The 55528-nt window shown below is 72.2% G+C and carries 54 protein-coding genes and 2 pseudogenes (1 of these 56 cut by a window edge); 22 read left to right on the top strand and 34 right to left on the bottom strand.

From position 1 onward, the window contains the following. On the top strand, positions 1 to 171 hold the end of the coding sequence (locus tag AB0C96_RS14530) for a sugar ABC transporter permease (protein ID WP_362917217.1). It extends 924 nt beyond the left edge of the window; 171 of the gene's 1095 nt are visible here — the last part of the coding sequence; its start codon lies off the left edge, out of view; the stop codon is at positions 169 to 171. Here AB0C96_RS14530 and AB0C96_RS14525 read toward each other — a convergent pair. Beyond that, entirely contained in the window at positions 161 to 1288 is a 1128-nt protein-coding gene (locus AB0C96_RS14525) for an acyl-CoA dehydrogenase family protein (RefSeq protein WP_362917405.1), read from the bottom strand. The two genes, AB0C96_RS14530 and AB0C96_RS14525, sit on opposite strands and share 11 nt — an antisense overlap. A 267-nt stretch (positions 1289 to 1555) precedes the next feature. Here AB0C96_RS14525 and AB0C96_RS14520 point away from each other — a divergent pair, with 267 nt between their 5' ends. Both AB0C96_RS14520 and AB0C96_RS14515 read left to right on the top strand, forming a co-directional pair. Further along, positions 1556 to 3355, top strand: coding sequence for a CoA transferase (locus tag AB0C96_RS14520; RefSeq protein WP_362917215.1), 1800 nt, complete (start codon positions 1556 to 1558; stop codon positions 3353 to 3355). Next, positions 3352 to 5079 (top strand): class I adenylate-forming enzyme family protein, encoded by a 1728-nt coding sequence (locus AB0C96_RS14515; RefSeq protein ID WP_362917213.1) that lies wholly within the window; start codon positions 3352 to 3354, stop codon positions 5077 to 5079. Before AB0C96_RS14520 ends, AB0C96_RS14515 begins: the two co-directional genes overlap by 4 nt. A gap of 80 nt (positions 5080 to 5159) precedes the next feature. Here the strand turns inward: AB0C96_RS14515 and AB0C96_RS14510 are convergent, their stop codons facing one another. The 6 genes from AB0C96_RS14510 to AB0C96_RS14485 all read right to left on the bottom strand — a co-directional run bounded on the left by AB0C96_RS14510 (position 5160) and on the right by AB0C96_RS14485 (position 10228). Beyond that, complete coding sequence (locus AB0C96_RS14510) at positions 5160 to 5975, bottom strand: ABC transporter substrate-binding protein (protein WP_362917211.1); 816 nt, start codon at positions 5973 to 5975, stop codon at positions 5160 to 5162. Then, positions 5924 to 6796: a metal ABC transporter permease gene (locus tag AB0C96_RS14505; RefSeq protein ID WP_362917209.1), complete on the bottom strand. Its 873-nt coding sequence runs from the start codon at positions 6794 to 6796 to the stop codon at positions 5924 to 5926. Before AB0C96_RS14505 ends, AB0C96_RS14510 begins: the two co-directional genes overlap by 52 nt. Then, positions 6793 to 7407: an ABC transporter ATP-binding protein gene (locus AB0C96_RS14500; protein WP_362917403.1), complete on the bottom strand. Its 615-nt coding sequence runs from the start codon at positions 7405 to 7407 to the stop codon at positions 6793 to 6795. Before AB0C96_RS14500 ends, AB0C96_RS14505 begins: the two co-directional genes overlap by 4 nt. A 332-nt stretch (positions 7408 to 7739) precedes the next feature. Continuing rightward, complete coding sequence (locus AB0C96_RS14495; RefSeq protein ID WP_362917207.1) at positions 7740 to 8522, bottom strand: DUF899 family protein; 783 nt, start codon at positions 8520 to 8522, stop codon at positions 7740 to 7742. Positions 8523 to 8639: 117 nt separating this feature from the next. Then, positions 8640 to 9284: a hypothetical protein gene (locus AB0C96_RS14490; protein ID WP_362917205.1), complete on the bottom strand. Its 645-nt coding sequence runs from the start codon at positions 9282 to 9284 to the stop codon at positions 8640 to 8642. Between the two features lie 23 nt (positions 9285 to 9307). Then, positions 9308 to 10228: an NAD(P)/FAD-dependent oxidoreductase gene (locus AB0C96_RS14485; RefSeq protein WP_362917203.1), complete on the bottom strand. Its 921-nt coding sequence runs from the start codon at positions 10226 to 10228 to the stop codon at positions 9308 to 9310. Positions 10229 to 10323: 95 nt separating this feature from the next. On the opposite strand from AB0C96_RS14485, the gene AB0C96_RS14480 reads away from it, so the two are divergent. Further along, complete coding sequence (locus tag AB0C96_RS14480) at positions 10324 to 10995, top strand: class I SAM-dependent methyltransferase (protein ID WP_362917201.1); 672 nt, start codon at positions 10324 to 10326, stop codon at positions 10993 to 10995. A gap of 35 nt (positions 10996 to 11030) precedes the next feature. Continuing rightward, on the top strand, positions 11031 to 11609 hold the full coding sequence (locus AB0C96_RS14475; protein WP_362917199.1) for a TetR/AcrR family transcriptional regulator: 579 nt from the start codon (positions 11031 to 11033) through the stop codon (positions 11607 to 11609). Between the two features lie 7 nt (positions 11610 to 11616). Here AB0C96_RS14475 and AB0C96_RS14470 read toward each other — a convergent pair whose 3' ends face one another. Both AB0C96_RS14470 and AB0C96_RS14465 read right to left on the bottom strand, forming a co-directional pair. Continuing rightward, on the bottom strand, positions 11617 to 12321 hold the full coding sequence (locus AB0C96_RS14470) for a response regulator transcription factor (RefSeq protein ID WP_362917197.1): 705 nt from the start codon (positions 12319 to 12321) through the stop codon (positions 11617 to 11619). 32 nt (positions 12322 to 12353) lie between these two features. Beyond that, entirely contained in the window at positions 12354 to 13550 is a 1197-nt protein-coding gene (locus AB0C96_RS14465) for an ATP-binding protein (RefSeq protein ID WP_362917195.1), read from the bottom strand. Between the two features lie 211 nt (positions 13551 to 13761). On the opposite strand from AB0C96_RS14465, the gene AB0C96_RS14460 reads away from it, so the two are divergent. Continuing rightward, positions 13762 to 14550 carry an ABC transporter ATP-binding protein gene (locus AB0C96_RS14460; RefSeq protein WP_362917193.1) on the top strand — a complete coding sequence of 263 codons (789 nt, stop codon included), beginning with the start codon at positions 13762 to 13764 and terminating at the stop codon, positions 14548 to 14550. A gap of 35 nt (positions 14551 to 14585) precedes the next feature. Continuing rightward, positions 14586 to 17114, top strand: a complete 2529-nt coding sequence (locus AB0C96_RS14455) for an ABC transporter permease (RefSeq protein WP_362917191.1) — start codon at positions 14586 to 14588, stop codon at positions 17112 to 17114. Positions 17115 to 17231: 117 nt separating this feature from the next. Here the strand turns inward: AB0C96_RS14455 and AB0C96_RS14450 are convergent, their stop codons facing one another. Genes AB0C96_RS14450 through AB0C96_RS14435 form a run of 4 tightly spaced genes read right to left on the bottom strand, consistent with a single transcriptional unit; the run spans position 17232 to position 20906 of the window. Further along, positions 17232 to 18113, bottom strand: a complete 882-nt coding sequence (locus AB0C96_RS14450) for a transporter substrate-binding domain-containing protein (RefSeq protein WP_362917189.1) — start codon at positions 18111 to 18113, stop codon at positions 17232 to 17234. Positions 18114 to 18142: 29 nt separating this feature from the next. Further along, positions 18143 to 18901 carry an amino acid ABC transporter ATP-binding protein gene (locus AB0C96_RS14445; protein WP_362917187.1) on the bottom strand — a complete coding sequence of 253 codons (759 nt, stop codon included), beginning with the start codon at positions 18899 to 18901 and terminating at the stop codon, positions 18143 to 18145. Continuing rightward, positions 18898 to 19701 carry an amino acid ABC transporter permease gene (locus AB0C96_RS14440; protein ID WP_362917184.1) on the bottom strand — a complete coding sequence of 268 codons (804 nt, stop codon included), beginning with the start codon at positions 19699 to 19701 and terminating at the stop codon, positions 18898 to 18900. The genes AB0C96_RS14445 and AB0C96_RS14440 overlap by 4 nt, the downstream gene beginning before the upstream one ends. Then, entirely contained in the window at positions 19701 to 20906 is a 1206-nt protein-coding gene (locus tag AB0C96_RS14435) for an amidohydrolase (RefSeq protein ID WP_362917182.1), read from the bottom strand. Before AB0C96_RS14435 ends, AB0C96_RS14440 begins: the two co-directional genes overlap by 1 nt. A gap of 124 nt (positions 20907 to 21030) precedes the next feature. Here AB0C96_RS14435 and AB0C96_RS14430 point away from each other — a divergent pair, with 124 nt between their 5' ends. Further along, on the top strand, positions 21031 to 22161 hold the full coding sequence (locus tag AB0C96_RS14430; RefSeq protein WP_362917180.1) for a DUF5937 family protein: 1131 nt from the start codon (positions 21031 to 21033) through the stop codon (positions 22159 to 22161). A gap of 68 nt (positions 22162 to 22229) precedes the next feature. On the opposite strand, the gene AB0C96_RS14425 is transcribed toward AB0C96_RS14430, so the two are convergent. Further along, positions 22230 to 23141, bottom strand: coding sequence for an LLM class flavin-dependent oxidoreductase (locus tag AB0C96_RS14425; protein WP_362917178.1), 912 nt, complete (start codon positions 23139 to 23141; stop codon positions 22230 to 22232). A gap of 64 nt (positions 23142 to 23205) precedes the next feature. Here AB0C96_RS14425 and AB0C96_RS14420 point away from each other — a divergent pair, with 64 nt between their 5' ends. Both AB0C96_RS14420 and AB0C96_RS14415 read left to right on the top strand, forming a co-directional pair. Then, on the top strand, positions 23206 to 23667 hold the full coding sequence (locus AB0C96_RS14420) for a MarR family winged helix-turn-helix transcriptional regulator (RefSeq protein ID WP_362917176.1): 462 nt from the start codon (positions 23206 to 23208) through the stop codon (positions 23665 to 23667). A gap of 275 nt (positions 23668 to 23942) precedes the next feature. Continuing rightward, positions 23943 to 25562 carry a M4 family metallopeptidase gene (locus AB0C96_RS14415; RefSeq protein WP_362917174.1) on the top strand — a complete coding sequence of 540 codons (1620 nt, stop codon included), beginning with the start codon at positions 23943 to 23945 and terminating at the stop codon, positions 25560 to 25562. A gap of 78 nt (positions 25563 to 25640) precedes the next feature. Here AB0C96_RS14415 and AB0C96_RS14410 read toward each other — a convergent pair whose 3' ends face one another. Next, positions 25641 to 26864 carry a carbohydrate-binding protein gene (locus AB0C96_RS14410; RefSeq protein WP_362917172.1) on the bottom strand — a complete coding sequence of 408 codons (1224 nt, stop codon included), beginning with the start codon at positions 26862 to 26864 and terminating at the stop codon, positions 25641 to 25643. A 225-nt stretch (positions 26865 to 27089) separates the two neighbouring features. Here AB0C96_RS14410 and AB0C96_RS14405 point away from each other — a divergent pair, with 225 nt between their 5' ends. Further along, on the top strand, positions 27090 to 27467 hold the full coding sequence (locus AB0C96_RS14405) for a DUF2267 domain-containing protein (protein WP_362917170.1): 378 nt from the start codon (positions 27090 to 27092) through the stop codon (positions 27465 to 27467). Between the two features lie 72 nt (positions 27468 to 27539). Here the strand turns inward: AB0C96_RS14405 and AB0C96_RS14400 are convergent, their stop codons facing one another. After that, a complete protein-coding gene (locus tag AB0C96_RS14400; RefSeq protein ID WP_362917168.1) occupies positions 27540 to 28535 on the bottom strand; it encodes a helix-turn-helix transcriptional regulator in 996 nt (331 codons plus the stop codon). A 97-nt stretch (positions 28536 to 28632) separates the two neighbouring features. Here AB0C96_RS14400 and AB0C96_RS14395 point away from each other — a divergent pair, with 97 nt between their 5' ends. Next, positions 28633 to 29427: an NAD(P)H-dependent oxidoreductase gene (locus AB0C96_RS14395; protein ID WP_362917166.1), complete on the top strand. Its 795-nt coding sequence runs from the start codon at positions 28633 to 28635 to the stop codon at positions 29425 to 29427. A 73-nt stretch (positions 29428 to 29500) separates the two neighbouring features. Here the strand turns inward: AB0C96_RS14395 and AB0C96_RS14390 are convergent, their stop codons facing one another. Further along, positions 29501 to 30418 (bottom strand): CAP domain-containing protein, encoded by a 918-nt coding sequence (locus AB0C96_RS14390; protein ID WP_362917164.1) that lies wholly within the window; start codon positions 30416 to 30418, stop codon positions 29501 to 29503. Between the two features lie 334 nt (positions 30419 to 30752). Here AB0C96_RS14390 and AB0C96_RS14385 point away from each other — a divergent pair, with 334 nt between their 5' ends. Next, positions 30753 to 32327 (top strand): sigma-70 family RNA polymerase sigma factor, encoded by a 1575-nt coding sequence (locus AB0C96_RS14385; protein ID WP_362917162.1) that lies wholly within the window; start codon positions 30753 to 30755, stop codon positions 32325 to 32327. Between the two features lie 59 nt (positions 32328 to 32386). Here the strand turns inward: AB0C96_RS14385 and AB0C96_RS14380 are convergent, their stop codons facing one another. Both AB0C96_RS14380 and AB0C96_RS14375 read right to left on the bottom strand, forming a co-directional pair. Next, positions 32387 to 33037 (bottom strand): TetR family transcriptional regulator, encoded by a 651-nt coding sequence (locus AB0C96_RS14380; RefSeq protein WP_362917160.1) that lies wholly within the window; start codon positions 33035 to 33037, stop codon positions 32387 to 32389. 175 nt (positions 33038 to 33212) lie between these two features. Continuing rightward, positions 33213 to 33368, bottom strand: a complete 156-nt coding sequence (locus tag AB0C96_RS14375; RefSeq protein ID WP_362917158.1) for a hypothetical protein — start codon at positions 33366 to 33368, stop codon at positions 33213 to 33215. Between the two features lie 270 nt (positions 33369 to 33638). Between AB0C96_RS14375 and AB0C96_RS14370 the strand changes: the two genes are divergently transcribed. Both AB0C96_RS14370 and AB0C96_RS14365 read left to right on the top strand, forming a co-directional pair. Further along, positions 33639 to 34853, top strand: coding sequence for a GDSL-type esterase/lipase family protein (locus AB0C96_RS14370; RefSeq protein ID WP_362917156.1), 1215 nt, complete (start codon positions 33639 to 33641; stop codon positions 34851 to 34853). Positions 34854 to 34980: 127 nt separating this feature from the next. Then, positions 34981 to 35589, top strand: coding sequence for a TetR/AcrR family transcriptional regulator (locus AB0C96_RS14365; RefSeq protein WP_362917154.1), 609 nt, complete (start codon positions 34981 to 34983; stop codon positions 35587 to 35589). 15 nt (positions 35590 to 35604) lie between these two features. Here AB0C96_RS14365 and AB0C96_RS14360 read toward each other — a convergent pair whose 3' ends face one another. The 7 genes from AB0C96_RS14360 to AB0C96_RS14330 all read right to left on the bottom strand — a co-directional run bounded on the left by AB0C96_RS14360 (position 35605) and on the right by AB0C96_RS14330 (position 42699). Further along, positions 35605 to 35757, bottom strand: coding sequence for a hypothetical protein (locus AB0C96_RS14360; RefSeq protein ID WP_362917152.1), 153 nt, complete (start codon positions 35755 to 35757; stop codon positions 35605 to 35607). Between the two features lie 255 nt (positions 35758 to 36012). Further along, complete coding sequence (locus tag AB0C96_RS14355; protein WP_362917150.1) at positions 36013 to 37998, bottom strand: tetratricopeptide repeat protein; 1986 nt, start codon at positions 37996 to 37998, stop codon at positions 36013 to 36015. 131 nt (positions 37999 to 38129) lie between these two features. Then, the gene (locus tag AB0C96_RS14350; protein WP_362917148.1) at positions 38130 to 38720 is read right to left on the bottom strand and encodes an ATP/GTP-binding protein; all 591 of its coding nucleotides are present in this window, start codon (positions 38718 to 38720) and stop codon (positions 38130 to 38132) included. Continuing rightward, the gene (locus tag AB0C96_RS14345; protein ID WP_362917146.1) at positions 38707 to 39072 is read right to left on the bottom strand and encodes a DUF742 domain-containing protein; all 366 of its coding nucleotides are present in this window, start codon (positions 39070 to 39072) and stop codon (positions 38707 to 38709) included. Before AB0C96_RS14345 ends, AB0C96_RS14350 begins: the two co-directional genes overlap by 14 nt. Next, on the bottom strand, positions 39069 to 39470 hold the full coding sequence (locus AB0C96_RS14340; RefSeq protein WP_362917144.1) for a roadblock/LC7 domain-containing protein: 402 nt from the start codon (positions 39468 to 39470) through the stop codon (positions 39069 to 39071). Before AB0C96_RS14340 ends, AB0C96_RS14345 begins: the two co-directional genes overlap by 4 nt. Next, positions 39467 to 41791: a sensor histidine kinase gene (locus AB0C96_RS14335; protein ID WP_362917142.1), complete on the bottom strand. Its 2325-nt coding sequence runs from the start codon at positions 41789 to 41791 to the stop codon at positions 39467 to 39469. The genes AB0C96_RS14340 and AB0C96_RS14335 overlap by 4 nt, the downstream gene beginning before the upstream one ends. A gap of 272 nt (positions 41792 to 42063) precedes the next feature. Beyond that, positions 42064 to 42699: a TetR family transcriptional regulator gene (locus AB0C96_RS14330; RefSeq protein ID WP_362917140.1), complete on the bottom strand. Its 636-nt coding sequence runs from the start codon at positions 42697 to 42699 to the stop codon at positions 42064 to 42066. A gap of 32 nt (positions 42700 to 42731) precedes the next feature. Between AB0C96_RS14330 and AB0C96_RS14325 the strand changes: the two genes are divergently transcribed. The 4 genes and pseudogenes from AB0C96_RS14325 to AB0C96_RS14310 all read left to right on the top strand — a co-directional run. Beyond that, positions 42732 to 43244: a VOC family protein gene (locus AB0C96_RS14325; RefSeq protein WP_362917138.1), complete on the top strand. Its 513-nt coding sequence runs from the start codon at positions 42732 to 42734 to the stop codon at positions 43242 to 43244. A gap of 109 nt (positions 43245 to 43353) precedes the next feature. Beyond that, positions 43354 to 44004: pseudogene (locus AB0C96_RS14320) on the top strand (alpha/beta hydrolase); the annotation flags it as partial. A gap of 57 nt (positions 44005 to 44061) precedes the next feature. After that, on the top strand, positions 44062 to 44967 hold the full coding sequence (locus AB0C96_RS14315; RefSeq protein ID WP_362917401.1) for a virginiamycin B lyase: 906 nt from the start codon (positions 44062 to 44064) through the stop codon (positions 44965 to 44967). Positions 44968 to 45216: 249 nt separating this feature from the next. Continuing rightward, a pseudogene (locus AB0C96_RS14310) lies at positions 45217 to 45594 on the top strand (tautomerase family protein); the annotation flags it as partial. A gap of 244 nt (positions 45595 to 45838) precedes the next feature. Here the strand turns inward: AB0C96_RS14310 and AB0C96_RS14305 are convergent. Both AB0C96_RS14305 and AB0C96_RS14300 read right to left on the bottom strand, forming a co-directional pair. After that, the gene (locus AB0C96_RS14305; protein WP_362917136.1) at positions 45839 to 46990 is read right to left on the bottom strand and encodes a macrolide family glycosyltransferase; all 1152 of its coding nucleotides are present in this window, start codon (positions 46988 to 46990) and stop codon (positions 45839 to 45841) included. A gap of 75 nt (positions 46991 to 47065) precedes the next feature. Further along, the gene (locus AB0C96_RS14300) at positions 47066 to 48283 is read right to left on the bottom strand and encodes a hypothetical protein (protein ID WP_362917134.1); all 1218 of its coding nucleotides are present in this window, start codon (positions 48281 to 48283) and stop codon (positions 47066 to 47068) included. Between the two features lie 431 nt (positions 48284 to 48714). On the opposite strand from AB0C96_RS14300, the gene putP reads away from it, so the two are divergent. Continuing rightward, positions 48715 to 50259, top strand: a complete 1545-nt coding sequence (gene putP / locus AB0C96_RS14295) for a sodium/proline symporter PutP (RefSeq protein WP_362917132.1) — start codon at positions 48715 to 48717, stop codon at positions 50257 to 50259. A 168-nt stretch (positions 50260 to 50427) separates the two neighbouring features. Here putP and AB0C96_RS14290 read toward each other — a convergent pair whose 3' ends face one another. Beyond that, positions 50428 to 50871, bottom strand: coding sequence for a hypothetical protein (locus AB0C96_RS14290; protein WP_362917130.1), 444 nt, complete (start codon positions 50869 to 50871; stop codon positions 50428 to 50430). A 511-nt stretch (positions 50872 to 51382) separates the two neighbouring features. Between AB0C96_RS14290 and AB0C96_RS14285 the strand changes: the two genes are divergently transcribed. Beyond that, entirely contained in the window at positions 51383 to 52471 is a 1089-nt protein-coding gene (locus AB0C96_RS14285; protein ID WP_362917128.1) for a BTAD domain-containing putative transcriptional regulator, read from the top strand. A 210-nt stretch (positions 52472 to 52681) separates the two neighbouring features. On the opposite strand, the gene AB0C96_RS14280 is transcribed toward AB0C96_RS14285, so the two are convergent. From AB0C96_RS14280 to AB0C96_RS14260, 5 genes are all read right to left on the bottom strand, one after another. Beyond that, positions 52682 to 53305 carry a response regulator transcription factor gene (locus tag AB0C96_RS14280; protein WP_362917126.1) on the bottom strand — a complete coding sequence of 208 codons (624 nt, stop codon included), beginning with the start codon at positions 53303 to 53305 and terminating at the stop codon, positions 52682 to 52684. A 149-nt stretch (positions 53306 to 53454) separates the two neighbouring features. Continuing rightward, on the bottom strand, positions 53455 to 53886 hold the full coding sequence (locus tag AB0C96_RS14275) for a TIGR03668 family PPOX class F420-dependent oxidoreductase (RefSeq protein WP_362917124.1): 432 nt from the start codon (positions 53884 to 53886) through the stop codon (positions 53455 to 53457). Beyond that, positions 53874 to 54026, bottom strand: coding sequence for a hypothetical protein (locus tag AB0C96_RS14270; RefSeq protein WP_362917123.1), 153 nt, complete (start codon positions 54024 to 54026; stop codon positions 53874 to 53876). The genes AB0C96_RS14275 and AB0C96_RS14270 overlap by 13 nt, the downstream gene beginning before the upstream one ends. A gap of 146 nt (positions 54027 to 54172) precedes the next feature. After that, positions 54173 to 54793: an L-threonylcarbamoyladenylate synthase gene (locus AB0C96_RS14265; protein ID WP_362917121.1), complete on the bottom strand. Its 621-nt coding sequence runs from the start codon at positions 54791 to 54793 to the stop codon at positions 54173 to 54175. 9 nt (positions 54794 to 54802) lie between these two features. Next, positions 54803 to 55015 carry a hypothetical protein gene (locus AB0C96_RS14260; RefSeq protein WP_362917119.1) on the bottom strand — a complete coding sequence of 71 codons (213 nt, stop codon included), beginning with the start codon at positions 55013 to 55015 and terminating at the stop codon, positions 54803 to 54805. Between the two features lie 184 nt (positions 55016 to 55199). On the opposite strand from AB0C96_RS14260, the gene AB0C96_RS14255 reads away from it, so the two are divergent. Continuing rightward, on the top strand, positions 55200 to 55528 hold a 329-nt coding region (locus AB0C96_RS14255), incomplete at its 3' end, for a HipA family kinase (protein WP_362917117.1).

Here is a 55528-nt window from a genome sequence, read left to right as displayed (position 1 = left end):
GTCCTGCGCCGCCTGACGGAAGCACACCTGTCCCCGACGGGAGTATTGCAGGACGGCTGCTACGACGCCGAGCGCGGCCTCGCCACCCGCCACGAGCTGGTCTGGGGAGACTTCTTCCTGGCGTGGGGGTTGGCGCTCCTCACCGGGCTGACGCAGCCGTTCACGATGTGACGTCGTACGCACGCAGGACCCGACGCGCCACCGCGGCGATGTGCAGCTCATCCGGGCCGTCGAGCAACCGCGCCGCGCGCCCCGTCCGGAAGAGCGCCGGCAGCGCGGTGTCCGGCCCGAGTCCGGCCGCGCCGTGCACCTGGATCGCGGCGTCGGCGACGTGTTGCAGCATCCGGGCCGCCGCGACCTTGGCGAGCCCGGTCTCCACCCTGGCGTCCTCGCCCGCGTCCAGACGGGCCACCGCCTCGTACACCAGCGGCCTGGTTGTACGTATGGCGAGCAAGGCGTCGAAGACCAGCTGCTGGACGAGCTGCCGGTCGGCCAGCGGGCCTGCGCTCTGGGCCCGCGAGCGTGCCCGTACGCACATCAAGTCGAAGGCGCGCTCGGCCTGTCCGAGCCAGCGCAGACAGCGCAGGATGCGGCCCAGACGCAGCCGTTCACCGGCGATGCGCAGCGCCGTGCCGCGCTCGCCGACCAGGTGATCCGCGGGCACGGTGACGCCGTCCAGCTCGATCTCCCACTGACCGCCCACCCCCAGAACCGGCAGTTCGCGCACCACCCGGAATCCCGGCGCGGACGTGGGGACCAGGAGCAGTGACAGGTCCGACGGGTCGTCTCCGGTCCGCGCCATGACAGTCACCAGGTCGGCTTCGCCCGCGCCCGTGATGAACCACTTGCGGCCGTGCACGGTCCACGTCCCCTCGGCTCCGGGCTCGGCGCGCGTCGACGTCAGGGTGGGGTCGGTGCCTGGTGTGTCGGGCTCGGTCATCGCGTAGCAGATGCGCAGCTCGCCCGCGGCGATGCGTCGCAGACAGCGCTCCTGGACGGGCGCGGTGGCGTGGCGGGCGAGCATCGACACGTCCAGCAGGGGCGCGGAGCCGAGGGCGGCGGGACCGTGGTCGCTGGCCCCTTCGGCCTCGGCCAGATGCGCGTACCGGGAGAGCGGCAGCCCCTGACCGCCCAGCTCAACGGGCAGCGGAAGCGCCCACAGCCCTGCGTCCTTCGCCTCCTTCTGGAGCCGACACAGCTCGGCGCGTGCGGCCGGTCCGCCCGCGTCGAGTACCGGCTCGGCAGGCATCACCCGCTCCCCTACCAACACCGCGACGCGCTCGCGCAACTCTGCGACGTCGGGCGGACAGCCCGGCAGTCCGAACCCGCCGCGGCCGAAGGCCGGCGCTGCACTCGGGATGCCCTGCACGCGCTCCAAGGGGGCCACCGCTTTCCTCCACATCCACCGGGAACTCGGTGAACCGACAGTCCGACTTGCTGGTGTGGAGTTGGTCGGCCCCGGTCGTCGTCCGGTTCCCGTACGTCCAGGTCCGTAGAAGACACCCAGGTCCGTACACGACACGCGGCGCGCGACCGGCCGCCGGAGAGGAATGCCGTGGGTCACACCACTGTCATCGGTACGCACCGGCCTCTGGAGGAGGTGACGGTAGAGGTCGCCGGCCCTGCCGCACTTACCGCGCCGACCCTTGCCCACCTGCGCTCGCTCGGCGCGAGGGCGACGGAGAGCTCGGTAACGTCGACGGGTCCCGCCCGTTTCGCCGCGGCGGGAAACGGGCCGGGCGAGGTCACCGCACACGCCGCCTGGGCGGATGTCCTGCCGGAGGCGGACGGCGCCGACGAGGCGACCGTCCAGGCGGCCGGCGGAGTGATGCATGTGCACGGCAGGCGCGACGGCGGGCCCCGGGGCCTCGCCGTCGATTACGCCGCCACCTGTGCGTCGGTCCTCACCGTGCAGGGGCTGCTCGCCGCGCTTCTCGGCCGGGCACGTGGTGGGGGTGAGGCCACAGAGATCACCACCGGGGCCGACCGGGCGGCGCTGCTGACGATCTCCCAGTACATCGCGGCCGCGAACGCGCCCGAGGCGGAGGCGGTGCCCTTGGCTCCCGGGGGCCCGCCGTTCACGGCCGCCTGCGGCACCCGCTTCGAGCTGGAGGCGCTGGAACCCGCCCCCTGGGCCCGCTTCTGGCGCGCACTCGGCGCCCCTGAGGAGGCGATACGCAGCGGCTGGCCGGCCTTCCAGTTCCGTTACGCCACCGCCTGCGCACCCATCCCCCAGGCCCTGCACCGAACGGCGAACGATGCCGCCTGGCCCCGAATACGTGAGGCCGCCGCCGCATCGGGGGCCGAGGTGTGCGCCCTGCGCGCACTGGCCGAACGGGCGGCGGAGGCGATCCCCGCCGCGCCATGGACCCTCACGCCGTACCCCGGGGAGGCCGGGCCCCCGTCCACAGCCCGCCCCCTCCCCGCCGACGCTCTCCCCCTCGCCGGCCTGACTGTTCTGGAAGCCGGCCGCCGCATCCAGGCCCCGCTCGCCGCCCACCTCCTCGGCCTGCTCGGCGCGGACGTCGTACGGATCGAACCACCTGGCGGGGATCCCTTGCGCGCAATGCCGCCCTGCACCTCTGGCGTCTCCGCCCGCTGGCTCGCCCTCAACCGGGGCAAGCAGGCCGTGGAGATCGACATCAAGTCCCCTGCCGGGCAGGCCGAGTTGCGTGAGCTGGCCGCCGACGCGGACGTCTTCCTGCACAACTGGGCACCGGGCAAGGCGGAACAGTGGGGGCTGGGCGCCGACCGTCTCGCCGCCGTCAACCCGCGCCTGGTGTACGCCTGCACCAGCGGCTGGGCGGGCCGCCTGCCCGACGCCCCGATGGGCACCGACTTCATGGTCCAGGCCCGTACCGGCGTCGGCGAAGCGGCCCGGCCGGCCGACGAGCCGCCCGCCCCCTCCCTGATGACCCTGATCGACGTACTCGGCGGACTGGTCGGCGCCGAGGCCGCACTGGCCGGCTTGTTGTCTCGGGAGCGCACCGGGCTCGGCGTACGGGTGGAGTCCTCGCTGCTCGGTGCTGCGGAGACGCTCACCGCGCCCGCGCTGCGACGGTCCGCTGCGGGCCGGGACCCGCGCCGCCCGGCCGGATTCCGCCGCCCACTGCCGACGGCCGACGGATGGGTGGCCCCGGCGGACGACTCCGCTTGTCGGGCAGGTGCCGACCCGGCACGGCTACGCGAGATGACGACGGACCAGGCGGTCGCCGCCCTGCGCGCACAGGGCCGGTCCGCCACCGCCGTCACCACCGACCTCGCCGCGCTGCCGCAGGACCCGCGCTGGCACGGCGCCTTCACCCGCGATGTGCACGGTTCCCTCGTCGTTCCCTCGCCCTGGAGGTTCGCATGACCGTCCAGTCCCCATCCCGGCTCTCCTCCCGGTTCCACGATCTGGTCCCCACGGCGCTGCGGCGTGCCTGGGCCGCCGAAGGCCACTGCCCCGACCTGGACCTGTACGCGCTGTTCCGCACACGACGCATGGCCGACCCGCATGCCATAGCCGTGATCGACGCACGCGGCCAGGTCAGCTACGCCGAGCTGGACCAGCAGGCACGCTGTCTGGCCGCCGGGCTCACCGAAGCGGGCGTCTGTCCCGGGGACATCGTGGGCGTCCAACTCCCCAACAGCGGAGAGGCGGTGGCAGCGGACCTCGCCGTGGCCGCACTCGGCGCGGTCGTCCTGCCCTTCCCGGTCGGACGGGGCGGGCGGGAAGCCCTGTCGCTGCTCGGCCGCTCCGGCGCCCGCGCGGTCATCGCCGCCATCGAGCACCGCGGCGTCGAGCACGCACGAGAGCTGGCCGAACTGTCCACCGCGTCCGGCGAACTCCCCGCCCTGCGCGCAGTGATCGCCGCCGGTCCCGGCCCGGTCCCCGACGGCTGCCTGTCACTGGCCGACCTCCTGCGCACCGACCCGTCCGCGTTCACGCCCGCGCGCCCCCACCCCGACACGGCGGCCCGGATCCTGGTCTCGTCCGGTTCCGAGGCCGAGCCCAAGATGGTGGCGTACTCGCACAACGCGCTCGCCGGCGGACGCGGCAACGCGTTCGCACCGTTGCTCGGTGACGGTACGCGGCCCCGCTGCCTGTTCCTGATCCCGCTCGCCTCGGCCTTCGGCAGCAACGGAACCGCCGTCACCCTCGCCCGGCACGGCGGATGCCTCGTGCTGCTGGACCGTTTCACGCCCGACGCGGCGCTGGAGGCGATCCGTGCCCACCGGCCCACCCACGTGCTGGGTGTGCCCACCATGGTGCGGATGATGCTCGACCGGCTTCCGGACGGAGCCGACGAGCCCACCGGGCCCACCGGGCCGACCGGGCCGACCGGGCCCACCGCCTTGGTGCTCGGCGGCTCGGCGCTCGACGCGGCCACCCGCGACGAGGCCCGCCGAGCCTTCGCATGCGCGGTGGTCAACCTCTACGGTTCCGCCGACGGCGTCAACTGCCACGGCGGCCTGACCAGCCTCAACGCCCCCGACAACGGCCCGGACAGCGGACCTGGCATCGCGGTGGGCCGACCCGATCCTCGCGTCTGTGAGATCCGCATCGCCCCGCTGCCCGGAGGCACCTCCGGCGACGCGGGCGAGATCATCGCGCGCGGCCCGATGACCCCGCTCTGCTACGTCGGCGCACCCGAGCTGAACATGCGTTACCGCACGGCCGACGGCTGGGTCCGTACCGGCGATCTCGGCATGCTGGACGCCGACGGCACCCTGCACGTCGTCGGCCGTCTGAAGGACATCGTCATCCGCGGCGGCGCGAACATCAGCCCCGCCGAGGTCGAAGGCGAGCTCTCCTCCCACCCGGACGTACGCGACGTACTGTGCGTCGGCATCCCCGATCCGCTCATGGGCGAACGGCTCGCGGCCTGCGTCGTACCAAGAACCGGACGGAGACCGGCACTTGAGAGCCTCTGTGCCCACCTGGACATCCGTGGCCTGGAACGCCGCAAACACCCGGAACGCTTGCTGCTGGTGACCGACGAACTGCCTCTCACCCCGGCGGGCAAGCCCGACCGCGCCGCCCTACGGAAGAGGGCGGCCGCCGAATTCCCCACCGAGCACGCACAGGCAGGCTGACGCCGCAAGGGGAGGGGCCGCACACAGCAGCCCCTCCCCTTGCCCTTACATCTACCCCCTGCCTACGCGAGCCGCCCCGGTCAGGAACCGGAAAACGCCTTCTCCATCTGCCCGGCGGCCTTGCGGTAGACCCCGAGCAGGTCGAGGTCCGCGCCGGGATAGTTGGCGATGTTCAGCTGCTTGGCGCCCGAGGCGGGCAGCACGATCCCGGTCGACATGTTCTCGTTGTCCAGCACGAACTTCGGCTTCTTCGCCGACAGTGCGGACAGCTGAGCCGGCGTGACCGCCTCCGGGCCGTACGTACCGACCACCTTCGCCCCCGCCAACTGCGCCGCCCACGTCGTGAACATCTGCGCCGCCACCGCCGGGGCCTTCCCACCGGGCCACGTGGCCTTCACCTGCTTGGCCAGAGAATCCCACTCCCCCGTGAACTCGGCGTTCCACCTGGCGGCGGCCTGCTCCGTCCCGAACGCCTTCCCCAGCTTCGTCACCTCGGCCCTGGTCTTCGCAGGGGTGTTGTCCAGGTTGACCTCGACCGCCTTCGCCTGGGAACCGGCCGCGTCCTTGATCCGTCCCGCGAACGGCTCGAACGAGGCGTACAGGACGTAGTCGGCTTCGGCGACCTTGGTCAGATCGGAGGGCTTCACGTCGTAGTCGGGCGCATGCTTGATCGAGGCGGGGACGATGGACGTGACGTTCTTGGCCCCGGCTGCCTTCGCCAGCGCCGCCTCCCAACTGGAGGTGGCGACCACAACAGGACCCGACGACTTGCCGGCCTTTTCTCCCTCTCCCTTTCCGGAGCTGGTGCCGTCACCACAGCCGGTCAGCAGGACAAGTCCCGCGCTCAGTGCAGTGACGGCGGCGACGGGACGGAGGGGGAAGCGGACGTACGCCATGACGATGTTCTCCGTTCGGGGATGAGGTGTGCGGCAAGGGCGACCGCCCCCGCAGCGAGGACGAGCACCGGACCGGGCGGCAGGTCCCAGGTCAGCGAGATCAGAAAGCCGACAACGTTCACGACGACGCCGATACCGATCGCCCAGAACGTGATCGACACCAGCGAACGCCCGAGGCGACGGGCGGCAAGCGCCGGAAGCAGGGTCAACGCGTCCACCAGTAACGCGCCCGTCAGACGAATGGCACCGGCCACCGCGACCGCCACCAGAACCAGCAGCACCACCGTCAGCCGCTGCACCGCCACACCGGAGCACCAGGCCAGCTCCCGGTCGTGCAAGAGCAGCGCCAGCTCGCGACGCCGCCAGACGAACAACCCCGGCACGGCCACCGCCAGCACGCCCAGCACCACCAGGTCGCTCGGGCGCACCGCCAGAATCGACCCCCACAGCAGCGCGAACGCCCCATTGGCATTCACCCCGGACAGCGCCAGCAGCAACAGCGCGGCAGCGATGGCCAGGCTCATCAACAGCCCCATGGCCCCCGACAGGCCGTCGGGCGTACGGGCCAGCGGAGCCACCCCGGCCCCCGCCAGCGCACACGCCCCCAGCGCACACACCACCGGGTCCAGGCCCACCAACTGCCCCACCGCGATGCCCAGCAGCGCCACATGCATCATCGCGAACCGCACCGGCATGATGTCCAGCCCGACGATCACCACACCGACGACCGGCAACCCAAAGGCGGCCAGCAGCAGCCCAACCCCCGCCCGCTGCACCGGCACCAACTGCAACAGGTCACCGACCTGCCCCCAGGCGCTCACGCCACCTCCCGCAGCCGGCCCGCCGCCATCTCCAGCGTCCGATCGCACCGCGCCGCCATCGCCCGGTCATGCGTCACGACGATCAGCGTCACCGGCAGCGAAGTGAGCACCTCGGCGGCCTCCTCCTGCCCCGCGAAGTCCAGCGCCGCGGTCGGCTCGTCCGCGAGCAGCACACCCGCCCCGGCCGCCACACACCCCACGGCCCGTGCCAGGTGCATCCGCTGCAACTGACCACCCGAGAGAGCGTCCACCGGCCGGTCCCCGAGATCCCCCACGCCCAGCCGTTCCGCCGCCTCCACCGCCGCCTCCGGAGCACCGCTACTGGCCAGCAACTCCTTAGCGAGCAGCGGGAAACGCCCGGCCGCCGGCCGCTGCGGAATCCACCCACACGCCCGCCGCCGCCAAGCCCACTCGGCGGCACTACGTGTACCGCGCCCACCGACCAGAATCTCCCCCTCGAACCGCTGGTGCAGCCCGAGCATCGCCCGCAGCAGCGTCGTCTTCCCCGACCCGTTCGTCCCGGTCAGCGCGACCCGCTCACCAGCGGCCACATCCAGATCGACCCCGCTCACGGCCTCCAGCCGGCCATGACGGCACACCACACCCCGCATCCGCACATCGAGCCCTGCCGCACAGCCCGCCTGCGGCGCCTCCAGGGACACCGATCCATCCTCGCTCCGCTCCACGCCCCACTAGTCGGCCCGGCCCCGCGCCGAGTTCCCGTGAAATGAGGCGTCCGGGCGGCAAGCACCCGATGCTGGGGAAACCCTCGACGCTTCGGGCACGCCTGCGGCGTGATGTTGCGCCGTGGCCTGCGGAGAGTGCCGGTGCGTTCCCAAAAGATGGAGAGGGTGTTCCGCGCATTTCGGCAACAACCGCTCTGGCCTGAGGCTTCGACGCTTTCCGCAGCCCACTTTTTGCCGACGCCGTCGACGAGGACGCGTCAGTGGTGGTGGCCGTGCCGGCCGAGGGTCTCCACGGGGGTCGCGCCGGGGCGGGTCCACTGCGGCACGGGGCGGCTGGTCGGGCCCCAGGTGGCGTTTCCGTCCGCGTCCGAGCGCCAGTACCAGCACGGGCGGCGGCCCTCGGGCCGGCCCTCGGGGTTGTCCTCCCACGCCTCGCCGCGGCCGTACGGCGTCATGTCGAGCAGGCCGAGGGACCCGTTGACCGGCTCGTTGCCACGGCCCGTCGTGGAGTAGGTGAGGAACGCGCGGTCGCCGTCGCGCAGGAAGCAGGTGAGGTAACCCATGTCGCCGCCGACCGGCGCGTCCACGTCGCGCACCGAGTACCAGGGCTGGGTGTAGCCCATGAACTCGGCGTAGGAGGCCACCTCGTCCCAACGTCCCGTGGTCAGGATGGCGAACGAGACGCCGCGGGCGTTGGGGTAGACGGCGTCCTTCAGGTGCCAGGCCGTGGTGGTGCAGCCCTCGCACTGCCCTTGGTGCGGCGCGCCGTCGTACCACATGTGCTTGTAGACCACGAGCTCGTCGCGGCCCTGGAACAGGTCCAGGAACGGGACCGGGCCGTCGGGTCCGACGACCTCGACCGTCCCGTCGAGCTCCACCATCGGCAGCCGGCGGCGGGCCGCGGCGAGGGCGTCGCCCTCGCGGGTGTGGGCCTTCTCGCGGAGCAGGAGCTCGTCACGGGCGGTCTGCCAGGTGGCCAGGTCAACGACGGGCGGGCGGCCGGGCGGCGTGGTGGTCGGGTCGTTCGGCATGGTCGTCATGGTGTCCTCCGTGGTGTCTCGTGCCGGGCAGCGTCGTGCGATGTCCTGCGACAGTCACCAGAACAGACTCGCGCCCCGGCCGGAACTCATCGCGCCGTCGGATCTACCGGACAGGGGTTACGTGATGGGTCGGTATTGGAAGAGGTAGGCGTCGGCGGGGCGGGTGTAGGCGATGCCGCGGCCACGTCGGTGCAGTTCCTCGCGCATGGGGTGGGGTGGCCGTCGGGGCTGGAGGTAGCGGTCGAGGCGGTGGGCGACCAGGCGGTGGCGCCCTCGGTCGTTGTGGAGGGCGGCGGTGAGGCGGTAGCCAGGGGCGAGTGCGGCCAGGCCGGCGTCGGCGTGACTGTTGTTGGCCAGGAGCCACCCCCCGGGGCGCAAGCAGCGGGTGGCGTGTTCGGAGACGGGGCCCGCATAGAGGGAGATGACCAGGTCCCAGCCGTCGGCCGGCAGGGCGGCGAGGGTGTGGGCGTAGTCGCCGGGGAGGAAGGTGATCCGTGGGTCTTGGGGAAATCGCCTGCGGTGCACGGCCAGTTGACGGGCGTGGTCCGGGTCGGCGAAGGCCCGGCGGGCGCGCGGGTCGGCGTCGAGGTAGGTGACGTCGGGCCAGACGAAGGAGGGAGCGAGGTCCAGGTAGCTGCCGGGGTAGAGGACGCGCTGGGCGCCGGTGTGGGCGGCGACGGCCTCGTACATCGCGGTGCGGTCGCCGATGTGGTCGATGTAGTCGGTGAAGGCCGCGGTGATGGGGAGGGTGGGGCGGGGCATGGGTGGCTCCGGATCTCGGTCGGTCAGTGCAGGCCGGCGAAGTGGATGGCGCCGGCGGCTGCGGCGCCGGCCGCCGCGGCCTCGACGGCGCCCTGTTCCCACTGGGTGGTCAGGTCTCCGGCGGCGTAGAGCCCGGGGACGCTGGTCCGGCGGGTGTCGTCGACGGTGACGAAGCCGTCGTCGTCCCGTACGAGCCCGAGTCTCCTGGCCAGGCGGCGGACGAGCGGGACCTGTTCCTGGGGCGGGGACCACAGCAGGGTCTGCCGTGCGATGCGGGTGCCGTCGGCGAGTTCCACGGTGTGCAGGTCGCCGTTGTGGTGGTGCAGCCGGGCGATGTCCCCCTGGACCAGGTCGCTGCCCGCCTCCTGGAGGGTGCGGCGCACCTGGTCGGCACGGTCCATGTCGAGCGGCGCGATGGCGATCACGTCGCCGGACCAGGCGCGGAACGCGGTGCCCGCCATGGCGGCGTAGTCGGGGTCATCGGCGATCACGGCCCAGCGGCGGTCGGCGTTCTCCCAGCCGATGCAGAACGGGCAGTGGATGACGGTTCGGCCCCAGCACTCCTCGAAGCCCTCGACGCCCTCGGGGTGCAGGTCGCGGACTCCGGTGGCCAGCAGCACGGTGCGCGCCCAGGCGGCGGTCCCGTCCGCCAGGTGCACCCGGAAGCCGCCCTCGGGGAGCGGAACGACGTCGTCGGCGGTGGTGCGGCGCAGCTCGGCGAGGCCGTAGTGGTCCAGCTCCCGCCACACCCGGTCCCGCACCTCGGCGGAGGTCGCGCCGTCCAGGCCGATCATGCCGTGGACGCCGCGGGACGCCTGGTTCCGGGGCGGGTGCGGGGATTCCACGACCAGGGACCGGTGGCGGTAGCGGGTGAGGGCCTGGGCCGCGGTGAGTCCGGCGGGGCCGCCGCCGATGATCACGGTGTCGTACTCGGGGGTGCTCATCACAGCCTCCTGGGGCGCTTTACGGAATGAATGACCGTCGGTCATACTACTGACCAACGGTCATTCGCGCAGTTCTCTTCCCACGGAGGCCCCCTGTGAACAGCGGCACACTCACCAGCAGCCCCTCCCACGACGGCCACACCGACTGGGACGCCGTCTACAAAGGCGACGGCAGCGACACCATGGCGCCCGACCCGTTGCTACTGGCACGGACTGAGGAGCCGGCCCCCGGCAGAGCCCTGGATCTGGGCTGTGGAGCGGGCGGCAACGCCCTGGCGCTCGCCGAGCGCGGCTGGCGGGTGACCGGCGTCGACATCGCACCCCGCGCGATCGCCGGTGCCCGCGCCAGTGCCTGCCGGCGCGGCCTGGATCTCGAACTCCTCGTCGGCGACAGCGCCACCTGGCAGCCCGACGGCACCTATGACCTGGTGCTCAGCTCCTACGCCCTGCCGCCGCGCGGCCCGGCTCGCACCGCCACCCTGGCCACCGCGGTCGCCGCCGTGGCGCCCGGCGGCATCCTGGTCATCGGCGAATGGGACGAGGACAGCTGCACGTGGGGAGCCCCCGGCGAGCTGGCCACCCTGGACGAACTCCGCGGCCACCTGGCGGACCTGGAACTGCTGCGCGCCGAGCGACTGCGGGTTCCGCTGCATCAGCATCCGGGATACGAGCACGCAGAGGGCTCTCGCGACGAGGGACACGGCACGGACGCCGCGGTGCTTGTATGGGCCCGCAGGCCGCATGGCATCCTCGGTGAGGACAGCTGACCGGACGCCGGTCACCGCCCTGCCAGGAGAACCCCGTGCCCGCCAAGACCGCGCCCACCGGCCGCTTCCAGCCGCCCGACGTCCGCCGCCGCCAGATCCTCGATGCGGTGGCCGCCCTGCTGCTGGAGGACGGCTACGAGGCGCTGACGATCAGCAAGGTCGCCGCGCGGGCCGGGGTCGCCAAGGGCACCGTCTACCTCTACTTCGCCTCCAAGCAGGAGCTGCTGACGGCGTTGCAGGCGGAGATGTGGGAGCGGATGGCCGAGCGGCCCGCGCGACTGCTGGAGCAGCCGGGCCTGAGCTGGGCCGAGCGTCTGGACGGCCTGGTCGCCGCCTGGGTCGCCGCCGAGCGCGACCATCACGAGCTGTATCACCTGCTCTTCCATGAGCTGGGCGCGGGCGGCGAGGAGCCCACGGGTGCCGCGCGCGACGTCCTGGTGACCATCCTCACCGAGGGCACCAAGGCCGGTGAATTCGACGTGAGTGAAGTGGAGTTGACCGCGGACTTCCTCACCCATGCCTATGCCGGGCCCTGCCACCACGGCTCCTCCGACGATGTCACCGTGGCAGTCCAGGCGCTGTTCCACAGGGTCGTCGCCGCGCAGGCACCGTAGGAGGCCGTCAGTCCTGGCCGCCGGTGCAGATCCCGTTCTCCCAGGCCCAGGCGGCGATCTCGACCCGGTTGCGGGCGGCTAGCTTGCGCTGGACGTTGCCGAGGTGGGTCTTGACCGTGGACAGGGTGACGTAGAGCTCGGCGGCCAGTTCCTCGTTGGTACGTCCGCGCGCGACAAGGCGTACGACGTCGAGTTCACGCTGGGTCAGCGGCTCTACCGGCCCGTCCGGCCCGCGCGTTCCCGCAGGGACCGGACGGTCCTCAGAGGTGGCCGGCCGGCTGCGATGCGGCGCCATGTGCGCGAGCAGGCGGACGGTCACCGAAGGGGAGATCAGCGAATTCCCCGCGGCCGCGGCGCGCACCGCTTCGGTGAGCAGGCCGGGAGCTCCGTCCTTGAGCAGGAAGCCGCAGGCACCGTTGCGGAGGGCACTGTAGACGTATTCGTCGAGGTCGAAGGTCGTGGCGATGAGGACGTTCATGGGGTGTCGGACATCCGGCCCGGCAAGGAGGCGAGTGGCTTCCAGGCCGTCCAGCTCGGGCATGCGGATGTCCAGGAGGCAGACGTCGGGCCGTAGCCGCCGGGCTTGCTCGACAGCCGTGGCCCCGTCCGCCGCCTCGGCGACGACCTGAATGTCGGGCTGGGAGTCGAGGATCATGCGGAACGCGGCACGAACCATCTCCTGGTCGTCGGCGATGAGCACCCGGATCGTCATGCCGGACATGATCGCAGGAGGTGCGCCGGCCATCAGCCGGAGGAGGAGTCGGGGTCCAGGGGAAGGACCGCCAGGACACGCCAGCCGCTGCCGTCCTGCGACTCGGCGGTGATGCGCCCGCCGAGCCTCTCGACCCGCTCGGCGAGACCGATCAGGCCGTAGCCACGCCCGTCCGCCCGCTCACCGGCGGTCGGAGTGCCACCCCGCCCGTCGTCGGTCACCGAGGCCTCCAGCCGGTCCGGGGCGCCGGGCCGCACCGCGACCCGCACCTCGACCCGGCTGGCACCGGCCGCGTGCTTGCGGACGTTGGTCAGTGCCTCCTGCACCACGCGGTGAACCGCGGTGGTGGTCTCGGGCGGGAGTCGGCGGTCGGCGAGCTGCGGATCGAGGGTCAGGGCCGCGGGCGGTCCCGCCGCGGAGAACTCCCGCGTGAGGTCGCGCAGACCGCCCAGGCCGCCTGCGGGAAGGGTCGCGGCGGGTGCGGTGGTGTCCCGCAGGTCGGAGACCATGGCGCGCATCGACCCCATCGCCTGGGATCCGGCCCGCTCGATCTGGGCGAGCATCCGGTCCAGGTCCTCCGGGGACTGGGAGTGGCCGGCCGCGGCCGCGAAGCGCGCGGCCTTGGTCCGGGTGACGATCGCCGTGACGTGGTGTGCCACGAAGTCGTGCAACTCCCGTGCGTGCTCCAGGCGCTGGGCCTGCCGGACGGCCTCGCGTTCCCGTTCGCGCAACGTGTCCCACAGGCGCAGACACCAGCCGAGCACCACCATGAACGGCACCGCGACCACAGCGATCAGGGTGATCAGGTCCTTGAGATGGTGGTCCCACTCGGCAATCCGCAACGGCAGCAGGACGGCGGCGAGAGCCGGTCCCGCGGCCAGTGCGACCGCCTTCAGCGGACGGTGGCGCCGCACGGCGCGGGTGATCAGCAGCAGCAGCGCGCACAGCTCCACCATGCCCGGGGTGTTCTCAGGACGGTGGGGCAGCTGCGTCTCCACCACGGTCAGGGTGCACGAGGCGGCCGTGGCGAGTGCGACCTGCCGTGCGAACAGGCGTTCCGGCACGACCAGGGCGGCCAGGCACAGCACCCCGGAGGCTGCCGTCGCCGCAGCCACCGGCAGGTACGGCGCGTTCAACCCCTCCAGCACCACGAGGACGACCAGGGCAGCGCCGACGAGGCACAAGAGGGCTTGCTGGGTACCGGAACGGGCCCGGAGCGCGGAGATCATGGCAGGTCACGCTACGGCAGCACGCCCGCACGCCACCTCGGCCTTTCGGCCGAGGGAGGCAGCGGCCGCTTCGGCATTCCGGTGGATCCGCCGCACCCCCGCCGCACCGAAGGATCGACCTCCAGGGACGCCCCGGTGCCCGCCGGCCTCGCCCCTCCCCCGCCCTTCGACCCAGCCGCCTTTCCACGAGCAGTCATCCAGGAGCGATGCGATGAATCAGAGGACGGACGCCCTGTCGTCCCCCGAGAGGCCGGGCGCGGTGGTCGCCGCCGCCGACGGTCTGACCAAGGTCTACGGCGAGGGCGAGACCCGCGTCATGGCGCTGGCCGGGGTGTCGGCCCGTTTCCTGCGCGGCGAGTTCACCGCGATCATGGGGCCCTCCGGATCCGGCAAGTCCACGTTCATGCACTGCCTGGCCGGACTGGACACGCCCACGTCCGGTACGGCGCGCATCGGCGACACCGACCTGGGCTCGCTGAACGACGTCCAGCTGACCAGGGTCCGGCGCGAGCGCATCGGCTTCGTCTTCCAGGCGTTCAACCTGCTGCCCACCCTCACCGCCTGGGAGAACATCACCCTGCCGGGCGACCTGGCCGGGCGCACCCCCGACCAGGAGTGGCTGACGGACCTGATCAACATCCTGGGGCTGGCGGACCGCCTCGGTCACCGCCCCGCCCAGCTGTCCGGCGGCCAGCAGCAGCGGGTCGCCTGTGCCAGGGCCCTGGCCACCCGGCCGGCGATCGTCTTCGCCGATGAGCCCACCGGCAACCTCGACTCCCGGGCGGGAGCCGAGATCCTGTCGTTCCTGCGCTCCTCCGCAAAGGAGTTGGGCCAGACGATCGTGATGGTCACCCACGACCCGGTGGCCGCGGCGCACGCCGACCGTGCCCTCTTTCTGGCCGACGGAAGCCTCGTCCACGAGATGCCGGACCCGACCGCGGCCGGGGTGCTGGAGCAGATGAAGGCTTTCGACGTCTCGCAGCGGGTCGGCCGACCGTGACGACCCACCGACCGATCCCCTCCAGAAGGCCGTCGATGTTCCGCGCCGCTGTTCGCACCCTGCGCTCCCACCGCCTCCGTTTCGCGATGCCCGCTCTCGCCGTGCTGTTGGGCGTGGCGTTCGTGACCGGGTCGCTGATCTACAGCGAGTCCGTCAGCACGGCCGTGGCTCGTGCACGGGCCAACTCCCAACCCGATGTCTCCGTTGAGATCAAACCGGACCGCTCTGGCCCTTCGCGGCCCGCGGACTCCTCCGGCGGTGCTCCCCGTCTCGACGACACGCTGCTGCGGCGGCTGGGCGCGCTGCCCGGGGCGGCCGCGGCCCGCGGCACTGTGGAGGGCCGCGCCTTCCTCGCCGGCTCCGACGGCACCCTGGTCGGCGATCTGAACCAGGCCGCGGGCATCAATTACGTCACCGACCGTACGGGCAAGGACCCCCGTTACCCGCTCACGGCCGGCCGCGGCCCCCGTGCCGCCGGAGAGGTCGCCGTCGAGAAGCAGGCCGCCGAGCGGGCCGGGCGCCGGGTGGGTGACCGGGTGCGCATCGTTGTCAACGGCACCGCCCGGAGCGCCCGGTTGGTGGGCGTCTTCACCGCCCAGGACAGCCGCTCGGCGGCCGGCGGCACGCTCATCGCCTTCGACACCCGCACCGCGCAGAAGCAGTTCGCCGCCGCCCCGGGCAGTTACACGGCGATCACCCTGGCCGCGGCCGACGGCACGCCGGAGACCCAACTCGCCGCACAGGCCCAGGAGTTGCTACCCTCCGGACTGCGGGCCGTGACACGAGCGGACCTGGACGCCGAAGCAGCGGCCTTCACCGCCGACGATCAGAAGCTCACCGGACTGCTGTTGAGCTTCGCCGGCATCGCACTGTTCGTCTCCACCCTCCTGGTCGCCAACACCTTCACCATGCTCAGTGCGGCCCGCGCCCGCGAACATGCCCTGCTGCGCGCGGTCGGCGCCACCAGGAAGTACGTGATGCGGCTGGTCCTGGCCGAAGCCGCCCTCGTCGGAACGGTCGCCTCGGTGGCGGGCTATGTGCTGGGCATCGGGGTCGCGGCGCTGCTGAGCAGGCTGTTCGGGGTCACCGGAGGGCCGAGTGCCCCGTTGCACATCTTCTCCGTCACACCGCTCATCGCGGCGTTCGCGGTCGGCATCGGCGTCACCGTACTGTCCGCGTACCTGCCGGCCCGTCGGGCGGCGGCCGTACCGCCCGTGGCGGCGCTGCGTACCAGCGAGCCCCCCACCGCGGCCTCGCTGCGCCGCCGCAACGCCATCGGCCTGGCCGCCACCGCGTTCGGCGCCCTGCTGGTCGCTGCCGCCGTCGGCAGCCAGAACCTGCTCTTCTGCGCCGTACCCGTCCTCCTGATCGGGCTGATCGTCCTCACCCCGCTGCTCGCTCTCGGCGTCACTGGGCTGATGCGCTCCCCGCTGACCCGGCTGGCGGGCATCCGCGGCAAGCTCGCCGTGGAGAACGCCCGCCGCAACCCACGGCGGACGGCGGCCACCGCGACCGCCCTCATGGTCGGTCTCGCGGTGATCACCGCGGTCACCGTGGTCGTCTCCTCGGTGAACCGCATGGATGAGCAGGACGCCGACCGCTCCATGACCTCGGACCTGCGCATCACGGCCGTCGACTTCGCCGAGATCGGCGACGACACCGCCGCCCGCGTGGCACGGCTCCCGGACACCGAGGCCGCCACCCCGGTCATCCACACCTACGTCGACGTCGCCGGCGGCAACTCCCTGCCGGCGAACGCCGTCAACCCCGCGACGGTGCAACGCCTGGCAGCAGTCACCGTCCGAAAGGGCTCGCTGGACCAGCTCGACCACGGCATCGCCGTCACCGAACAGACGGCCACCGACCAGGGCTGGCGGCTCGGCTCCCGCGTCACCGCGACGCTCAACGACTCGGGCACGAAGACCACCCTGCCCGTCGTGGCGATCTACGACGGCACGGACGCCCTGGCTCCCGTCCTCCTCTCCGACAGGACGCTGCCGCCCACCGCCGACACAGAGCACCGGCCACGTGTCGAATCCGTCCTGGTCGACGCCGCCCACGGCCGCACGGCCGCGCTCCGGCAGGAGATCCGGCGCACCCTGGACAACCCCGCGCTCCTCGTACAGGACCGCACCGACGCAAGGGCGGCAGCCGCTGCCAGGACCGGCCCGTTCCTGAACATCATGTACGCCATGCTCAGCGTCACCGTGCTGATCGGGGCCCTCGGCGTGGTCAACACCATGGGCATGGCCGTCTTCGAACGCGTCCGGGAGATCGGCGTACTACGGGCCCTCGGTCTGGACCGCCGAGGCATCGGCTCCGTCCTGCGGCTCGAATCGGTCACCATCTCCCTCCTCGGCTCCGCACTGGGCCTCGTCGCCGGCAGCGCGATCGGCGCGGCGGCCGTCCTCGGCCAGGAAAGCGTCCCCCTCGTCATCCCGTGGGGCCGTACGGTCCTCTTCTTCCTCGCCACCGCCGCGATCGGCGTCCTCGCCTCCCTCTGGCCGGGGCGCCGGGCCGCGAGGATCCCTATGCTGAAGGCCATCACCACAGACACCGAATGACGGAGGGGGCCCGTCGGCGCTGCTCTCCCAAGGCCGTTGAGCACCTTCCCCGTCCGCGAAGCCGGCGGCGCCCGTGGAAGAGGGGCGCCGCCGGCGGTCCGTACTACTTCTTCGCAGTCAGTTCTTCGCGGGGGCCAGGTCGGTTCCCTCGACCTGCTTGGCGAGGTGGGGGCGCTTCTTGATCAGGTCGGCGGCGATCGGGTCCTGGAAGTACTTCTTGTACAGCGTGACGTAGGTACCGTCGTCGATCATCGCGTCGATCTGGGCGTCGATGTCCTTGAGGAGCTTCGGGTCGCCGTTCATCCGCAGCGGGAAGGCGCTGCCTTGAAGGCTGTCCTGCTCGACCGCTGTCCGTACGGGCTGCTTCCTCACGTATGCGTCGGCGTCGGCGCCGCCGACGACGATGGCCTCGACGCCACCGGAGAGCAGCTGGGAGATCAGCGCCGTCTGATCCTTGAACTTCACGAGCTTCGCCCTGGGCATCTCCTTGGCGATGAAGGCTTCCTGGACCGCGCCGCTGACGACGCCGACCCGCTTGCCGTCGAAGTCCGAGAGGTGCGTCTCCGTGCCGCTCTTCTTGGTCACCACCGAGGTGAAGCCCCAGTAGTACGGAGTGGTGAAGGAGACCTGCTTGGCGCGCTCGGGGGTGGCGCCCACGCCGGCGACGCCGATGTCGTACTGTCCTGCGGACAGCCCCGCGAGGATGCCCTGCAAGTTCGTGGTCTTGTACTGGACCTTCACATCGAGGCGCTTGGCAGCCTCGTTCATCAGGTCGACGGCGAAGCCGGTGGGGTTGCCGGAGGCGTCGGTCATCGCGAAGGGCGGCTGCTCGGCCTGGGTGCCGGCGGTGATCACTCCGTTCTGGACCAGCTTGTACTTGGCGGTCGAGGCCTTCACCGAGCTGCTGTCGCCGCCGCAGGCGGTGAGGGGCAGCAGCAGCGTGGCCGCGGCGCCGGCGAGAAGTGATCTGCGCAGGGTGCTGTGCAGGGTGCTGTGCATGGGAGGGGCTCCTGTACGGGGGACGGCGTTCAGAGGACCTGGGAGAGGAACTGGCGCAGCCGGGGGTGGTCGGCGCGTTCGAAGATCCGGTCGGGGGTGCCGATCTCGGCGAGGCGGCCGTCGCACATGAAGGCGACGCGGTCGGCGGCCTCCCGGGCGAAGCCCATTTCGTGGGTGACGACGGCCATGGTCATACCGGCCGATGCGAGGTCCCGCATCACGGCGAGCACGTCCTTGACCAGTTCGGGGTCGAGCGCGGAGGTGGCCTCGTCGAAGAGCATCACCTCGGGCTCCATGGCGAGCGCGCGGGCGATGGCGACGCGCTGCTGCTGGCCGCCGGAGAGCTGGGCGGGCCGCCGGTCGGCGAAGGCGGCGAGACCGACCTCCGCCAGGCGGCGCAGCGCGCTCTGCCGGGCCTGCTCGCGGTCCATGCCCTTGACCGCGGTCAGGGCGAGCGTGACATTGCGCTCGACGCTCATGTGCGGGAAGAGGTTGAAGTGCTGGAAGACCATGCCGATGCGGGCGCGGGCGGCGTCGACGTCGGCGCGCGCAGCCGTCAGGCAGGTCTCGCCGAGCCAGATCTCGCCGGAGTCGGGGGTCTCCAGGAGGTTGAGGCACTTCAGCAGAGTGGACTTGCCGGAGCCGGAAGGACCGATCAGGCAGAGGGTCTCGCCGGCGCGTACGTCGACGGTGATGTCGCGCAGCACGGTGTGGCTGCCGTAGCTCTTGCTGAGGCCGGTGACCCGCAGCGCGGCAGAGGCGGCCGGGGCCTTGGTCATGGCGGTCATGCCTGCGCTCCTGCGGTGGCCGATACGGGGGTCGGGGGGACGTCCGCGTCGGCCGCGGCCGGCGGGTTGCCGCCCTTCGGGCCTTCGCGCAGCCGCTTGTCGAGATGGTTGACGAAGTACGTCAGCGGGATGGTCAGGCAGAGGTAGCACAGGCCGGCGGCGATCAGCGGGGAGGAGTTGTAGGTGCGGGCGACCTCCTCCTGCCCGATGAAGTACAGCTCGCGCTGCCCGGCGGCGAGGCCGAGCAGGTACACCAGCGAGCTCTCCTTGATGTCCTTGACGAACTGACCGGCCATCGCCGGCAGCACACGCCGGATGCCCTGCGGCACCACGACCAGGCGCATCGCCTTGAGATAGCTCAGGCCGAGGCTGCGGGCCGCCTGGAGCTGACCGGGATCGACGCTCTGGATACCGGAGCGGAAGATCTCCGCGGTGTACGCGCCGGAGATGATGCCGATCGCCAGGATCGCGTAGCCGAACGGGTCGGTGCCGAAGGGGCGGATACCGGCGGCGGGCAGGCCCACGCCGACCAGCATGACCGTGATGATCACGGGCAGGCCGCGGAAGATGTCGACGTACAGGCGGGCCGGGAGCCGTATCCACCAGCGGTTCGACAGCAGCAGCAGGGCCGCCACCAGGGCGATGACGATGCCGACGACGATCGCACCGGCCGCGATGGTGACGGTGTTGAGCAGCCCCTCGGTGATCAGCCTGGGGAAGGTCTGGGCGATCAGATCCCAGTTGAAGAACGTGTCGACCAGGGCATTGGATGCCAGGTCCGTCGGGGAGGAAGGGGCCATCACGACTCCTGACAGCGATCGGGGGCACAGTCGGGCACGGATGCGTGGAACTCCTCGCGCACCGAGGTGAGGAATTCCGGGTCGCCGAGGAGGTCGAGGACCAGGGCGGCGAGGGCGGTCGCCATCGTTTCGGTCGTGGCGTGGGCTTCCGGCGTACGGGCTGCCTCGCGCATCTGCGCGGAATGCCCGGGAGTCCCGCGGGGGCAGATCTGCACGTACGGATGGATCACGGGTATTTTCACCGACACATTACCGATGTCCGAAGAGCCTGCCGGATTCGCGGGGGACGGCGGTTCGAGTTCCAGGCCGAGGCCGGCGGCGTGGGCGGCGAGCCGGTCGGCCATCGTCATGTTGTTGTTGCGCTCGGTGTAGCGGGGCGCGGTCTCGGCGTGTTCGACCGTGGTGCCGGTGGCCAGTGCGGCGCCCTCGGCGGCGGCGAGTACCCGGACCAGCAGCTCGTCCAGGGCCACGGAGGTGGCCTCGCGTACGTAGATGTCCAGCTCGGCGCGCTCGGGCACGACGTTGGGGGCGTCGCCTCCGTGCGTCACGATGCCGTGGACGCGGGCGGTCGGCGGGACGAACTGCCGCATCGAGTCGACCGCCGTGAGAAACAGCTGCGCGGCGGCGGCTGCGGAGCGGCCGTCCCAGGGCGCCTTGGCGGCATGGGCGGCGACGCCGTGGAAGGTCAGCCGCAGGTGGCTGGCGGCCAGCGCGTGCCGGGCCCGCAGGCTGCGGTCGGCCGGATGGAACATCACCGCCGCGTCCACGCCCTCGAAGGCGCCGCGCTCCAGCATGAGGATCTTGCCTCCGCCGCCCTCCTCGCCCGGGGTGCCGATCACCTTGAGCGTCCCGGTGTGGCCGGGCCTCACGGTGACCGCGGCGAGCGCGGCGATCAGGCCACCGGCCGCAATGAGGTTGTGACCGCAGCCGTGACCGATACCGGGCAGCGCGTCGTACTCCAGCAGCACCGCGATCGTCGGGCCGTCCGCCGCGCCCCGGTGGGTGGCGGTGAAGGCGGTCGGCAGGTCCGCGACTCCTTTGTCCACCTCGAAGCCCGCCGCGGCGAGCCGGTCGGTGAGCTGCTCGACGGCGTAATGCTCCTCGAACCGGGTCTCCGGCATGGCGTGCAGCTTGAGACTCAGCTCCTTCAGCGCGGGCCGGTGCTCGCACAAGGCGGCACGCAGATCGGGGACTGGGGAATGCATGGACGCTCCGAGTGGTGCGACGTTCTGGGGTTGCCGGAACGCTAGGAGCTGCCCGTACGGCTTCGACTATGGTTACCGCACTCGCGGTAAGCGACCGAGGTGCGGCACGGGACAGGAGGCGGCGATGAGCGTGGTCCTGATGCTCGCCGGAGCGGCCCCGTCCAGCGTTGTCGTCGGCGCCTCGCCGCTGGCCGAGCTGACGGCGGCGCTCCACGCCTACACGGAAGCCGAACACCATCCCGCCACGGTCCGGTGGGCCCGCAACCTGGACGCCGAAGGGCCTGGAAGCGGTGGCCCTGCCCGCGACGAGGGGGCGGTCGCGGCCCTGCCCGCGGGGCTTCGGCAGCGGATCATGGGCTGGGCCCCGCTGTGGGCCTCCTACCGCGCCCGGTACCTGCTGCCCCTGCGCGCGACGGCGGACCGCCCCCTCGACGCCGAACTGGCCGATATCGCGGACCTGCCGCTCCCGCGCTTCGCCGAGCTCACCGGCTATGCGGTGCGCGGCGGCAACTCCGGAGCCCCGCTGGACCGGGTGCTGCACGACGCCACGCAGCGGGACGACCTGCTGGCCGCGGCCGAGCTTCGCTCAACCGCCCGGGCCGAACTCGCCCGGCGACTGCTCGACGCTCCGGACGAACTCCGCTCCGACCTGCTCGCCCTGCTGTCCCAGGCGGCCCGGGCCCTGGAGCCGGACCTGACACGGGCGGCTCGTACGATCGCCACCCATGTGCCTCGGCTCCGCGCGACCATCGAACGCAGCGGCCCCGGCCAGGCACTGGCCGGGCTGGACCCCTCGGCCTCGTACCGCAGTGGGCCACCGCGGGTGGTGTTCGACAAGTTCCACCACGGCATCGTGAACGTCGCCACCACGCGGCTGCTCGTCGTGCCCTCGGTCTTCGGCCGCCCCCACGTCCTGGTCAAGCACGAGCCGGGGCCGGTCGCCGTCATCCAGTACCCGCCGCTCACGGAGGGCGCCGCACAGCCCAACTACGCGGATGTCCACCGCCGGCTCGAAGTGCTCCGCGACCCCGGCCGTCAGCGCATCGCCCGCGCCATCGCACGCGAACCCCTCACCCCCTCGGAACTGGCCGCCCGCAGCGGCATGACCCTCCCCCAGGTCTCCCGCCACCTCGCCCGGCTGCGCCAGGCGGGCCTGGTGACGGTCGACCGCGCCGGCCGCCGCGCGTACTACCAACTGCGCCTGGAGCCGGTGCGCCGCATCGGCGATGATCTGCTCGCCGCACTCTTCCGCTGACGCCGAGGCAAGGGGCACCACTACCGCACCCAGGAGGCGAGGTGCGCGGCCGAGTGGCGGAGAGACCGTCAGGCGCCGTTCTCGCGGACAGGGGTGACGATCTCGTCGACGAGCCAGCGGGCGGCATGGTCCGGATAGGGGCGGGGCAGCGCGAGCACGACGTGCCGGATGCCGACGGCGGCGAGTGCCCTGACGTGGGCGCGGGTGGCGGCGGGGTCGGCGTAGTCGACGATGATCTGCGCGGAGCGGGTGATCTCGGCAGGGTCGCGGCCGATCGCCGCGCAGTGCGCGTCCAGGACGCGGGCGCGCTCGGCGATCCAGTCGGTGCCGTTGTGGGGCGGACCGGGGACGTTCCAGATGTCGGCGTGTTCGGCGATGATGCGCAGCGTGCGGTCGCCCCAACCGCCGAGCAGTAGCGGCGGGCCGCCCGGCCTGACCGGGCCGGGGCCGTTGCGGGTGCCGCGCAGGGTGGTGAAGAGGCCGTCGTGGTCGAAGACCTCCTCGGTCCACATGCGGCGCAGGATGGTGATCGTCTCGGCGAGGCGGTCCAGGCCCTCACCGGGACTCGGGAGCGGCAGGCCGTAGGCGGCGTACTCGGCGACGGCCGGGTTGGGGCCGGCGGGCTGTCGGGTGCCGCCGACGCCGAGGCCCATGATCAGGCGCCCCTTGGAGATCACGTCCACCGTGGTGGCGATCTTTCCGAGGTGGGCGGGGGCGCGCAGCCTGTTGCTGGTGACGAGCAGGCCGAGGCGGAGCCGAGTGGTACGGGCGGCCAGTGCGGACAGCAGCGTCCAGCCCTCCAGGACGGCGCCGCCAGGCGGTCCGGCCAGCGGCATCAGGTGGTCCCACAGCCAGGCGTCGTCGAGTTCGGGCAGTTCGTCGGCCTCCTCCCAGACGCGGAGGATGTCGTCGTAGGTCAGGTGCATGGGCGTCGTCTTGATGCCGAAGCGGAGCGTGTGGTGCGGTGCGTCGATGGACATAATCGTCACCATAGTTGATCGTCAGCGCTGCTGACTATCAGCGCCGGATGGTTAGGATGCCGGAATGGCGGAGAACGACGACAACGGGGCCGCGGTCGAGGAGTTGCTCGGCACGCGGCTGGGCTACCTGCTCAAGCACGCGCAGCTGCGGCTGGCCGAGCACGCCGGGCCCGCACTGGCCCCGTTCGGGCTGGACGCGCGGGAGTTGGCAGTGCTCGCGGTGCTGGCGGCAGGCCGCCCGCTGTCGCAGCTGGAGGCCGCGCGGCGGTTGGGCGTGGACCGCACGACGATGGTCGCGCTCATCGACGCACTGGAGGGCAAGGGGTTGGTGGAGCGGCGCCGCAGCGAACAGGACCGCCGCCGCAACGTCGTTGAGTTGACGGAGCGGGGCAGGCGGGTGCGGGCCGATGCCGAGGACGCCCGCGAGGCGGCGGAACGGGAGTTCCTCGCCCCGCTCGGTGAGAAGGACGCGACGCGGCTGATGAAGGCGCTGCGGGTGCTGATCGGAACTCCGCACAGGCCCTGAAGGCCCTCGTTCAACCGGACTGACGTCCCTCGACGCACCGACGCCGCCGGGCAGTTGGCGATCCGATATCGACATTCTTCGGTCCCGGCGGCGTCCCGGAGCGATGGAATTCGTGAATAAGTTGTTTCTTGCATGTTGAACATCTGTCACGAGCCGTCAACTCATGGCAGTCTCCACTCGATTCACTCCTGCTCCACCGGGCACCCCACCCCTCGGCTGCCCGGCCCCACCTCTAGGGCCCGTGGGACCCCACGGCCTCTTCAAGGGAGACCGAGTTGAGACGCATCTCGACCACCCCCCGCACGACCGCCCTGCGCGCTGCCGCCCTGGTCGCCTCCGCCGCCATGGTCGCGGTCGGCGTCCAGGCCGGATCGGCCAGCGCGCAGCCGGACCGCACCACCGGCGCGTCGGCGGTCGCGCTCTCCACCGCCCAGCGAGCGTCCGCGATCAAGGACGCTCAGGGCGGTGCCGCCGCGACCGCCGCGAAGATCGGCCTCGGCGCACAGGAGAAGCTCCTCGTCCGGGACGTCATCAAGGACGCGGACGGCACGGTGCACACCCGGTACGAGCGCACCTACGCCGGGCTGCCGGTCCTCGGCGGCGACCTGGTGGTCCACCAGGCCGCGAACGGCACCCGCAGCGTCACCAAGGCGACCAACGCCCGGATATCCGTGGCCAGTACGGCCGCCGGACTCGCCCCCTCCGCCGCGAAGAAGAGCGCCCTGCGCGCTGCCGCCGCGAAGAAGGACACCACCACGCACGGCTCCGCCACGCCGCGCAAGGTGATCTGGGCCGCCACGGGCAAGCCGGTCCTCGCGTACGAGACCGTGGTCACCGGCGTGCAGAAGGACGGGACGCCCAGTCAGCTGCACGTCATCACCGACGCGGCCACCGGCAAGCAGCTCTTCCAGAACGAGGCCATCGAGACCGGCACCGGTACCAGCACCTACAGCGGCACGGTCCCGCTCACCACCACCAAGAGCGGAACGACCTACCAGCTCACCGACGGTTCCCGCGGCGGCCACAAGACGTACGACCTCAACCAGAAGACGCAGGGCACCGGCACGCTCTTCACCGACGCGGACGACACATGGGGCGGCGGCCGGCAGACCGCCGGTGTCGACGCGCACTACGGGGCGGCCGTCACCTGGGACTTCTACAAGAACACCTTCGGCCGCAACGGCATCCGCGGCGACGGGAAGGGCGCCTACTCCCGCGTCCACTACGGCAACGCCTACGTCAACGCGTTCTGGGACGACGGCTGCTTCTGCATGACCTACGGCGACGGCAGCGGCAACTCCCACCCGCTGACCTCCCTCGACGTGGCCGCCCACGAGATGAGCCACGGCGTCACCGCGGCCACCGCAGGACTCAACTACAGCGGCGAGTCCGGCGGCCTCAACGAGGCCACCTCCGACATCTTCGGCACGTCGGCCGAGTTCTACGCCAACAACCCGTCGGACCCCGGTGACTACCTCATCGGCGAGAAGATCGACATCAACGGCGACGGCACCCCGCTGCGCTACATGGACAAGCCCAGCAAGGACGGCGCCTCCGCGGACTACTGGTCCAGCGGTGTCGGCAACAAGGACGTGCACTACTCGTCCGGCGTCGCCAACCACTTCTTCTACCTGCTGTCCGAGGGCAGCGGCGCCAAGACCATCAACGGCGTCAGCTACAACAGCCCGACCTACGACGGCTCCAAGGTCAACGGCATCGGCCGGAACAAGGCCGAGAAGATCTGGTACAAGGCCCTCACCACGTACATGACCTCCACCACCAACTACAAGGCCGCGCGCACCGCGACCCTGAAGGCGGCGGGTGATCTGTACGGCACGACCGGCGCCGAGTACAAGGCGGTCGGCGCGGCCTGGACCGGCCTCAACGTGAAGTAACCGGCTCCGCGTACGCGTCCCGGCACCGACACCGGTGCCGGGACGCTTACTGCGTGCGGCGGGGGGAGCCGTGCCGCGTCAGCAGGCGCCCAGGTCCTGCCAGACCCCCGAGCCACCGGTGGACGGCGTTTCGCCCTGCGTCCACCACTTGGCCCTCCAGGTGTGGCCGGCGTACGCGACGGTGTCGCCGCCCACGTAGACGGTCTCGGCGCGGTAGGCGGCCGCGGTGCAGGAGCCGCCCGGCGGCGTGGTGGTGGGTGACGGAGTGGTGGGCGGAGTGGCCCCGGCGAACTTCACCGAGTACCTGGTGAAGTCGTACGCCCCTTGTGGAACGCTGCTACAAGTGCCGGACGTCTTGCCGTTGTTGTCCGGCGGGGTGCACTGCCGGTCGCGGTTGACGGACCAGTTGGTGAAGCGCGCCATATGGTGCGCGGTCGCGAAGTCCAGCACCGTCTGGAAGTCCGCCTGGGTGAAGTACTCACCGGTGTCGCTGCGGCCGTTCATCTGCGAGATGCCCTCGTGGGCGTACGCGGTGGCTTCGTCCCAGCCGAAGGTGGACCGCAGGACGGCGTTGAAGTTCGTCAGTGCGGCGGTCTGCGACGCCGCGCCGTTGAAGCCGCCGTCGAAGGGCATGATGGAGAAGTTGTCCGGGGTGAAGGACTGGGACTTGGCCTCGTTGAGCATCTGCTTGCCGAACCAACCGGTGCCGTCGACCGTGCCGGCCGTGGTGACGGAGAGGTAGATACCGGGGTTCTTCTGCTGGAGGATCTTGGCGGCCCCGATTTCGTTGTGGATGGCGGCGGCGTTCTCGTACTCCGGCTCTTCCAGGTCGAAGTCGAGCGCCTTGAGGCCGTACTTGTCGATGACCTGCTGGTAGGCGGCAGCGGTCGCCTCCGGGGTGGCGCAGCTCTGGCCGAGCTTGGTGCCGCCGTACCCACCGACGGAGGCGGAGACGTCGCCGCCCTTCGCGCGGATCGCGGAGATCACGCCGGCCACCGCGGTGTCGGTGGCCACCGGGTTGGTTCCGCCCCACGTCGGCGAACAGCCACCCCCGTTCGGCGCCAGGACGAAGGCGAGCTGGAAGGCCTTGAGGCCGGTGGCGTCCATCACCGCTCCGGCATCCGGCGGGTCGTTGTCGAGCGGCATGAGATAGGGCGCCGCCGCATACCAGTTGCTGCCCACGGCCGTCGGGGCCGGGGCGGCGGTGTGGCGGCCGGTGGCGAGCGCCGTGCCGACCGCCGCGAGCGTGAGGCAGGCGGCCGCGACGGCGGCGGTGAGACTTCTGACGTGACGAGGTGGCACATGCCCTCCCGCGAGGAGAAGTGGTCCAGACCAATCGCCTCACAGCGTCACCTCTTGTTGCGGATGCGTCAACACTTTGGACTGGACCAGTACCGAAAGGGCTCCTCGGTGCCGGTGGGAGCCCGTCGGTCACGTCGTCCCCGCGCACGCGGGAGGGGTGCGTGGCAAGGTGGTGGGTGAGGTTGCCTCCCCCACCCAGCCCTCGATCCCGATGAGGAGGCCCACATGGACGACAAGGAGTTCTTCCACGCAGTGGCGGACCGCGCGGGACTCTCCCGGCAGGAAGCGGCCGATCTCACCCGCGCGACGCTCGAAACGCTCGCCCTCCGCCTGAGCGACGGCGAGGTCCGCGACCTGGCCCTCGAACTTCCCGGGCCGCTGCGCGACTCGCTCCAGTGGGGGCGAGGAGAGATGAAGATCTTTGGTCCCCGTGAGTCGATCCGCCGGGTGCGCGTACGCACCGGCCTGACCGATTCGGAGGCCGCTCGCGGGGTACGGGCCGTTCTCAGCACGCTCCAAGAGGCCATCTCCCAGAAGGAGTTCGCGCACGCCATGTCGCAACTCGGCAAGGAGTACGCACAGCTGCTGGAGCCCATCGGGTAACGGGGTCGGGCCTCCTCGGCACGCCGAAGGGGCACTGCGGCACGGCCGGGCGGGACGCCGGCGCCCGCTCGGCTACCCCAGGTCGGGATCCCCCACCTCAAGATCCCCCGCCACGAGATCCCCCGCCACGGCCGTGGCCAGCCGGGCGAGGGCGACCGCCTCCCGACTGCCCTCCTGGGCACCGAACACATGCACCACCAGACCCGTCTCACCGGGCGCGGCCGGCACATGCAGCGTCTCGTAGTCCAGCGTGAGCTCCCCCGTCACCGGATGCCGCAGCCGCTTGCGCCCGGCCCCGCACATCACCACCTCACCGGAGGCCCAGATCCGCCGGAACTCGACGCTCTGCGCGGCCAGTTCGGTGATCAGCACGGACAGCTCCACGTCGTCCGGGTAACGCCCCCCGGAGACCCTCAGCTGGCCCACGGACTCCCGCGCACGGTCCTCCCACTCGGGGAAGACGCTCCGGGAGACGGGATCGAGGAAGAGGTACCGGGCCTGGTTCCGGTCGCGGCGGCCCGGGTCGGCCAGACCGCCGAGCAGCTCGGCGCCCAGGCCGTTCCAGGCCACCACGTCGAGGCGGTGGTTCGTCACGAAGGCCGGCAGGTGCGCCGTGGTGTCCAGTATCCGCTGCACCAGGGGGCTGACCCGGACGCTGGGGGCGGGGCCGCGCCGGGCGGCGGTCAGGGTGGCGAGGTGCCGGCGCTCCGCCGCATCGAGGCCGAGTGCCCTGGCGAGCGCGTCGAGCACCTCGGGCGACGGCTGGGTGGCCCGGCCCTGTTCGAGGCGTACGTAGTAGTCCACGCTGATCCCGGCGAGCTGGGCCAGCTCCTCGCGGCGCAGCCCCCGCACCCGGCGGCGACGGCCACCGGCGATCCCGACGTGCTCCGGCGCGACGCGCGCCCTGCGGGCACGCAGGAAGCCGCCGAGCGCGCGCCGGGCGTCGCCGATCCCGTCGACCGCGTGGTCGCGGCCGGCCTCCTCGCCGATCCCGACACCGTCCTGCGTACCGCTCACGGTGCGGTCGCCGACGCCGTCCGTGCGCTCGATGTGGTCCACGCCTTCCATGGACCCAGTATGCGTGGTCCCCGCAGTACCAGGATCACCGTTCCACCGGTCGAACAGGGCGCTGGCTACCCGTCCGGACCTGGGAGAACGTGGCGGCATGACCACAACCACGCCGCAGCGGCGGAAGAAGATCCTCGTCGTCAGCGCCCATCCGGAACCCCGTTCGCTCACCACCTCACTCGCCGCCTTCGCGGTCGAGCACCTGCGCTCGGCCGGACACGAGGTGCAGGTGTCCGACCTCTACGCGATGAAGTGGAAGGCGGCGGTGGACGCCGACGACTTCGCCGACCACGCCGCGGACCGACGGCTCCAGGTGATGGCCGCCTCCGAACGGGCCACGCTGGCCGGTCGACTGTCGCCGGACATCGTGGCGGAGCAGGAGAAGGTGCGCTGGTCGGACGCGCTGATCCTGCAATTCCCGCTGTGGTGGTTCTCGGTGCCGGCGATCCTCAAGGGCTGGATCGACCGGGTCTTCACCAGTGGGTTCGGCTACGGGCCACAGGTCCCTGCGCCCTACGGCGAGGGCGCCCTGGCGGGGCGGCGGGCGCTGGTCGCCGTCACCTTCGGTGCCCGGGAGTCGGCGTTCTCCGACCGCGGCATCCACGGGCCGTTGGCGGACGTCCTCCACCCCGTCCAGCACGGCCTGTTCTGGTTCACCGGCATGGCACCGCTCGATCCGTTCGCGGTCCACGACGCCAACGCTCTGTCGGAGGAGCGGTTCGCGGCGGCGCAGCAGGCGTACGGGCGGCGGCTCGACGGGCTCTTCACGGACGAGCCGGTCCCGTTCCGGTCGCTCGTCGGCGGCGACTACGACCGCGCCATGCGGCTGTTGCCGGGGGTGGAGGCGCCGGGGACGAGCGGACTGGACCTCCACGTCCGCCCGCGCGGCTGAGCGGCCGGGCCCCCCGGCCCGGCTCCGCCCGTACGCGTGTCCCCCGGCTCACCGGTCGCGCCCGACTCGGGGGTCAGGAACCGGTGGCGAAGTCCTGCGTCCACCAAGGGCCGTTGGAGCTGAGGTTGACGCCCACACCGGTGACTTTGTAGGAGCAGTTGAGGATGTTGTCCCGGTGCCCGGGGCTGTCCATCCAGCCGTCCACCGCCGTGGCCGGGTCCTTGGGGCTCTTGAAGATGTTCTCGGCCCAGCTCTGCCACCGGAATCCGGCATTGGTCATGCGGGTTCCGGGGTCGACGCCCTCGGGCGTGTCATGGGCGTAGTAGTTCCGGGCGGCCATGTCGTCCGAATGGGCCTGGGCCGCCTTCTGGATGCGGCGGTCGACGGTGAGGGGACCGCAACCATGCTGGGCCCGCTGGGCGTTGACCAGGTCGACGACCTTCTGGGCGAAGTCCGCGGCGGTGCCGGTCGCGGCCCGCGGCCCGGCCGGGGCGCCCGTTCCGGACTCGACGTGCGGGGCGCGGGGCGTCGTGCGGTGGGCCGGGCGCGAGTGCTTCTCGGCGTCGGCCGTCCGCGGCCCGGAGGAGGCGTGCGGCGTGCCGGGCCGTTCAGTGTCGGACGCGGTGGGCGACGCCTTGTGACGGCGGGGCGAGTGCGAGGCACTGCTCGATGCCGGCGGCACGGAGCTGGCCACGGTGGGCCGCGCCGGCACGGACGGATCGGCCGCGAGCACCTGGTCGGCCCCGGAGCCGGTGCGTATCAGCACCAGGCAGGAGCCCCCCACGGTGATGACGGCCGCGGCCGTCAGCAGCGCCGTCCTCGACCGCGGGCGGGTGGCGTCGGCGCGGTGGCTCCCGCCGTTGCGCGCAGGCCGACGGGCGGACCGGGTCGCGGCGTGCCGCCCGGAGGTGGCGGACGCACCGGTGCGGTGGCCGGTGCCGTCCGGCGTCTCGTCGCGCAGGGCGGGGCGGAGGCTGTCGTCGTGGTTCATGATTCCGTTTCCGGTCCGGTCGTGGGGTCCCTGTGGTCCGTCACGGTTGGTCCGTGACCGGGGACCCGTGCCGGCGACCTGGTGGGGACGGCGGGTCTGGTGTGGTCCGCCCGGTGGACGGTCCGCACTGGGGAGACCTCTGGTGCGGTCCCCGATAACGGAAAATGCCCCGAAATTTTTTTCGTCCGGGCCCACCCCTCGTCCGGGCGGCCGGGGGCCGCGCCTCGACGGCGTTCCACTTCCCCGTAGGTTTTCTGTTGTCGCAAGGCGCCGGACGGGTCACCTGAGCGCGGGGGCCATGAAGGTGTACACGGATGAACAGGACCGAACAGGCGTGAAGTGGGACAACGGTACGGCGACCGTCGAGGCGGCCAAGGCGGGAGACGACGATGCCCGGGAGCAGCTCGTCTCCGCGTACCTGCCGCTGATCTACAACGTCGTCGGCCGGGCACTGGACGGCCATGCGGACGTCGACGACGTGGTGCAGGAGACCATGCTGCGCGTCCTGGAGTCGTTGACGGAACTACGCGAGCCGGCGTCCTTCCGTTCCTGGCTGGTGGCGATCGCCATGAACCAGGTACGGCGCCGCTGGACCGTCGCCCACAAGACGCCCGTCGTCGGCCTGGACCAGACGGCCGAACGGCCCGACCGCGCCGCCGATTTCGTCGACCTGACCATCCTGCAACTGGGGTTGTCCGGCCAGCGTCGTGAGGTGGCCGAGGCCACCCGCTGGCTGGACGAGGGCGACCGCTCGCTGCTGTCCCTGTGGTGGCTGGAGGCCGCCGGCGAGATCGGCCGGGCGGAGCTCGCCGCCGCCCTCGGCAGCGGGACGCGTCATACCGCGGTCCGGGTGCAGCGGATGAAGCAGCAGTTGGAGACCGGACGAGTCGTCGTCCGCGCCCTCGCGGGGAACCCGCCGTGCCCCGAACTCGACCAGCTCACCGCCGCCTGGGACGGCGACCCCGCGCCTCTGTGGCGCAAACGCATAGCCCGCCACGCACGGCACTGCGCCACCTGCTCGGGCCACTGGAACGACCTCCTGCCCGCCGAGGGGCTGCTGGCCGGCCTCGCCCTGCTGCCGCTGCCCGCGCACCTCACCCCGCACGCGGCCCTGCACGCCCCCACCGCCGCCACCGCGGCGACGGCATCCACCGCACCCACCGCAGCGACGGCGCCCAGCGCACCGACCGCACCCGGCGCACCGACAACCGCGGCGCCGGGTGACGCGGCGCGGGCCGGCCACGGCGCACACCCCGTGCCGCAGCGGCCGCCCGGTCCGCACCGGATGGCCAAGGGCACGGCCGTTGCGGGGGCGGTGGCGCTCGCGGTGGCCGTCGCCGTCGCCGTGTGGTGGCTTCCCGGTCCGCCTCGGGACGCCCGGAAGGCCGAGCCCACGGTGCGACGATCCGTGGCCGCCGCCCCCGCGCCCCGCCCCACGCCCACCCCGACCCCCTCCCCGTCGCGGACCGCCGTCGCCACCCCCACCACCGCCCCGCCCACCCCGTCCTCCCCCACGCCCACCCCGCCCGACCTGGAGGAACAGGCCACCGCACTGATCAACGCCCACCGCGCCAAGGCCGGCTGCGGACCGCTCCGCATCGACCCGAGACTGCACGCCGCGGCCCAACGGCACTCCGCCGACATGGCGGCACGCGGCTACTACGACCACATCTCACCGGACGGCGTCGGCCCCGACGGGCGCATCACCGCCGCCGGGTACCGGTGGAGCAGCTGGGGCGAGAACCTCGACCGCGGGCCGGGGAGCGCCGCCGTGGCGGTGCGCGACTGGATGGGCGACGCCATGCACCGAGACAACATGCTCGACTGCAAGTTCACCGCGGTCGGCATCGGAGTCGTCCACGGCGCGGGCGGCCCCTGGTGGACCCAGGACCTCGCTGCGCCACGCTGACCTCCCGCGCCGGGCGGATCGCGGCGGCCGGGTGCGGCCGCCGCGGCCCGGGACGCCCGTCAGCTACCGGGAGTGACCGGTGCCCGCCACAGTCCGACGATCGCGTCGATCAGGCCCGTGGCGGCATCGTGCCAGGTGGCACGTGATGTGGCGGCGTGCTCGGCCAGCGCGCGTTCCCGCTCCGCGCAGGTGTGGACGATCAGCTGGCGGGCCATCGCACCCCGCTCGACATGGACGTCGGCCGGCAGGTCGGGCAGGCACCGGTTCAGCCCGTCGAGCGTCTGCCGCAGCGCCGGGGAGGCCAGCGACTCCTCGGCTACAACGTCCTGCAACGCCGGATCGGTCATCACCTGGGCGCAGAACCGGGCGAACCAGGTGGGGCTGCCCGACGCGGCGAGGTGTTCGGTGGTCGGCCGCACGAGGCAGGCCACCCAGTCTCCCAGTTCCGACGCCCCGTCGAGCTCCGCGAGCATCCGCAGGCGTGCCTGCTCGATCCGCTCGGTGTGCTGCCGGGTGATCGCACGCACCAAGTCGGCCTTGGTACCGAAGTGGTAGCCGACGGCGGCGTTGTTGCCCTGCTCCGCCGCCTCGCTGACCTGGCGGTTGGACACCGCGTGGACACCGCGCTCGGCGAACAGCCGCTCCGCGGCACTCAGGATCCGCTCCCTCGTCTCGCGCACCTGCTCCGCCCGGACCGTCTTGCCTGCCATGCCCACCACCTGACCGGGACTTCGCCCACCCCACCGGACCACTGAGGCATCTTCGCCGATGTCATGGGGCGATCCCCATCCCGGGTGGGTGGGACTTCGGGGTCGGACGCGCGGAACGCCTGCCGGAAGGAACCGGCAGGCGTGGTGGTGGCCGCCGGTCCGGCGCCCACCGTTCTCAGTCCTCGTCGTCCTCCGCCCGGCGCTCGCCCTCCGCCTGGGACGGCTGGGTGCGCGGCGTGTCGGGGTGCCGCTGCTCGGCCGGGTCCCTGTCCTCCTCCAGCCGCTCGCCCTCGGCCTGCGACGGAGTCGTGTACTCGTCGTACTGGCTCATAGCCGCCTCCGATATATCGGAACGCGTCCCTACTCAACGAGCGTAACGCTTCGGCCGGGGGGCGGCCTGTGCTGCGGGCACCGCCGCCCGGGCCACCGCCGGCCGCCGCGCCGTGCCCCGCCCCCGCGCGTCCGCAACGGTCACCGCCGCCCCGGGAGCCGCCACCCGACACCTGGCCGCAGCCGGCAGTAGCGGGCCGCAACTGGCCGCATGAGGGCGTGGCAGGGAAAATCACCTGCGGATCGGGTGTCCGGTTGGCAGGCTGTAACGATGAACTCCCAGCTCGACGACGTCCCCGACCACCCCGCGCGCCCCTCGGTGACCGACTGGATCACCACGCCGGTCGGACCGGGCATCCTGCGCGGCGCCCTCGACCTGGAACGCACCGCGCAGGGTGTGCTGCCGCACCGGCTGCCCGCCTGGGCCCGCCGGCAGATCCCCGATGAGCAGTTGGCCATGGCCGAGGCCCAACCCTCGGGTGTGCGGTTGGCCTTCCGTACCCGGGCCACCGCCGTCGAGCTGGACGTGCTGCCCACGAAGACGGTCTACCGGGGCGCCCCGCCCCCTCCGGAGGGCGTGTACGACCTCCTCGTCGACGGCCGCCTCACCGGCCGGGCCAGCGTGGCCGGCGGCAACGTCCGCACCATCGACATGGCCACCGGATCCGCCGACGTCCGCCCCGGCCCGGCGGGCACCGCCCGGTTCGCCGCACTGCCCGCCGGCGAGAAGGACGTCGAGATCTGGCTGCCGCACCGGGAGGTCACCGAGCTGATCGCCCTGCGCACCGACGCGCCGGTCGAGGTCGCGCCGGACCACGGTCGCCGGGTGTGGCTGCACCACGGCAGTTCGATCAGCCACGGCTCCAACGCCGAGAGCCCGACCACGACCTGGCCCGCGCTGGCCGCCGTCGCGGGCGGCGTGGAACTGATCAACCTGGGCTTCGGCGGCGGCGCCCTGCTCGATCCGTTCACCGCGCGCGCCATGCGGGACACCCCCGCGGACCTGATCAGCGTCAAGATCGGCATCAATCTGGTCAACACCGACCTGATGCGGCTGCGCGCCTTCTTCCCGGCCGTGCACGGCTTCCTCGACACCCTCCGCGAGGGGCACCCCAGCACGCCGTTGCTGGTCGTCTCCCCCATCCTCTGCCCCATCCAAGAGGACACCCCGGGCCCCCTCGCACCCGACTTCGACGCCCCGACACTGCGGTTCCGGGCCCTCGGCGACCCCGCGGACCGCGCCGGTGGCCGGCTGACGCTCACCGTCATCCGGGACGCGCTCTCCCGGATCGTCGCGCAACGGGCGGCCGACGACCCGAACCTGCACTACCTCGACGGCCGCACGCTCTACGGCGATGAGGACTTCGTCGAACTGCCGCTGCCGGACCAGGTCCACCCGGACTCGGCCACGCACCGCCGCATGGGCGGACGCTTCGCCGCGTCGGTGTTCGGTGAAGGCGGCCCGTTCGCCGCGTCAGCCGACTGATCGGCACGACGCGGGCCGACGTCCGAAGTCCGCCCGAACGACGGGCAGTTGCTGAGGATTTTTCTAGAAGACTCCTCGGATTTCTCGTGCATTACGCTGTCCGCCATGACGTCAACGAGACCGAGCCATGTCTCCTAAGCAACAACGCGGCGAGGCCACCGTCGACCGCCTGCTGACCACCGCGCTGCACGTGTACGCCGCAACGGGCCAGCAGGGGTTCACGGTGAACGCGGTCACCCGGGCCAGCGGTGTCAGCCTCGGGAGTCTGTACCACCACTTCGGCAGCTTCGACGGTCTCGCCGCCGCCCTGTACACGCGGTGCATGGAGCAGCTGTTCGGCGAGCTGACCGTCGCCGTGACGCGCACCCGCACCGCCCGCACCGGTGTCCGGGCACTCGTCAGGGCCTACCTCCGGTTCACCGAAGAGCACGCGGACGCCGCCCTGTTCCTCCACGCCTCCGCCTACTCCGGCTACCTCACGGCCCACGCCGACCGGATCCGCGCGGCCAAGGCCGGCATGCTGGCGGGCATCGTGGACTGGATGCGGCCGCGGATGGCAGCCGGCGAGATCGCACCCACCCCCGAGCCGCTGATCGAGGCACTGGTCATCGGACCGGTCGCGGAGACCGCACGCCGCTGGCTGTCCAGCACCTACGACGTCGATCTCGCCCAGGCGGCACGGATCCTGCCCGACCGGATCTGGCGGTCCTTGCAGCCGGACCCGGCCCCCTCCTGACCCGCACGACACCTGTCAGCGCCACCGATCGAACGCGGCAAGCACCTCCATGATCCCGTCTTCCCAGGTCGGGAAGGGGGCCCGGATCTGGGAGAGCGATACGGCCGCCCTGCGGTCGCGACCGTCCATCACGTAGACGGCGTGATTCGCCCCCGTCGCCGTGGACACGTGTCCCACCCTGGTGAAACCGCAGTCTCCTGGGTCCGGGTCCGTGCATACGAAGACGAAGACATCCCGCTCGTAGGGCTCGGGGTCAGGCGAGACGAGGAACAGCCCCCTCCGTTCCACCTCGCCCCGTACGCGACGGTCGATCCTCGACACATCCAGGCCTGACCGGCTGACGCACCTCCCGCCGTCCTCGGCCGGCCGGCCCGTCGCCGCGCGGCCGAGGCGGCGCCCTCCGCATCTGACGGTGGCGTCCTCCTACACCGCCCGCGGCCCGGCCAACCCGGTCAGGAGTTCCGCGACCTCCTGCGCGTACTGCGGGAGTCCCGCCTCCTGGTACGCCGAACGGGCCCGTTCCCAGTAGCCGCGTGCGGCCGCCGGCCGGTTCATGGCCAGCGCCAGGTGACCGAGGTGGTGCAGGGTCCGCGCCGCTCCGGCGGAGTTGCCGAGGCGGTGGTAGACGTCCAGGGCCCGCTGGTAGTGGTCGTGGGCGGTCTCGTGGTTGCCCTGGTGGCGGGCGGTGTACCCGAGGTTGAAGTGGGTGTGGCCGGTCGCCGGGTGGTCCTCCGTCTCGCGGAAGTGCGGCAGGGCGGCGGCGTAGTACCGCTCCGCGTCCGCGTACCGGCCGATGCGGCGGGCGACGGTTCCCAGGCTGTGCAGCGTCCTGGCGACGCCGGTGCGGTCATCGAGCTCGCGGTACCGGTCGAGGGCCTCGGCGAAGACGGGCAGCGCCTGGTGGAAGTCCTGCTTGTGCTTGAGGAAGTCGCCCTTGTTGTACAGGGCCAGGGCCTGCTGTGCGCGGTCGGCGGCGGACCGGGCGAACCGCACGGCCGTCTCGCACACCTCCAGGCCCGCCTCCCAGTCCTGCTGGCGGCGCAGGAACCAACTGACGTCGTGGGCCAGGGGAAGGGCCAGGGCGGGCCGGCCGTGCAGCTGGGCCAGGTCGAGCGCGGACCGCAGGTTCAGGCGCTCGGTGTCCAGCCAGTCCTCGGCGGCGGCGTCGTGTCCGCGTGCCCGGGCCGCCGTCACGATGCGCTCGGTGGCGGCGCGGGCGGCGTCACGGTAGTGGGTCAGCAGCCCGTCGACGGCGGTCTCGACGCTCGCCCGGTCCTCCTCCGCGCCGCAGCGTTGCTCGGCGAACAGGCGCAGCAGGTCGTGGAAGCGGACCCAGCCGCGTGGTTCGCCGGGCTCGATCATATGGACGTTCCGCAGCGCTCGGAGCAGCCGTCTGACCTCGGGCACGGACCGCCCGGTGAGCGCGGCCGCCGCCGGCACGCTCACCTGCTGCCCCGGGTTGAGGGACAGCAGCCGGAACGTACGGGCCTCGTCGGGGGTGAGGCTGGCGTACGACAGCTCGAAGGCGGCAGCCACCGAACGGCGGTCACCGTACGTCAGCTCTTCCAGCCGGGTGGCACGGTCGCGTAACGCCGCGGTGAGTTCGCCGACCGACTGGTCCGGGTCGGCGGCGAGTATCGAGGCCACGACGGCCAGTGCCAGCGGGAGGTGCCCGCATAGCGCGGTGAGCTCCCGTACGGCGTGCGGCTCGTCCTCGGCACGCGTGTCGTCGGAGCGGCGGATCCGGAGCGTGCGCGTGATCAGCGCAGCGGCCTCGTCCGGTGCCAGCGCGCCGACGTCCACGATCCGGGAACCGGGCAGATCCCCGAGGGTGTGACGGCTGGTCACGACGACCCGGTGGATCGAGGAGCCGGGCAGCAGGGGGCTGATCTGCTCCGTCGAGGAGGCGTTGTCGAGCACCACCAGGGCCGCGCCGTGCCGGGCGCCGAGGTCGGCGAGCTTCGAGCGGTACAGCGACAGGCGGCCCTCGAACGTCGGCGGGAAGAGTTCGTCGGGGACGCCGAGGGCGCTCAGGAAGACGGACACCGCGATGTCCGGACGGACATAGCGGTTCTCGTCGTAGCCCTGGAGGTTGAGGAAGAGCACACCACCGGGGAACCAGCCGGCCGCCACGGCGTCATGCGCGGCGCGCAGCGCCAGCGCGGTCTTCCCGACGCCGGCCGTGCCGGCGAGCGTGGACACCACGAGCGGCGCCGCGTCGGCGTCGGGGCGCAGGGCGGCGGTCACCGTGTGCAGGGCCTCGTCCCGGCCGGTGAACTCCGGTACCGCCGGCGGCAGACCGGCCAGCGCGGTGGGCACCGGGGGCGCGAGGTGCACCTGGCCCACGTGGCCCGCCTGGACGACCGGGCCGTGGACGCTCCCGCTCAGGTCGTTGGACGAATGGTTCACGCTCTCTTTCTAGCCCAACGGCCGTGCGACGAGGAAGGTTTCGCCACACAAGGGCCGACGGCGGACGGTGCCGGCCCTGCCCCGCCCCCGCGGCGACGGTTGCGAGCGGGGGCGGCGCGCGACGCGCGGCGTCAGGCCGACGCGGCGGTTTCCGCTCCGGCTATCAGCCGGTCCAGCAGCGACAGCAGGGCACCGCGGACGTCCGCACGGGACCGGGCGTCGAGCATGAGGATGGGGGTGTGCGGATCCTTCAGGTGCAGGGCGGCCCTGATCTCCTCGGCGGTGTACGGCTGCTCGCCGTCGAAGCAGTTCGCGCCGACGACGAACGGCAGCCCCCGGTTCTCGAAGAAGTCGACGGCCGGGAAGCTGCGGTCCAGCCGTCGGGTGTCGACCAGGACGATCGCCCCGAGGGCGCCCGCCAACAGGTCGTCCCACATGAACCAGAAGCGCTCCTGGCCCGGTGTGCCGAACAGGTAGAGGACCACTCCGGCGTCGGTGAGGGTGATCCGGCCGAAGTCCATGGCGACGGTGGTGGCGGTCTTGGACTCGATGCCGTCGAGGTCGTCGACACCGACCCCCGCGGCGGTCAGCCGCTCCTCGGTGCGCAGCGGCTCGATCTCGGAGATCGCCTCGACCAAGGTCGTCTTGCCGACGCCGAACCCGCCCGCGACGAGGATCTTGACGGGGGACTCTTCCGTGGCGTCTGTGTCATATCCGGGCAAGGTTGTCCCTGATTTTCATGAGCAGGTGGACATTGGACGTTTCGGCCGCCTCCAGGGGCGGCCGGTGCTGGATCAGACCACGGTCCGCCAACTCGCTGAGCAGCAGCGTCATCGGGGTGAGGCGCATGTGCAGACGAGCGGCGATCTCGGCGACGGCCCGTCCGTTCGGCGGTTGGCACATGGCGAGGATGGCCCGCCACTCGGTGGCCAGGCCGCCGTCGGCATCCGCCGCCACCGAAGCGGTGATCAACGTGTCCATGGTCAGGACGGTGCGGTGTGCGGTGGTCCGCCCGTCGGTGAGGGCGTACAGCCGCGCCCGGCGCCGCCTTCCGGGCTGCTGACCGGCCGTCATGACGGCTTGGGTGCCGGTATGCGCTCGGGGGTGCCGAGCCACTCACCGAGCGCCTGCGAGGCCCGTACGACCTCGCCGCCCAGCTCGCCCAGCCGCGCCTTGCGCGAGGTCACGACGATCAGCGTGCTGCCCTCACCGCACCCGACGAGGCAGAGGTAGCGGTCGTTCATCTCCACCAGTTGGCGGATCACCCGGCCACCGCCGACCTCTCTGGAGATCGCCTTCATCGTGGCCGCGATGCCGGAGGAGGCCGCGGCGATACGTTCCGCCTGGTCCCGTTCGAGCAGGTAGGCGCTGAGCATGATCCCGTCGTTGGAGAGCAGCACGGCTCCCTCGATGCCGGCGATCCTGCTCAGGTTGTTGTCGAGAATGCTGTAGATCACGTCGTTCGTCGTCATGGCTTGTCCTGTCGGAGCTCGATTTCCACGGTCTCGGTGCCCTGCTCGTAATCCGACCAGGCGTCGGCCACCTCCTCGGGCGTCGCGGTGTCCCCGCCGACCGGTTCGGTGGCACGCCGCTCGCGGAGTTGCTCGGCGATATGGGTCTGCGGCTTGCGCTCCGGCAGGGGCGGCGGGGTGGAGCCCGTCCGGGCCGGGGTGGGGACCGCGGCCGGGGCCTCACTCGGCTGACGGCGCGGCAGCCCGGCCCCGGTGGGGGCGGCATCGGCCGGGGCGGCGGAGCGGGCGTGCAGGACGAGCCCGGGCTTGCGCACGTCGGTGCGGGGCGGCACGGGGGTGCGCGGTGCCGCACCGGCGGCCGGTGCCGCACCGGTCCGGACCAGGTGTTCCTCGGGGAGGATGACGATGGCGGAGGTGCCGCCGAACGTCGAGCGGCGCAGGGTGACCCGGGCCTGGAGCTGGTCGGCGAGGTGCCCGACCACGAAGAGGCCGAGCCGGTGGGCGTTCTCCGCCAGGACGGAGTACGGCGGGGCGGCGTGCAGGCGGCCGTTCATCTCCTCGTAGCGCTCGGGCGCCACGCGCGGACCGCGGTCCTCGATCTCCACCGACAGTCCGTCCGTGACGAGTTCGGCCCGGATGGCGACCTTCGACGCCGGCGGGGAGAACCGGGTCGCGTTGTCCAGCAGCTCCGCGAGGAGGTGGCTGACGGCGCTGATCACCCGCGGATCCACGCTGACCTCGTCGAGCGCGACCCGCTCGATCCGCCGGAACTCCTCGACCTCCGCGGCGGCCTCGCGCAGCACGTCCGCGACGCGCATGGGCTCGACGTGCGGGTCGGGGATCTCACCGCCGGCCAGGATGAGCAGGTTCTCGACCTGCCGTCGCATCCCCACCGTGAGCTGGTCGGACTTCATCAGCTGGGCGAGGAGCGCTTCGTCGTGACCGAAGGTGTCCTGAAGGTCCTCGGTCAGGCTCAGCTGGCGGCTGACGAGGTTCCCGGTGCGGGAGGCGATGCCGGCCGCGAACATGCCGAAGCCGCGGCGCTCGTCGGCGAGTTGCCGGTACCCCTCGACGGACACCTCCACGGTTCGGGCGAACGCATCGCTGATGCGGCCGACCTCGTCCGGCTCGTGCCGCTGCGCCGGCAGCGCCTCGGCGTCGATGTCCTGCCCGCGCTGGAGGCGGTCCACCACGTCCGGCAGCGTCTCCTCGGCGACGGCGACCGTGCGTCGGTGCAGCAGGGCCAAGCGGCGCAGCACCGTGCGCGTGGTGAACACCACGACGGCCACCACGAGCAGCAGGCCGGCGGCGCTTCCCGCGACCAACCAGACGACCTCTGCCTCCAGGTCGTCGGCCGCGGCGTCGGCGTGCTGCATCACCCCGCGCAGTTGGTCGGCGTTGAGCGTGGTCAGCTGGGGGACGAGCTTCTGGTACATGGCCGACCAGCCGTGCACCGCGCGGGGCAGCGCGACGCCGCCCGGGACGTCCTGGTGATCCGCCAGGGCCGCGTCCTCGATGCGGGTCATGGTCTTCCAGGCGTCCGAGGACGTGATCCGGGCGAGGGCCCGCTGCCCCTCTTCGGGCAGGTACGGAGCGATCGAGGTGGTGTACAGGAACCGGTGGGCGCCAACGGCGTCGGTGAACTCGCCGAACGCGTCGCCGCTCAGCTTTCCGGCCGGTCCGGCGGACGCGACGATGGTGTCTTCGCGCGCGAGCACCTCCGACGCCTCGACCAGGGCCATCACCGGTCGGCTCTCCTGGGTGACCGCCGCGTCGTCCATGTTGCTGAACTCTTGGTAGACGCGGAGGATCCGGTCGATCACAGCGCTGTAGTAGCTGGAGGTCCGGTTCGCGCTGCCGCTGTGGGCGTCCGTGCGCTCGCGGTAGGCGTCCAGCTCGTCGAGCTGCTTCTGCACGCCCTGGACGTAGTGGTCGACCCGGTCGTCGTCCTCGGTACCGGCCGCCTGCCGGAACGCGGTGACGGCGCGGTCCGTGACCGCCCGCCGCCGGCTCAGGTCGGCCCGGGACACCGGCGAGCCGGCCCACCGCGCGGCCGTCGTGCTGCGCTCGGCCTGCAACGCGGCCATGAGCTCGTACAGGGGGCTGCCGACCCGCTCGCCGTCCGCCACATCGGCGCGCAGCTGCTCGGACTGCTGGAGCAACCGGTCGGCGGTGACGAAGACTTGGGCGCCCATCGCCACGGTGGGCACCACCGCCAGCCACACCAGCAGGGTACGCAGGCGCACCACACCCCGGCGCCGATTTCTCGCAGTCTTGCGCTGGCCGTCGGGCCGTGGGCCTTCGGCGTCTATGGAAGTCATCAGTCCTCGTGGGCGGAGCGGGGGGGGAACAGAAGACCAACAGCGGTTCGGCCAATCCGCCCAGGGGAACGGAAGGCGCCAGTCCGGTATCGGCGGGCCGTGGGGGGTGCCGATCATAACCAGCCACCGTATGAAAGTGAGAGGTGGCACCCATGATCGACGCGTGGTACGCGGCTCGGTTCGTAGGAACCGCCAGACGCTTCCCTCCACAGCCCGCGAAGCCGGCGGCAGGCCCTGGGGCAGTTCCGCCCTGACCCACTGACAGGCCCCGGCTAGCGCACGGCGTAGTCGCCGAGGCCGGGTTCGAGGCGGTCGAAGACGCGGGCGGCTTCGGTGTCGAGGATCGCGGCGATCCGGTCGCCGTCGCGGCCGGCGAGGGTGAGTTCCTGGATCCGGGAGAACAAGAGGCGGTGGGCGGCGGCGAGTTGGGCGGCGGCGGCCCGGGGGGTGATGTCGTCGGGGCCGGCGGCGGTCGCGGCGGCGAGGGCGTCGGCCAGGACCCGTTCCCGTTGGTCGTGCAGCTCGCGCAGCCGGGTGGTGAGGGTGGGGCTGTCGGCGATCATGCGGGAGAAGTCGGGGCCGGCGAAGCCGGCGACCGCGTCGCGGTCCCGGACCGCGGTCCCGAAGGCGCGGCGCAGCGCGGCGAGTGCGGACTCGCCATCGGCCCGGGTCTCCACGGTGCGGGCGAGGCCGGCGGTGAACGTCTCGTGGTGATCGAGGGCGATGTCCTCCTTGCGCGCGAAGTAGTTGGTGACGGTCTTCTTGGAGACCCGAGCGGCAGCGGCGATCTCGGCGATCGTCGTCTCCTCGAAGCCCTCCCGCAGGAAGAGGCGGGTGGCGTGGTCGGAGATCAGTTGCCTGGTCTCCTGCTTCTTGGCCGCACGAAGGCTCAGGGGCTCAGTACTCATACCGCAATCTTACACTCGACGTAAAAATTCGCTTGACGCATGACTACCTCTCATATAACTTTACGTCAGACGTAAATTTTCACCTGCCGCTGTCCGGCGTCCCGGCGTGCGACCACCGTGAGCCGCGCGCTCAACTTGCCATCCGCTCCCACCACTTCGAAGGAGAACCCATCAACATCACCACCTCCACGGTGTCCCTGACCGTCGACGACGTGGCCGCCTCCCGCGACTACCTGATCACCCACTTCGGCTACGCGCAGGCCGGGGCCGCGGACGGCTTCGCCTCGCTCACCCGCGACGATGCGGCGGTGGACATCGTGCTGCTGGAGCGGGGCATCGAGGTGCTCCCCGAGGAACAGCGCCACCAGCGGGCGTCCGGCCTGATCCTGGCCTTCACCGTCACCGACATCGCCGCCCACGAGGAGCGCCTCCGTCGAGCGGGCGCGCGCATCACCATGCCGCTGCGCGAAGAGCCGTGGGGCGAGCGGCTGTTCCAGGTGACCGACCCCAACGGCATCGTGCTCCAGCTCGTCGAGTGGGCCTGACGGAGGACCATTGAACATCACCACCATCCCCGCCACCCCCGAGCAGGCCGCAGCCGTCCGCGCCCGGCTCCGCACGCCGGCCGCCGTACCGCTGCCGGCCGACGCCCGGGTGTCCGAGGCCCCGGTACCCGGCGACTGGATCAGCGCGCCGGGCAGTGAGGACGGCGCCGTCGTCTACGTACACGGCGGAGGGTTCGCCCACACCGACCCCGCCGCCGAGCGGCTGGTGGCCTACCGACTCTCGGAGGCCACCGGACGACCGGTCCTCAGGGTGGACTACCGCCTCGCGCCGGCCCATCCGTATCCGGCCGCGCTGACGGACGTACTCGCCGCCTACCGGAGCGTTCTGGACCGGGGCGTCCCCGCCTCCGAGATCGCCCTGGTCGGCGAGTCGGCCGGGGGCACGCTCGTCCTCTCCGCGCTGCTCGAACTCGCCCGCACCGGCGGCCGGTTGCCGGGCGCCGCGGCGGTCGTCTCCCCCGTCTCCGACCTGGCACTTACCGGCCCGTCGCTCTCCGCCGAGGACGGCAAGGACCTGATCAGCGCCGCGGCCCTCGACGTGGTGCGCACCCAGTACCTCGCCGGCGCACCGGCGGACCAGGCACCGCAGTCCCCCTTGTACGGCGAGCTGCGCGGGCTGCCGCCGCTACTGGTCTCGGTCGGCGCGGACGAGGTGCTGCGGGACGACGCCCAGAGGTTCGCCGAGGCCGCCGACGCCGCCGGCGTGAGCGTACGACTGGACGTGCACGAGGGGATGCCGCACGCGTTCCACCTCGCCGACCACGGACGGGCATGGTTCCGCCGGGTCGGCCGGTGGCTGGCCGACCCGGTACGCGAGTTCACCGTCTCCGACCGCGCGGCGGGCCCCTACGCGCTGGCCGAAGGGGCCGACGGTGCCCTGTGGTTCACCCTGGTCCACCAGGGCGCGATCGGGCGCAGGGGCGCGGACGGGCGGGTCACCACCCACCCGGTCGGCGCGGGTCCGACCGTGATCACCCCGGGCCCCGACGGTGCCCTGTGGTTCACCGAGTACCGCTCGCACCGCATCGGACGGCTCACGACGGACGGCAGGGCCTCCTCCTTCGACGTCTCCTCCTCCGACGCCTCCTCCCCCGACCTGCCGTCCGCGGAGCCCGGCCCGTACGGCATCGCACCGGGTCCCGACGGGGCGCTCTGGTTCACCATGATCAACGCCGGCCGCATCGGGCGGATCGCGGTGGACGGCAAGGTGACCCACTTCCCGGCGCCCGGCGCCTTCCCCTCCGCGATCACGGCGGGGCCCGACGGCGCCATGTGGTGCACGCTGAACCAGGACCACGCCATCGGCCGGATCACGATGACCGGCGAGACGACCGTCCACCCCCTGCCGACCGAAGCCGCCGCACCGGTGGGCATCACCGCGGGCCCCGACGGGGCGCTGTGGTTCACCGAGATCGGCGCCGGCCAGATCGGCCGCATCACCACCGACGGCGCGATCACCGAGTACCCGCTGCCCGACCGGACGGCCCGGCCGCACGCCATCACCGCCGGTCCTGACGGCGCGTTGTGGTTCACCGAATGGGGACGGGGACACGTGGGCCGCATCACCGTGGACGGCCGGATCTCGTCCTACCCCCTGCCCACCGGCAGCACGTCCGAGCCGCACGGCATCACCAGCCACGACGGCGCGCTGTGGTGCGCCCTGGAGACCGGCGCACTGGCCAGAGTCGAGGTACCCGCCTGACCGACCGCGCCCCGCGCGACCGACCGGCCGGCCCACCCCCGGGCCGGCCGGTCGCGCCGTGGGACACCCCGGAGTTCGCTTCGCGGCAGCCGTACCGCGCCCCGGCACCAGACGGTTGGCCCCCCTTCCCTCCACCCGGCGTTGGCAATTGTACCTACTAGTATGTACGCTCACGCTCATTCGCAAGCGGGCCCGGACAGAGGCCCACCGCCCGGAAACCCGGAAACCCGGAAGAGGAGAACCGCCGATATGCCCCTCGTTCGGATCGACGCATTGGGGACCGACGGCGATCGGCTCGACGCGCTCGGCCGCGCCGTGCACGACGCACTGGTCGAGACGCTCGGCATCCCGCCCGACGACCGGTTCCAGATCCTGGTCGGCCACGACGGCACCAACAGCACGCTGCGCTACGACGATTACCTCGGCGTGCCGCGCGACGCCGGCATCGTGTACGTCGCCATCACCCTGCGCTCCGGACGCACGCCCGAGCAGAAGAAGGCGCTCTACCGGCGGATCGCCGAGCTCGCCCATGCGTATGCGGGGACCGAGCCGCGGAACGTGTTCGTCACCCTGACCGAGAACGCCTCGATCGACTGGTCGCTCGGCAACGGGCTGGCACAGTACGCCGGCGACGACAGCTCTCAAGGCCTGTCCGACGGGGCAATACACCTGGCCGGCCGCTCCCTGCCGCGCGTCGTGCCGGAGAGGGGCGGGAAGGCCGGCTGACGGGCGGGGCGTGCACCGGGCCACAAAGGTGTCGCCCCCGCACGCCCCGCCCTCGGCCCGGCCCGTCGCCGTGCGACGAGGCCCCTCACGGGCCGTTCAGCGGAGGTACTCCCCATCACGTCAGCGGAGGTACTCCGCCATCACGTCAGCGGAGGTACTCCTCGATCACGTCCGCACCGCGCGCGGCCCCTCCGCTCTCCCTGACGACCTTGCGCATCCGGTCCAGGTTGGCGCGGACCGTGGAGTCGGCCACCACGCGGTCGACCGCGGCACGCAAGGACGCGGCGGTCACCGTCGCCGGGTCCAGCTTCTCGCCGAGCCCCAGTTCCGCCACCCGCCCGGCGTTGGCGGCCTGCTCGGGCATCTGCGGGACGGCGACCAGGCCGACCCCGTAATACAGGGCCTCCATCGTGGAGTTCATGCCGGTGTGCGAGACGAAGGCGGTGGCGTGCCGCAGGACGGCCGGTTGCGGGAATCGCGGTCGGACGTCGATGGTGGGCGGAACGTCGCCCAGCGCGGCGAGGTCCATCTCGCCCACCGCCATGGACACATGGTAGGCGCCGTCGGCGAAGGCCTCGATACAGGTGCGGTAGAACTCCGGCCGGTCGTTGAAGACCGTCCCCAGCGCGATGAACAGCACGGGGACGTCGGGGTCGGCGGGCGACCACGGCTCGGCGTGCTCCCGGTTGCCCAGGGAGGGGCCGATGAAGTGGAAGCGCTCGTCGAAGGTGTCCCCCGCGGGCTGGAACTCCCTTGGTATGAACACCAGGTTGAGCTTGTCGGCGACGTCCAGGACGTGGTCCGGTTCCAGTACGACACCGTGCTCGGCGGAGAATTCCGCGCAGTCCTCGGTGAGCGCGGCGACCAGGGGATTCTCGCCGGTCTGGCCGTCCATGAAGTTGGCGAACAGCGAGAACGACTCGTTCGAGGCGAAGTTGGGAATGCACCGGACGGAGGGAATTCCCAACTGCTCGGCGACGACCCGGGCCGACCAGTTCATGGCGTCATAGCAGATCACGTCCGGCGACTCGGCGACGCAGTGGTCGCGCAGCACCGGATAGGCCATGCGCATCGCCGCGAACATACGGCGCATGAAGACGGCGATGTCCTCGGGGCGGAACTCGGCTGGTGGCGTGAAGGTATCCAGTGTCTGGAGCTCCACCCAGCGCGCACCGGCCTTGACGACCGCTTCGGAGTGCTCGGCGCTGGTGGCGTAGTCCACGCGGTGCCCACGCCGGACGAGTTCCTCGACCAACGGCAGTGTGGGGTTGACATGCCCGTGCCCGGCAAGGGCCACAAATAATAGGTGTTTTGGCATATCACACATCCTATCGAGCCCGGATTTCCGTCCCTCCGGGGTGGGTGCCCACGCTCACCGCGCCGCGTGCGGCCGCCGGGGCACGGCCGCCCCGCCGGCCGCCGTGGTGAGGTTCAGCAGGTCGAGGAGGGCCGCCGCGAGGCAGGCGATCCGCCAGATGCGGCGTTCCGGATCGGCTCGGGCGACTCCGGCCGCACTGGCGGTGATGCGCACGACCACGCCGTCGAGGTGCTCCCGCTGGGCGTCGGTCGCCTGCCTGCGGGCCCGGGTGATGAGGTGCCGGGCGATGGCGACGAGCTGGACGAGGTGGTGGTCCAGCGTGGCCGGATGCGGGGCGAGGCGGGCCCGCCACCAGGACTGGGCCACCCGGGCCGCCTCGCGGATGCCGGTCTCGCTCAGGTCCACCGGTGCCATGGGGTGCGGGAGTTGGGCGAAGGCCCGGGTGACGTCGGTGGCCTGCGCGCCCGCCGTGGGGTGGTCCGGCCGTACGAGGGGACGTCGCGTCGGGTGGCAGATCAGGGTGCCGTCCTCGGTGAGGATCCGGATCGCGACGGCGACGGGGTACTCGGCGGAGACCAGGCTCCGGGCGAGCACCGGCCTGGTCGGCAGCCGCGTCCCGGAGGGGTAGGCGCCGGCGGCGATCAACTCGCGGAGCCACTCCGCGATCTGCTGGGGCCGGTCGGCGCAGCCGACCCCGGAGATCCTGGCCCGGCCGGTGGCACTGAGCTCCACCACGCCCTCGTCCGCGAGGTCGATCAGGGCGAGCTTCACGCTGGCGAGCGGGAGGGCCAGGTCCGCCGCGATCCGGCCGGGCGAAAGCGACGCACCGGCCAGGTAGTTGCCGTGGGTGACCGCTTCGGTGATCCGTGCGGCGACCTCGGCGATGGGGACGTAGAACGGTTCGGTGTCCCGCAGGGTCCGCAGCAACTCGCGGGTGTGCCCGGCCAGTTCGGCCAGGCCCGTGAACGAACGGTTCCGCAGGCACCCGTCGGGCCGGGCCGCGGCCTCGACGAGCGCCTCCCACCGGGCCCGGTCGGCCGGCGAGCCCGAGGCGGCCCGCAGGCGTTCCTGCGCCAGCGGCAACCACCGGTCCGTGATGTGCCAGGCCCTCTCGTACCCCTCGATGACCGCGGCGGCCGATACGCCGGCACGAGGGCCGTCGACTCTGCCGAGTCGTATGAGGTCGCCGGCGAGCGCGCGGCGGGTGGCACGCGATACGAGCGGCCGGTCCGCTCCCTCGGTCGTCTGCCCGTGGGGGGTTGAGACCGTCATGCGGTTCTCCAGTGGGGGGTCGTCGGATGGTCGGGTGTCGTCGAACGGTCGGGTGTCGTCGGACGGTCGGGCCGTCGGATGTGCGGTGGCGTGACGCATCGAGCGGCCCCGGTCCACCGGCCGCCGTCGGCGTGCGCCTCCCGGGCCGGTTCGCCCGTTCCGTACGGCTCGTCACCGATGGTCATCCGCCGACCGCCCGCTGCGCAGCCGGCATCGGGGCGGCCCTTGGGGCAGCCGGACCGCCCGAAAGGGCTCCCGGTCGCCAGCTGACGTCGGACGGGCACGGCCCTACCGTCGCCACACGACGTGCTCCTGCGCGTCGTCCCTGTACGCCCGCCCCCATCCCGTGTCCCGCCCGCTCCCCCACTTGATCGGCATCGACGGCCCTGCGGCGGGCGGTCCGGGACCGGCCGGCGCCGACGGAGAGACAGATGGAACTGCCCCTCGCACCCGTCATGCTCATTTTCGGGATCTTCGTGCTCGCGATCGTCGTCATCGGGGTCGCGGTCTGTCCGGAGACCCAGACGTTCACCGACTTCGCCCTCGGCGGTCGCCGGCTGGGCGCCCTGACGACCGCCCTGTCCGCGGAGGCCAGCGACATGTCCGGCTGGCTGTTCCTGGGCCTGCCCGGTGCCGTGTACGCAGGCGGCCTCGGCGCCACGTGGATCGCCGTCGGCCTCGCCCTGGGCACCTATCTCAACTGGCGCTTCGTCGCCCCACGGCTGCGCACCTACACGGAACGGGCGAACCACGCGCTGACCCTCCCCGCCTATCTGGAGGAGCGGTTCGAGGACGACAGCAGGGTGCTGCGCCTCGTCTCCGCGGCGGTCACCGTCGTGTTCTTCACCGTGTACGTCGCCAGCGGGTTCGTCGCGGGCGGTCTGCTGTTCGACCAGATCTTCCACGTGGGTTTCGCCTTCGGGCTCACCGTCTGCGCGGTGGTGATGGTCACCTACTCCGTCCTCGGCGGCTTTCGTGCCGTGAGCACATCGCACCTGGTCCAGGGCGCGCTGATGGTCCTCGCCGCGGCCGCCCTCCCCGTGATCGGCATGGCGCACCTCGGGGGGTTCGGCACGCTGCGGCACGCGCTCGACGGGAAGGACGGCGCGCTGCTCGACCCCGGGGCACGGGTCGGGTTCTCCGACGGTGAGTGGGGCGCCGGCGGCTCCCTCGGATGGATCGCAGTGCTCTCCATGCTCTCCTGGGGGCTCGGCTACTTCGGCCAACCGCACATCCTGGCCCGCTTCATGGGCATCCGCAGCACCGACGACATCGTCCTGGCCCGGCGGATCGGCGTGGGGTGGGTGGTCGTGGCGCTCGCCGGTGCCTGTCTCGCGGGACTCCTCGGGATCGCCGTGCTCCACGAGCCGCTCAACGATCCGGAGACGGTCTTCATCGCCCTCTCGGCGCAGTTGGCCGATCCGTGGTTCGCGGGCGTGCTGCTCGTCGCCGTGCTGGCCGCGATCACGTCCACGGCTGACAGCCAGCTGCTGGTCTCGGCCACCTCCCTCTCCGAGGACTTCTTCCGTGCCTTCCTCCACCGGCGGGCGTCGGACCTGGCGTCGGTGTGGGTGGCACGCGGGACCGTGATCGGCGTTGCGGTGGTCGCCTACGAGATCGCACTCAGCGGCGGAGCCGTACTGGACATCGTCGCCTACGCCTGGGCCGGCTTCGGCGCCGCCTTCGGCCCGGTGCTGCTGCTCTCGCTCTACTGGCCGGGGATGACGAAGTCCGGAGCGATGGCCGGCATGGTGACGGGCGCGCTCACGGTGGTCCTCTGGAAGCACATCGACCCGCTCCTCGGCCCGCTCCGGACCGGCGTCTACGCGATGGTGCCGGGGGTGCTCACCGCCACCGCCGCCGCGGTGCTCTGCGGCGCCCTCGCCGGCCGGCGCTCCCTGCGCTCCTGGGCCGGCCCGACGGGAGACGCGACCCCGCGTGCGCCCCGGGCGAGGGGAGCGCACAAAAGGCAGTGAACCGGCGGCGCAACAGCGCCCGGCCGCCCGGTGGACCGTCCCGGCCGTCGCCGCCTGCGGAGGTGGACGGCGAGGGCCGGGACGGCGCTACCAGGTCCGCCCGCCCACTCTCGGGCGGACCAGCCGTCCCCAGGGGAAGGGACGGCGCTCGGGGGGCGCTCACGCCCGTCAGGGGCCGGACGGCGCCGAGGTGGCGGAACGACGGCCGTCGACGAGCGCACCGAGCACGTGTGGTGGCCCGAGCGCCTCCTCGACGGCCGCCCGCAGCGCCCGCACATCGGTGATCAGCCGACCTTCGACCGGGCGGATCCGCCAGTGCAGTCCGGGCCCGTGGACACGGTGCAGCGGCGGTACGACCAGGTACTGGGTCAGGCCGAGCGGGCGGGTCAGTGCGACCTCCCACCCGGCGGACGCACCCTCGGCGACGAACCAGTAGAGGGCGGACTCGCGGGGGTCCTCGACCACGGCGGCGCTGCGGCTCCCGAGGATGTCCAGGCAGCACAGGCCGACGCCGCGGGGCACGCGGATGGCGTCCCATTCGACGCCGGCGGCCAACAACACGCAGTCCAGGGCGCCGAGTTGGGCGGGCGGACGGGCGGTCGTACGACACACGGCGGATCGTCCTCTCACCAGCTCGGTCGGGCCGGACCGAGGTCTGGAACGGCTCGTCGGAAAGTCGTCCCCGCCCGGTCAGCGCTCCTTCGCGGTCGCCGGACCACGTCGACCGAGCGGCATTCCCATCCTCGGCGACCGGAGACCGCCCCGCAGCGGCCGTCGGCACGGTCCAAGGGGTGGCCCCCACCGCACGAAAGGGCGCCCGTCCGGCGGCTGTCGGCGCCCCGTGCCGCCGCTACCGTGGTCCTGTGACGGCGTCCCCGACCCGGCCGGGTCCGCGTCACCACCGCCGATGACGACGCCGAAAGAAAAATTTGCCGTTCTCGCGTCATAAGGCGGTGCTTGGCGCCACTGAAGAGGCGTGGATACGAACTGTCACGCGCTCCAACGAGCACAGAAGAGTGCCGCCACGAAAGAGACCGCCGCGTCGTCAGACGCGGACGGCCCCGGACGCCACCTCGCCGGCGAGGCGCCGGATCACCGCGCCACGGGCCGTGAACCGGCCGACGTGCCCGCGGCCGACGTGGGGTTGCACCTCCTGGGAATCGCACTGCGTCTGATCCAGGGCGCCGACCCGGCCGACGAACTCGACGGACCCGAGGGGCCCCACGACGGCGGCGGATCGCTCGGGGAGCAGTTGGTGACGTCGTACCGAGGGCACCCCGGCCCGGAGGCCGATGCCACCCGAGCACGCGTCCGGGCGTTACTCGCCCTGCTGGACGCCGACGGACCACTGACGACCGGCGACGTCGGCGTGCGCCGGAACCGGCTCCCGGCGAGCGGCGGCCCCACCACCGCTCCGCCCCCGGCGCCGACGCCGACACCGGACGGCACGCGCCGCGCACCGCGCACGCCCCGCATGGCGATCTGGTGCTTCGGCGGCTTCCGGATGACCATCGGGGACCGGACCGTCGACTGGCGGACGATCCGTCCGCGCGCCCGCGCCGCGATGCGTCTGCTCGCCCTGCGCGCGGGACGGCCGGTGCACCGGGAGGCCCTGGTCGACGCGCTGTGGCCGGAGGCGCCGCCCGAGTCGGCGATGGCCAACCTGCAAGTGGCCATCTCCAGCCTGCGCCGTCTGCTGGAACCGGACCGGGAGCGCCGCAAACCACAGTTGGTCGTCCGCACCGGCGACGCCTACCTGCTCAACCTCCCGGCCGACGCCTACCTCGACACCCTCGCCTTCGAGACCGCGCTGACCCGGAGCCGACGGGCCAGATCGGCCGGTGACACCTCCGTGGCCGTGGGCGGCCTACGGGACGCGCTCGCCTCGTACCACGGCGAGCTGCTGCCCGAGGACGGCCCCGCCGAATGGCTCCAGCAGGACCGGGAGATGTACCGGCGTCAGGCGGCCAACGCCGCCGCGGAGTTGGCGACTGCGGAGCTTGCCGCCGACAACCCCCGGGAGGCGGTGGCCGCGGCCGAGAAGTGCCTGGCCATCGACGCCTTTCACGACACGGGGTGGCAGCTGCTGGTCAGGGCTCACCAGCGGGTCGGCGCGCCCGCCGCAGCCGAGCGGGCCCGGCGCCGGTACCTCGCCATGCTGGCCTCACTGGGCATCGGCAGCGACGAACCCGGCCTTCCCGGCCACTGCTGACCGACCGTCCGACCGGTCTCGCGGAACGCCTCGCCTCCGCCGGCCCCCGTCGCCGCCGCCCGTCAGCGGCTGGCCGTCAGCGGCTGGCCGGGCGTGTGCGGTGGCCGGGGACCAAGGAAACGGACCGACGGACCGACGGACCGACGGGCCAACGGACCGAGCGGTGCCGCGTTCCCCGGGCGCCGGTGCCGGCCGCCGCACACCCGGCCGTCAGATCAGCCCGTGCCGCATGGCGTAGGCGACCGCATGGCAACGATTGCGCAGGTGGAAGCGGTTCTGGACGTCGTGCAGGACCTGCTTCACCGTGCGCGGCGAGTAGGCGAGCCGGGTGGCGACCTCCGCGGTGTCGAAGCCCTCGGCAACCAGCCGCAGCACCTCGGACTCCCGTGCCGTGAGGTTGTGGAAGGTCAGCCCGCGCGGCCCCAACACCTGCCGCTGCACCCGGCCGACCTGGCCGAGCAGCCGGCCCAGCAGATCCGGCGGCACAGCCCCCTCCCCCGCCGCGGCCGACCGGACCACCGCGACCAGCCGTTCGGGAGTGGCCTCGCCACGCCGGACCACCCCGACCACTCCCACCTCCGCCACGGACACCAGGTCGGACTCGTCGATCTCGGTGGTGACCAGCACCAGCCGGGCCCGGCTCGCCTGGGCCACCGAGCGCAGCACCTGGAGGCTGTGCTCGCTCACCCCACCGGTGACGACCAAGGCGACCTTCGCCCCGGTCAGGTCCGTATCGGCGAGCACCTGTACCTCGGGCCGTGGTCTGAGTGCTCCGGCCACCCCGACCTGGGAAATCGGGTCATCCGCACGGACGCACACCGGTATGCGTTCCATCCCTGCTCCTCATCGCGCGCCTCGACGCCGCCGATGGTGCGGCGTCACATGACCCAAGCGTCCGGATCCCGCTGGCCCAGCACTTAACGTCGACTTAACGCGCGGGCGCGGCAGGCCTCCCGCGCCGTCCAGGCGGCTCTGACGGACCTTCAGACGGCCCGCCAGCCGGACCAACGTGCCACCCGGACCTCCACCACGGGCCCCTCAGGTGGGTGGTCGGCGTACTGCCGCCGGTACTTCGCCACCAGCAGCTCCACGTAGCGCGCGGACGCCGGCGAACGGTCGGCCGGTGGCAGGACGACGGCCGTACCGTCCCCGCGCGCCCACCACAGCCGGTCCCAGTCCTCGTCGTAACCGTCGACGAGGAGGCAGACCTCGGGGTGGGCACGGATGTTGGCCAGCCGCTTCAGCCGCGTCGACCGCTTCGGCTTGTGGTCCACGGCGAGGACCACGGTGTCACCGGCGAGGGCGAACACCGTGGGGACCAAGTGCGGGCGGCCGGCGGCGTCGATGGTCGCGAGACGGGCGATCCGGGCCCGGGCGAAGCGCTCCCGGGCCTGCCCGCCGGTCAGCCCCGGCACTGCCGCAAGCCCCGGCAGTGCCGCACCGCGGTCGCGGTGGCATGCGGCCTCGTCCCGGGCCCACGGTCCTCGACGGCGCGCCCCGGCGCGGCCGGCGCGATGCCCCGGTCGGTGAGGAAGGTCGATGCACCGAACGTCACGGCGGCTCCTTCGATTCCGGTCGATAGTCCTTCCCGGGCGCTCGGGCTCCCGGCAACCCGCCAGGGCGGACCCGCGGCTCCGGTCTCGCGCCGGCTCGGCTTCGGTCTCGCGCCGCCTCGGGCGCGGCCCGGGCCCGCCGGTGCGGCTACTCGAACCGCGTGGTGTCCCCGGCACCACGGCGGACGATCTCGGCCCCGCCGCCGGAGAAGTCGACGACCGTGGTGGGCTCGGTGCCGCAGTCGCCCGAGTCGACGACGGCGTCCACCACGTGGTCGAGCCGCTCCTTGATCTCCCAGCCCTGCGTCAGCGGCTCGTCCTCGTCGGGCAGGAGCAGGGTGCTGGAGAGCAGCGGCTCGTCGAGCTCGGCGAGCAGCGCCTGGGCGACGACGTGATCCGGGATCCGGACGCCGACCGTCTTCTTCTTCGGGTGCAGCAGCTTGCGCGGCACCTCTCTCGTGGCCGGGAGGATGAAGGTGTAACTGCCGGGCGTCGCCGCCTTGATCGCGCGGAACACGTCGTTGTCGACCTGCACGAACTGACCCAGCTGCGCGAAGTTCTGGCACACCAGGGTGAAGTGGTGACGTTCGTCGAGGTTCCGGATGGACCGGATCCGGTCGATGCCGTCACGACTGCCCAACTGGCATCCGAGCGCGAAACAGGAGTCCGTCGGATAGGCCACGAGCGCACCGGAACGGATGCTGTCGGCCACATTGCTGATCGTGCGCCGCTGGGGATTCTCGGGGTGCACATCGAAGTACTTCGCCATCCGCCGAGTCTAGGGGGACTCTCCGGCATACCGGGCACGTGCGCGCTCCAGGGCGGCGTCGAAGTCGCGCTGCGTGTCGTCGCACCAGTGCAACAGGTCGGCGAGGACGTGTTGCAGGGTCTCGCTGGGGCTGCGGCGCCAGCCGTCGCCCGAGAGCGTGTACGTCTCCAGGGCCGCGGTGGCACGTTTCACCGCTGCGTCATGCCCGCTCGACACCGTCATGGTCACCTCTTCCATCTCGCCACCGCTTCCCGCTTGCCGCCTCTCGCCGTTCGCCAAGGCAGCCGAAGCACTCGTCACAAAAACTATAGTGGACTGTATATTTGCAGTCGACTTCAAATTTCTACTTCAATTTTCTGGACGCGGTTCGGCCGACACCACGGCCGAGGACAGGGGCGGAACACGCATGGCAACACCCTCGGACGCGCTGCGCACGGTGACGGCCGTCCGGTACGTGACCCCGTTGAGGAGCGGCGGCTCCGTCCCCGGCATCGTCGAGGCCGACGACCTGGGGACGTACGTCGTGAAGTTCACCGGCTCGGCGCAGGGCCGCAAGGCGCTGGTCGCCGAGGTGATCGTCGGCGAGCTGGCCCGAAGACTCGGGCTGCGGGTACCGGAACTGGTCCTGGTCGACTTCGACCCCTCGGTCGCCGACGAGGAGCCGCACCAGGAAGTCCAGGACCTGCTGCACGCCAGCGCAGGACTCAACCTCGGCATGGACTACCTACCAGGAGC

Source organism: Streptomyces sp. NPDC048506 (assembly GCF_040651315.1).
GTDB lineage: Bacteria > Actinomycetota > Actinomycetes > Streptomycetales > Streptomycetaceae > Streptomyces.
This window is presented reverse-complemented; position numbering and strand designations above follow the sequence as displayed.

Excerpts from the sequence above, each read along its gene's own strand:
- AB0C96_RS14515 (WP_362917213.1), top strand. The coding sequence starts at position 3,352 with ATGACCGTCCAGTCCCCATCCCGGCTCTCCTCCCGGTTCCACGATCTG.
- AB0C96_RS14510 (WP_362917211.1), bottom strand. The coding sequence starts at position 5,975 with ATGGCGTACGTCCGCTTCCCCCTCCGTCCCGTCGCCGCCGTCACTGCA.
- AB0C96_RS14500 (WP_362917403.1), bottom strand. The coding sequence starts at position 7,407 with ATGCGGGGTGTGGTGTGCCGTCATGGCCGGCTGGAGGCCGTGAGCGGG.
- AB0C96_RS14495 (WP_362917207.1), bottom strand. The coding sequence starts at position 8,522 with ATGACGACCATGCCGAACGACCCGACCACCACGCCGCCCGGCCGCCCG.
- AB0C96_RS14490 (WP_362917205.1), bottom strand. The coding sequence starts at position 9,284 with ATGCCCCGCCCCACCCTCCCCATCACCGCGGCCTTCACCGACTACATC.
- AB0C96_RS14485 (WP_362917203.1), bottom strand. The coding sequence starts at position 10,228 with ATGAGCACCCCCGAGTACGACACCGTGATCATCGGCGGCGGCCCCGCC.
- AB0C96_RS14470 (WP_362917197.1), bottom strand. The coding sequence starts at position 12,321 with ATGACGATCCGGGTGCTCATCGCCGACGACCAGGAGATGGTTCGTGCC.
- AB0C96_RS14465 (WP_362917195.1), bottom strand. The coding sequence starts at position 13,550 with ATGATCTCCGCGCTCCGGGCCCGTTCCGGTACCCAGCAAGCCCTCTTG.
- AB0C96_RS14460 (WP_362917193.1), top strand. The coding sequence starts at position 13,762 with ATGAATCAGAGGACGGACGCCCTGTCGTCCCCCGAGAGGCCGGGCGCG.
- AB0C96_RS14455 (WP_362917191.1), top strand. The coding sequence starts at position 14,586 with ATGTTCCGCGCCGCTGTTCGCACCCTGCGCTCCCACCGCCTCCGTTTC.
- AB0C96_RS14450 (WP_362917189.1), bottom strand. The coding sequence starts at position 18,113 with ATGCACAGCACCCTGCACAGCACCCTGCGCAGATCACTTCTCGCCGGC.
- AB0C96_RS14445 (WP_362917187.1), bottom strand. The coding sequence starts at position 18,901 with ATGACCGCCATGACCAAGGCCCCGGCCGCCTCTGCCGCGCTGCGGGTC.
- AB0C96_RS14440 (WP_362917184.1), bottom strand. The coding sequence starts at position 19,701 with ATGGCCCCTTCCTCCCCGACGGACCTGGCATCCAATGCCCTGGTCGAC.
- AB0C96_RS14435 (WP_362917182.1), bottom strand. The coding sequence starts at position 20,906 with ATGCATTCCCCAGTCCCCGATCTGCGTGCCGCCTTGTGCGAGCACCGG.
- AB0C96_RS14430 (WP_362917180.1), top strand. The coding sequence starts at position 21,031 with ATGAGCGTGGTCCTGATGCTCGCCGGAGCGGCCCCGTCCAGCGTTGTC.
- AB0C96_RS14425 (WP_362917178.1), bottom strand. The coding sequence starts at position 23,141 with ATGTCCATCGACGCACCGCACCACACGCTCCGCTTCGGCATCAAGACG.
- AB0C96_RS14420 (WP_362917176.1), top strand. The coding sequence starts at position 23,206 with ATGGCGGAGAACGACGACAACGGGGCCGCGGTCGAGGAGTTGCTCGGC.
- AB0C96_RS14405 (WP_362917170.1), top strand. The coding sequence starts at position 27,090 with ATGGACGACAAGGAGTTCTTCCACGCAGTGGCGGACCGCGCGGGACTC.
- AB0C96_RS14400 (WP_362917168.1), bottom strand. The coding sequence starts at position 28,535 with ATGGAAGGCGTGGACCACATCGAGCGCACGGACGGCGTCGGCGACCGC.
- AB0C96_RS14395 (WP_362917166.1), top strand. The coding sequence starts at position 28,633 with ATGACCACAACCACGCCGCAGCGGCGGAAGAAGATCCTCGTCGTCAGC.
- AB0C96_RS14390 (WP_362917164.1), bottom strand. The coding sequence starts at position 30,418 with ATGAACCACGACGACAGCCTCCGCCCCGCCCTGCGCGACGAGACGCCG.
- AB0C96_RS14380 (WP_362917160.1), bottom strand. The coding sequence starts at position 33,037 with ATGGCAGGCAAGACGGTCCGGGCGGAGCAGGTGCGCGAGACGAGGGAG.
- AB0C96_RS14375 (WP_362917158.1), bottom strand. The coding sequence starts at position 33,368 with ATGAGCCAGTACGACGAGTACACGACTCCGTCGCAGGCCGAGGGCGAG.
- AB0C96_RS14370 (WP_362917156.1), top strand. The coding sequence starts at position 33,639 with ATGAACTCCCAGCTCGACGACGTCCCCGACCACCCCGCGCGCCCCTCG.
- AB0C96_RS14365 (WP_362917154.1), top strand. The coding sequence starts at position 34,981 with ATGTCTCCTAAGCAACAACGCGGCGAGGCCACCGTCGACCGCCTGCTG.
- AB0C96_RS14345 (WP_362917146.1), bottom strand. The coding sequence starts at position 39,072 with ATGACGGCCGGTCAGCAGCCCGGAAGGCGGCGCCGGGCGCGGCTGTAC.
- AB0C96_RS14340 (WP_362917144.1), bottom strand. The coding sequence starts at position 39,470 with ATGACGACGAACGACGTGATCTACAGCATTCTCGACAACAACCTGAGC.
- AB0C96_RS14335 (WP_362917142.1), bottom strand. The coding sequence starts at position 41,791 with ATGACTTCCATAGACGCCGAAGGCCCACGGCCCGACGGCCAGCGCAAG.
- AB0C96_RS14330 (WP_362917140.1), bottom strand. The coding sequence starts at position 42,699 with ATGAGTACTGAGCCCCTGAGCCTTCGTGCGGCCAAGAAGCAGGAGACC.
- AB0C96_RS14300 (WP_362917134.1), bottom strand. The coding sequence starts at position 48,283 with ATGACGGTCTCAACCCCCCACGGGCAGACGACCGAGGGAGCGGACCGG.
- putP (WP_362917132.1), top strand. The coding sequence starts at position 48,715 with ATGGAACTGCCCCTCGCACCCGTCATGCTCATTTTCGGGATCTTCGTG.
- AB0C96_RS14280 (WP_362917126.1), bottom strand. The coding sequence starts at position 53,305 with ATGGAACGCATACCGGTGTGCGTCCGTGCGGATGACCCGATTTCCCAG.
- AB0C96_RS14265 (WP_362917121.1), bottom strand. The coding sequence starts at position 54,793 with ATGGCGAAGTACTTCGATGTGCACCCCGAGAATCCCCAGCGGCGCACG.
- AB0C96_RS14260 (WP_362917119.1), bottom strand. The coding sequence starts at position 55,015 with ATGACGGTGTCGAGCGGGCATGACGCAGCGGTGAAACGTGCCACCGCG.